Genomic DNA, 57671 nt, shown 5'->3' on the forward strand with positions numbered 1-57671 from the left:
CCCTGACATACCGCGTCGGCTGGATCGCCGGCAAGCCGCCTCCCACAGTCCGTTGGTTGCAGCAAGACTTGTGGTTAACGATGATCGCTGGGGCTTGGGAACGATCAGGGTTTACCGCGCGCTGATCGTGCCCATCGCGCGTGGGCATGCATCCCGTGACGCTCTGCGTCACATTCTTGAGCGGACGCAGTGCGTGGTAACGATCATCAGGCGATGGAGTTGCTCGAGAAAAGAACCCGCTTAAGCCTCAGTGCCCTCTGTGCGGCGCTTCCAGATCACCCGAGAACAGGTCGTCTTCTGCATCCGGACTCACCGGAATGGCGTGTTCTTCCGATGCCCAGGCACCGAGGTCGATCAGTTTGCAGCGGTCCGAGCAGAACGGACGGTTGGGGCTGGCCGCGCTCCATTCCACGGGCGCGCCGCAGGTTGGGCATTGAACGGTCATTGGTTGGCTCATGATTGGCCTCCACGCAAAGTAAGGTAAAAGTGGTGCAGCCGCTCGACTTCGCTTTTCAGCCAGGCAGTATCCTGATCGTTGACCAGCACATCGTCGGCATGGCGCAAGCGCTCTTCGCGTTGCACCTGAGCCTTGAGGATGGCCTGGACCTGCTCTTGGCTTGAGCTGTCGCGCAGCATGGTGCGCTCTATCTGCAGTGCCTGGGGTGCATCGATCACCAACAATCGCTGGACCGTGCGGTACTGACCGGATTCGATCAGCAGTGGTGACACCAGGATGGTATAAGGTGATGTGGCACGCGCCAGATACCGGCTGATTTCCTGATTGATCAGCGGATGCAGCAGTGACTCCAGCCAGCGCCGTTCTTCGGGCAGTTCGAAGATCAGCTTGCGCAGCGCACCCCGATCCAGCTCACCGCTGGTCTGCAGAACGCCTGCGCCAAAGTGCTCGACGATTTGTTCCAACGCCGGCCGTCCAGGTTCCACGACCCAGCGCGCAGCATGATCGGCATCCACGGTATGAATGCCTAGGTCGATGAAGCACTGCGCTGCCGCACTTTTACCGCTGCCGATGCCGCCAGTCAGGCCGAGAATCCAGGGTTTTTGATCAGGGTGGGTCATTTGAAACCGGCAAACTGCAAATAGGAGTCGGTTATTTGACCACCCCAGAGCAAAGCGATCCACCCCGCGATGGCCAGATAAGGACCGAAGGGGATCGGAGTACCGGATTCGACATTGCGCAATCGCATCATGATCACGCCGAGAATCGCGCCCACCAGCGACGACAGAAGGATCGTCTGCGGCAGGATCTGCCAGCCGCCCCACGCCCCGAGCATGGCCAGCAGTTTGAAGTCGCCGTAGCCCATGCCTTCCTTGCCTGTGATCAGCTTGAACAGCCAGAACACCGACCACAACGACAGATACCCCGTCACGGCACCCCACAAAGCGTCGCTTAACGACGTGAACAGACCAAATGCGTTGACGATCAGGCCCAGCCACATCAACGGCAGTACCAGTGAGTCCGGCAGCAGCTGGGTGTCGGCGTCTATCAGGCTCATCGCCAGCAAGCCCCAACTCAGCACCAGCATTGCTGCCGTCTGCCAGCAAAAGCCGAAATGCCAGGCCACATAGGCCGACAACACCGCACAGACCAGTTCGACCAGCGGATAGCGCTTGCTGATCGGAGCCTTGCATTGCGAACACTTGCCGCCAAGCATCAGGTAGCTGACCACCGGCAGGTTTTCCCAGGGACGGATCTGATGCGCGCAGTGGGGGCAACGGGAGTGGGGGAGGATCAGGTTGAAGGTGGGCTGTTCAGGCTCGGCGGGCAGGCCGAGCATTTCACGAGACTGGGCTTTCCAGTCGTTCTCCATCATTTTGGGTAAGCGGTAGACCACGACGTTGAGGAAGCTTCCGATCAGGAGACCGAGTACGGCAACGAAAATAACGAAGGCCAGCGTTGAGCTGGCCAGAAAGTCGAGGAGGGGCATGTCAGACAACGTTTCCAAGTTTGAATATCGGCAGATACATGGCGATCACCAGACCGCCGACGATGACCCCAAGTACCGCCATGATCATTGGCTCCATGAGGCTGGTCAGGCTGTCGACCATGTTATCGACTTCATCTTCGTAATAGGTGGCGACCTTGTCGAGCATACTGTCCAGTGCTCCGGACTCTTCCCCGATGGCGGTCATCTGGATGGCAAGGCTCGGGAAAACGCCAGTGGAGCGCATCGAAAAGTTTAGTTGCATGCCCGTTGAGACATCTTGCTTGATCTTCATGACCGCATTTCTGAATACGACATTACCGGTTGCGCCCGCAACCGAGTCCAGGGCTTCGACTAGCGGGACGCCTGCAGCAAAAGTGGTTGCGAGTGTCCGAGCGTACCGCGCCACCGACGACTTGAAGATCAACGGCCCAATAATAGGGATTTTCAACAAAAATCTGTCAATACTGTCGCGAAACTTCTGTGACTGTTTATAGGACCGTTTGAACAGAAAAATGCCCGCGATGAAAAGGCCAAGAATTGCAAGCCACCAAGTTTGTACTATCTCCGAAAGCCCTATCACCATGAGCGTGAAAGCAGGCAGTTCCGCTCCGAAACTGGCAAAAACCGATTGGAACTGGGGAACCACTTTGATGAGCAAAATACCGGAAACAATGATAGCCACCACCAGAACTGCAGCTGGATAAGTCATGGCTTTCTTGATCTTGGCTTTCAGCTTTTCGGTTTTTTCCTTGTAGGTCGCAACACGATCCAGCAGGCTTTCCAGAGCTCCCGCCTGCTCGCCAGCGTCCACCAGATTGCAGAAAAGATCATCGAAGTGTTCTGGCTTTTGTCTGAGGGCGGTCGCAAAACTGTTACCTGCAGATACTTCTTGTTTCAGTGAGTCGACAAGAGAGCGCATGTTCGGATTCTCCGAACCTTCGCTGATGATGTCGAACGACTGCAGCAGTGGAACGCCAGCCTTCATCATCGTCGCCATTTGCCGAGAGAAAAAAGCGATGTCCAGCGGTTTGATCTTTTTACCCCTGCCGAAGATCGAGACCGTTTTCTTCCTCACTTTAGTCGGGTTGATGCCCTGCTTACGAAGTTGAGCCTTGATCAGCGCCGGATTGTGGCCACTCAATTCACCGCTGATCTTGCCGCCTTTCTTGTCTACGCCTTCCCAGGTGAAAACACTGACTTTGACTGCTTTACTGGCCATGCTTAATCCTTGGTCACGCGATTGACTTCTTCCAGGCTGGTAATGCCCTGCATAGCTTTCGACAACCCTGATGTGCGCAGGTCATTGAAACCATCCTTGCGCATCTGCCTGGAAATCTCCAGCGAGTTGCCTTCTTCCATGATGATGCGCTCCAGTTCCGGCGTTTTTTTTACGACTTCGTAAATCCCGACTCGGCCTCGATAGCCGCCGTTGCAGTGTTCGCACCCGACCGGGCCGTACAGTTTGAAGGTGCCGACTTTCGACTCCGGGAAGCCTTCCTTGATCAGCGTCTCGTGTGGGACGTCGACTTCCTTCTTGCAGTGGCTGCACAGCTTGCGCGCCAGTCGCTGAGCAATGATCAGATTGATCGCCGTGGCGATGTTGAATGCCGCAACACCCATGTGGTGCAGGCGTGTCAGGGTTTCTGCTGCGCTGTTGGTGTGCAGCGTCGATAACACCATGTGGCCGGTCTGAGAGGCCTTGATCGCAATCTCGGCGGTTTCCAGGTCGCGAATCTCACCGACCATGATCACATCCGGGTCCTGACGTAGAAACGCGCGCAACGCCTGGGAGAAGTCCATGCCCTGGCGCGGGTTGACGTTGACCTGGTTGACGCCCTCCAGGTTGATCTCCACCGGGTCCTCGGCGGTTGAAATATTGATATTCACGGTGTTGAGAATGTTAAGGCCCGTGTACAACGAAACGGTTTTGCCCGAGCCGGTCGGGCCTGTCACCAGAATCATGCCCTGCGGCTGCTTGAGCGCTTCCAGATACAGCTCTTTCTGATCCGGCTCGTAGCCCAGCGCATCAATACCCATCTGTGCACTGGTCGGATCGAGAATCCGCATCACGATCTTCTCGCCCCACAGCGTCGGCAGCGTGTTCATCCGGAAGTCGATGGATTTGGTTTTGGAAACACGCAACTTGACCCGGCCGTCCTGAGGCTTGCGCCGCTCCGAAATATCAAGGCTGGCCATCACCTTCAGACGCGCTGCAATACGGTTTGCCAGATTGATCGGCGGCCGGGCGGCTTCGTGCAGAATCCCGTCGGTACGAAAGCGTACGCGGAAAACCTTTTCATAAGGTTCGAAGTGCAAGTCGGAGGAGCCCAGCCGAATCGCATCCAGCAGCATTTTATTGACGAAACGGACGACTGGAGCGTCATCGGCATCATCGCGGCTGGTAATGGATGTTTCTTTGGCGCTCTCGCCCGGTTCTATGTCCAGATCCAGGTCAATATCCGCCAAAGATCCCAAGCCACTGTCGCTGTCGAAGAACCTGTCGATGGCAACACTGAGTTTGTCGTCTTCAACCAGAATCGCTTCAGTGTTCAGGCCCGTGCTGAACTGTATATCGGTCACAGCCTGATGGTTGGTCGGGTCCGAGATGCCAATAAAGAGCCGGTTGCCGCGACGCCATAGCGGCAGCGCGTGATGCTGACGAGCGAGCTTTTCGCTTACCAGCCCTTTGGGCTGATTTTCTTTATCCAGGCTGGAGAGGTCCATGAACGGCACGCCGAACTGCTCGGAGGCCATTTCTGCGAGGGTCAGACTCTTGACCAGTTTGTTCTGGACCAGATAGCTGACCAGCGAAATCTTGTCGCGTCGCGCCTGCTGGAATGCCTGCTGGGCAGCTTTTTCGGAAAGGAGCTCGGCGGCGACCAATTGCTTGGCCAGACCTGTTAGGACAACGACATCACTCATAAAACCACCAGATACAGACAGTGGAAGGGTTATAGCGCAGTCGAGCAGTGCTGCCAAATGAGAGTGAGGGGTGTGACGAAAATTGTCAGTTTCTGCTGATTTCTGAGCTGAGTGAGGTGCGTTAAAACTGGTTTGAATGCCAGAATTGAGGTCTGTATCACATTGGCATGCTGTGTGCTTTAGCCTCTCCAAGGCACACAAAATTGACGCCTCGGAGAAGTACGCGATGAAAGCACAAAAAGGTTTTACGTTGATCGAATTGATGATCGTTGTAGCGATCGTTGGTATTTTGGCTGCAGTGGCAATACCTTCCTACCAGAACTACACCAAGAAAGCGGCTTATTCTGAAGTCTTGGCTGCCATGGCGTCCGTGAAAACTGCCGTGGGTCTTTGTACTGTGCAAGCTGCAGCTCTTACCGAGTGCGACACAGCAGCGAAAGTCGGTGCGACCTTGCCTGCAGGTGTTACTACTGGCGCCGTAAATACCATCGCTATTGGCACCAACGGTGCTATCACAGCCACACCAAATGCGTACAAAGGTATTGTTGCGACTGAGACTTGCACTCTGACTCCAAGTGCTCCAGGTGGCGGAGCGGTTTGGACGTTCAGCGGGGCTTGTGTAACTGCTGGCTACGTACGGGCCAACTGATTAATTAGTTAGATGTACTAGTCTTTTCTGTGCCGCCGAGATAGCTCAGCCCGGTAGAGCAGCGCACTCGTAACGCGAAGGTCGCAGGTTCGATTCCTGTTTTCGGCACCAGCAACACCCCAAAAAGCCTCGAATCCTTACGGATTTCGAGGCTTTTTGCGTTCAGTCACCCGGTTGCATCTTGAGTATCTGCCTCAGATGCAGTCATCCCGGTTCATGCTGTTGATCAGCTTGCTGAACGCCCGTTGCAGGTCTTCCGAGTCTCGTTTGATGGGGTTGTTGATTTTCCACATCATTTCACTGGTGCTTTCGCGTTTGTATCGGCCTGTTCGCGCATTGCTGACCGCTTCTCGTCCTTTGCCGACGAAACTATTCAGATCGCTCAGCGTGATAGAGCAGTTGGGCGGACGTTTCTGCTCGCGGGATTTCTTGTCCCAGCCTTCGATCATTTGGGCAGTATGGTTAAGGCTTTCTTCGAGGGGTTTGGCCTTCGCTTCGCTGCCCGCGCTTGCGAAGAAGTCGCTGGCCAGCCGTGCGGACTCCTTGCCGTACACGACGATACCGGCACGGTAGTAGGCCAGGGTGTCTTTTTCAGCGTTATCGAAGGCTGTTCGGGTGTTGATTTCGTCGCGCCTGCGAATACCGTCAAAGAATACGGCTTGGGCTTCGGCTACGTCTTTCATGGCCGCCTCCAGGGCCGGCTCCATTTCCCGTGCCTTTTTGCCGTCGTCTGCGAGATAGCCTTTGGAGTCACTGTAGTTGGCCAGTTCGCCATGGATAGGTTCCAGTTTGGCCAGTGCAGCCAAGGTGTTCTTTGCGGGCTCATCGAGTTCCGGCATCGGGAAGCTGATGGCAAGCGCTTGGTTCAGTTTGCGTTGCAGGGTGCTGATGTCGTAAGGACTGAACAGCGTGTAATCAGTCACTTTCTTGCCTGGAGCCAGCTTGCCGGAGTAGAGCTCGACACGCTTTTCCAGCAGTTCGCCGAAGTCCTCGCCCTGATTTGCGGCATCAACGTAGGCGTTGTATTTCTCGATTTCTACCTGCTCGGTGCTCACGCTTTGTTGAGTCGAGTTGGCAGGGTGCGAGGCGCTTTTGGGGGTGTCGCCTTTGTCGCATCCCGCCAGGGCGAGCCCCAGCGAAACCAGTAATGCAGCCAGCGTACTTCTTGAGTGCAATTTTCTCTTCCTTCCATGAGGTTTTAGGGGGTGTTAAAAAGAGTGCGGCGGGGGCGTTACCAGTCGAACAGGCCGACGTAGACTTTCTGGTCAGCGCCATAGCCGCAGCCCGCAGTGTCCATGCGCACCGACGCTTCAAGTTTGCCCTTGATCAGGCGCAGGGCCTGGGTCTGCGCCAAGCAATTGGTGCCGGGTGCTGGTTCACGCTCATTACGCATCACCAGAACAATAGGGGTGTTATTGAACATTTCGACACGGGCATTGCCGTGTTTGTCGGGGCCGAACTGGCAGGGCCAGGCCATTTCCAGCACACGCAGGCTCTGGTCAGGTTCCGACAGGGCGCAGCGGCCTTGATGATCGATCAGCTGCAGGTGCTTCTGGCCGAGCGTGACACTCAGAGGAGGAGGCGGACTTGCTTGCGCATGAGTGGCCGCGCAAAGCAGTAAACCAAAAGCAACGTAATGCGCGAGGCGTCGGTGGTCCTTCATGGGTCAAAGTCCTTGTGGTGTGCGTGCAAGCAGGCACTGTCGCTCCAGGGGTGGCGCAAGGCCTGCATGTGCGTAACAGACGCTGTATTTCAGTATTGGTTCATGGCGGACTGAGTCTGATTGCAGGAGTGTGAAGGCTTTGGCATCGCAGGAAGGTGAAGACCTGTAGCGATTTAAACCGGAAACAAAAATCCCGACCTGAAAAGGTCGGGATTTCGGTGCTGCACTGGAGCCTTACCTCACCACCTGATCCACCCGCGGCTGCGTCGGTCTGCGAAAGCGGCGGCGGATCACGACGACGATCAGCACCAGCAGTACAATCAACACACCAAAGAAGATCGCGTTGAACACCGGGAACGGTTCGTCACGGGTGGTGACAGCTTCGACCTGGGTCACGTTGGGGAACATCGAGAGGATCTGGATGCGCCAGCCGTAGTAACGGATGAGTGCCAGTTGCTGGGAGTTGCGGGAGTAGCCCTGGGCCTTGGCCTGGATGTCGGCAGAGTCGAACTTGAAGTACCACGGGAAGCTCCAGCCGGTGTCTTCGTTGCGGTAGACCACAACGTTTTTGTTGTCCGGGTGCTCGGTGTTGATGAAGTACACGTCGCGGGTCGGGCCGTCGGCCGGGTTTTCGGCGTTGATGACGCCGTCGGCGTCCATTCTTTTGACTTCCACACCGGTGATCATCACGACATCATGGCGCGGCAGGACGTAATAGAGGCTTAATGCGCCGATCCCGAATGCTACGAATACCACAAGCCAAATCGACCTTTTAAGCCACTTCATACCAGCGTCCTCTGTTTAAAATTGCGTGACTTTGCCTTAATCCGAACATTTCGAAGCAAAACAGTTATTACAAAATTCGACAAGGCCGTTTGAGGCGGACCTGTCCTTTGGAGATTTACATGATTTGGTTCCTTGAAGGGCAGTCCAGCCAGCGTGAAGTGATCATGGGCGCTCGCGATGCCTTGCCTGCTTCGGTGCAGATTGTCGCATCCCATCGCCAGTTGCGGTCGGAGATTACCGGGCAGGCCGATGTGGCCCTGCAGGAACCGACCGACAACGACGAGCGCATCGACTGGGTCGTCGAGACGGCCCGCACACTCGGCGTCAAGGTGATCGTCGCCGGGCGCGTCGGCGGCCGTTACGAAGAACAGCGTGAGCGCTTTGTTGCTGAAGGCTTGGACCTCGTCACCGGCGGAACGTCGCTGAAGACCTTTCACGATGTCGACGACAAGAACCGTTTCACGGCTGCGGCCGAAGCGGCTGGTCTGGCCTGCATCCCGGGCATACTGGCAAGTAATGCCCAGGAGTTACAGGCCGCCTATGACGCGCTGGCCGGTTCGGGCGAGGTGTGTATCAAGCCTACGGTCGGGATCTACGGACAGGGCTTTTGGCGTTTCAAGGAAGGCGTCGATGATTTCCGTTGCTTCGCCAATCCCGATTCGCGTGAGACGACCTTCAGCGCGTACCTGAATGCCTATCGCCAGTCCGAAGACCGTCCGCCGATGTTGCTGATGCCTTATATGCCCGGCAACGAGTGTTCGGTGGACATGGTCTGCGAGCAGGGCAAGGCAGTCGCTTTTGTCGGGCGGCGCAAGCTGGGCCTGAACCAGACCTTCGAGCGCGACAGCGAGGCGGTTCGTCTGGCGGTCCGCGCCGCAGAGCATTTTGCCTGTGACGGACTGATCAATGTTCAGACCCGCGACGATGCCGACGGCAAGCCGCGCTTGCTGGAAATCAACCCGCGCTATTCGGGCGGAATTGGATATACGCGGGAAACCGGCATCAATCTGCCGGGCATTTTCGCGACGCGACGTTTGGGCTTGAAAGAACCGGAAACACATTGGCTCGACGATATTCGGGTCAAGGCCATCACCGTTGCCGTGCGGGCCACTGTATGATCCGCACAATAGATTTTTGCTATTACTAATCGCTCTTATCAGGGAGGATCGGGCATGAAGGTTCTGGCGCCAGGTGCAAATACCGCTTTAGCAAATCCCCTGTGCACCTGGAATCTGGACAGTGGCCGGTCTTCGGTTTTTGGCGAATATGCGGCAGTCGCGCTACTCGCTGTCGATGACAAGCGACAGCCCAAGGGCGATCCGGCGCTGCTGCATCAAGAACAGAACTGGATGGAGTGGAGCGGCGGCCCGCAGAACGTGGGCTGTACGCTGAAGCTGGATCGACTGCCAGCCGGCAGTGACCGGGTGCTGTTGATGGTGTACGTGTTCTCGGCCACCGGGCCGGTTCGCGAGATCGGCAGCCTGCATCTGCAGGTGGACGGCGAGATCGAGCATCGCATCGATCTTCGCGACAACGGCGAAGCGGCGATCATCATCGGCGAGTTCTACAAGCGTAACGAACAATGGAAATTCCGTGCGTTGAGCGAAGGCTCGGCGTATGGCCTGTCTGCTTTCGGGCGCAAGATCGGGCTGGAGGTCGATGATCGTCATCCCCGGCGTCCGGCGGGCGCTCCGAACGGCGGCGGCTCGCATCATCAATCGGCGACCGGAACAGCCTTCGTCGTAGGACCTGCGCACGTGATGACCTGTGCACATGTCATCGAAGAGATGAGCGTCTTCTATATCAACTCGCTGGAAGGCCGTTACAAGGCCGAGCCGGTGGTGATCGATCGGCGTAATGACATCGCTCTGCTGCGCGTGCAGGGAGCCTCGCCGTTATCTACTGTTACGTTTCGCGACGGTCCTGGCTGCGAGCCAGGTGATAACGTCGTGGTGCTGGGTTATCCACTGGCCTCCATTTCCGGCGGCGGTTTGCAGGTGACGCAAGGTGGCATATCCGGGCTGTTCGGTCTGCACAGCGACGCCAGCCTGTTCCAGTTCACAGCGCCCATTCAACCCGGCTCCAGTGGCAGCCCGCTGTTCGACAGCGGCGGGGCGGTCATCGGGATGGTGACGTCCACGGTGCCGGACGGGCAAAACATGAACTTCGCGGTCAAGTCCGCACTGATTCTGTCCTTTCTGCAGGCGTGCCGCATCGATGCGCCGCACGCCAGATCGGAAAGGACCTACACCACTACAGAAATTACGCGTGCTGCCCAGTCATCGCTGTGGCTTGTCGAAGCCTCACGCGAGTGACGTCGGAAGGTCTCTTCAGAAGCCGTTTTCGACACGCAGGCGCCAGGGGTTGCGACCCCGCTAATCAGGAATTATCGATGGACAGCAGCGCAGCTTCTTCCACACCCGTCAGGCTTCGTGCTGATCTGCTCCGGGGCTCCCTCAATGTGAGCGTCAACGCGTCCACGATTGCTCCGGACTCATTGTTCGGCTTTGCTGAACGCCGTAATCCCAAGCGTGCCTTCCTGTTCGTTTCGCGAGTGCTTGGGCGGCACATACCGGTTCGCCCGAGCCTGATGCTCAAAAGCTTTCAAGACCTCGCGCACAAGATTCCCGCCGACCTGCCTGGCCCGGTGCTGGTTATCGGCATGGCCGAAACCGCTGTCGGTCTGGGAGCTGGCGTGCATCGTGCCTACAGCGCCACGCGTGCGGATGCGTTGTATCTGGTCAGCACGCGTCATCCGACAGGCACCGACCTGTTCGCGCGCTTCGAGGAAGAACACAGCCACGCCAGTGCTCATCTGATCCATTTGCCGACCGACCCTGCGCTGCGCGACATGATGCTCAATGCCCGTTCGCTGGTCCTGGTCGATGACGAGGCGTCTACCGGCAAGACGTTTATCAACCTTCATCGCGCGCTGGTCGATGCCGGACTCGACAAGCTCGAACGCGTCGTGACCTGCGTGCTGACCGATTGGTCGGCAGGCGCGGTCAGCACTTCGATGGGTGCAGTGGCCGAGCAGGTCTCGCTGTTGCAGGGTTCCTACTCGTTCGATGAAGACCTGAGTGCGCCCATGCCTGAGATGCCTGAAGTCGGCACCGTCGCCATGGGCGACTGGCCGTTGGTCACAGCCAATGACTGGGGCCGATTGGGCGTGCTGTCGGTGGACGACACGCTGGCCCCGAACATTCAGGTTGCCAAGGGCGAACGGGTTCTGGTGGTGGGCACCAGCGAGTTCGTCTGGCGACCGTTTCTGTTGGCCGAGCGTCTGGAAAAAGCCGGAGCCGACGTGCATTTCAGCTCGACCAGCCGTTCGCCGATTGCGCTGGGACATGCCATCGATCACGCGCTGTCGTTCTCCGACAATTACGGGCTGGGCATCCCCAACTTTCTCTACAACGTGCGTCCTGGACAGTTCGACCGGGTACTGATCTGCACCGAAACGCCGAGCCAGGCCGTGCCTGCCGAGCTGATTGACGCGTTGAATGCCGAGGTTATCTGCGATGAATGATGTCCGCCCGTTGATCTTCGTCGATCTGGACGACACGTTGTTCCAGACCGCCCGCAAAACCCCTGCCGATATCGAAAAGCATGTCGCCACGCTCGACATCAGCGGTAATGCCAACGGCTACATGACCAACGTGCAGAAGTCGTTTGCCCACTGGTTGCTGGCGCACTCCGATGTGGTGCCGGTGACGGCGCGCAGCGTCGAGGCGTACAGCCGGGTCAAGCTGCCGTTCACCGCAGGGGCCATCTGCTCGCACGGCGGCGTCATGCTTGACGTGGTCGGTCGCGTCGACAAGGACTGGCACGAGCAGATGAAGCAGACGCTCGCTGCCTATCAGACGCGTCTACATGAGTTGTCGGCCGCCACGCTGGCCATCGGTCAGGACATGGGTGTGTCACTGCGCGGTTGGGTCGTTGAGGAAACTCGACTGTTTCATTACGTGGTCACCAAGCACAACGAAAACGACGACAGCATTCTGACCCGAGTGCTGGCTGAGGTGCAGGCGCGCGGCTTGCTCGACGGCATGCATGTGCATGGCAACGGCAACAATCTTGCGTTTTTGCCCAATGGTCTTGCCAAGCGCTACGCCGTCCAGGAATGGCTGCTTCGCGACAAGGCGGTGAATGGCGAACGCCCGGTGCTGGGTTTTGGCGACAGCATTACCGACCTGGGTTTCATGGATGAGTGCCATTGGTGGGCCACGCCCGCCCGCAGTCAGTTGGCCAGGATGTTTGTCGGGGCTGCGCATGAGTAATCCGGTTCACGGGCTGGATACCGTGGGGAGCGGCAGTTATCTGGAAAACGATGTGCATTTCCTGCTGCGTCGCGTCGAGATGCAGACGACGGATGTACAGGAAAAGGAGCGTCTGATTCAGACGCAGCAAAAACACTACTCGGAAATGATCAGCGAAGAAGCGGCCCCGAGCGAAGCCCATCAGGCCTTGTTCGAGCGTACGCTGGCGCAGAATGGCGCTCGTATGGCCGCAGACGTTCAGTCCCTGGCGCAGGCGCTGGACCTTGAATGCCCAGGACCCGAGATTGTTCTGGTGTCGTTCGTGCGCGCCGGCCTGCCGCTCGGCGTGCTGTTGCGTCGTGCCTTGATTGACCTGGGGCGTGAAGCGCATCACTACGGCATCAGTATCATTCGCGACCGTGGTATCGACACGGTGGCGCTTGAGGCCATTATCGAAGCCCACGGCGCTCGGAACATCGTTTTCGTCGATGGCTGGACCGGCAAGGGTGCGATTTCCGGCGAGATCAAACGCAGTCTGGCAGGTGATGTCCGTTTTCCTGAGCTGCCGCGCCTTGTGGTGCTGGCCGATCCTTGCGGCAGCGCCTGGCTGGCGGCGTCCAGTGAGGACTGGGTGATCCCGTCCGGCATTCTGGGCGCAACCGTTTCCGGACTGGTGTCGCGCTCGATCTGGCCTGCCGAAGGCGGATTGCATGGCTGCGTGGTCTACGATCAGTTGCAGGCCCATGACGTGACCCGGTCGTTTATCGAACAGATCGAGAACCATCGGCGGGGCCAGAGTTCTACTGTCACGGTGACACCATGGACGGCCGAGCAGCAGTTCAAGCTCAAATCGGCTGCGTCTGAGGTCGTCCAGCGTCTGGCCGAGCGTTTCGAAATCAGCAACCTGAACCGCGTGAAACCGGGCATTGCTGAAGCAACGCGTGCGGTCATGCGCCGTGTGCCGGACCACGTGCTGGTCCGCGACACCTCTGACAGCGATGTGCAGTTGCTCATGCACCTGACCGAGAAAGCGGGCATCCCTGTCGAGCAGGTCGGCAGTGCCCTTGGGCCCTACAGGGCGGTAACCATCATCCGGAGTCTGAGCTAATGGCCTTATTCTCGCCTTATGCACTGGGGGCCACGTTGTACATGCCCGCCACCCGCGACGACATTCTGGATGTGGTGTTCGCTGAAAAGCTGCCCGAACTGCGCTCGCTGGTCGTTTGCCTGGAGGACGCCGTTGCACTGATCGACATCGAGACGGCGCTGGTCAACCTTCGTCAGGTCCTGACCCGTATTCACGATCGGGGCGGCCGTCCGGCCAATGGTCCTTTGCTGTTCGTCCGTCCGCGCGACGCAGCGATGGCGCGCATCCTCAATGACTGGCCGCTGATGGCTCATGTGGACGGCTTCGTCGTGCCCAAGCTTTCGCTGAAAACCCTGAGCAGTTGGGAGCAGGCCGTGACCAATCCGGCGCTGGCGCTGATGCCGACCTTGGAGACGCCGGAGGTGTTCAATCCGACGGCAATGGTCGAACTGGGGCAGGCCTTGAAAGCCAATCTGGACGAGCGGATCATTGCCTTGCGCATTGGTGGTAACGACCTGATGGGTTGCCTGGGGCTGCGCCGCAACCCCGCGATGACCCTGTACGGAACGCCGATGGGGTATGTCATTCCAATGCTTGCTGGCGTGATGGGCTCGCAAGGGTTCGCGCTTACCGCTCCCGTGTTCGAACAACTGGCCACGCCCGACATCCTGCAGCAGGAATTGACCCTGGATATTGCCAATGGTCTGGTCGGCAAGACCGCAATTCACCCATCGCAGGTCAATATCATTCAGAATGCACTTCGCGTCAGCCTTGAAGACATGAATTCGGCCCGGATGATTTTGAACTCCGTCGCGCCGGCTGTGTTCAAGTACAACGACGCGATGTGTGAACCGGCGACCCATTACAAATGGGCGACCCACATCATGGAGCGCGCCAAATGGCATGGAGTGCTACCCGCACCCGCTTCGATCATGGATGCCAGCATTCGACTCGCTGAGGCAGTTAGCTAGATGATAGAACCTGACCTTGAAATCGAAGTGGAACAGCGCCTGCTGGCGGTGTTCGACTTTGACGGGACCATTACCCGACACGACAGCTTCGTACCTTTTCTCAAATTCGCCTTTGGACAGCGCGCCTTTTCCGTGCGCATGGCCAGACTGGTATTGCCCAGCATCGGTTACCTGACCAAACGCGTGACGCGCGACGAGCTCAAGGGCCGTCTGATCAAGGCGTTCCTGACCGGCGTCGAAGCGCAGTGGCTCCAGCAGAAAGCCGAGGCGTTCTGCGAACTCTACTGGAAACGCCTGATGCGTCCGGCCGCGCTGGAGTCGATTGCGGCTGAGCTGGAGAAGGGTGCCATTGTCACGCTTTGTTCAGCTTCGCCTGCTATGGTCCTGCAACCGTTCGCCGATCGGCTGAAAGTCGAGCTGATCGGAACCAATCTTGAAGTGATCGACGGCAAACTGACCGGTTTGATCGAAGGCAGCAATTGCCGTTGCGACTCCAAGGTTGCGCGACTGGAAAGTGTTTACGGACCGCTCAATAAATTCCGCCTGCGCGCCTGGGGCGATACGCGAGGCGATCACGAATTGCTCGCTGCAGCGCAGGATGCACACTGGCGCCACTTCCATCCGACGTGGCGAAAAGGACGTTACAAGGGGCCCATTAACGCCAAGTTACACAATCCTGATGGCAAAGATGGGCCAACACGGTAAGGCTGTAACACTTTTACCCGACTTCCGTAGTTCACATGGAGCGAAAAATGGCACTCACTTTGGCGAAAAACCAGACGATCTCACTTGAGAAAACCGCTGGTACAGGCCTCAAGAAAGTCAGCATGGGCCTGGGATGGGACCCGGAAAAGGCAAGTGGATTCTTCGGCAAACTGTTGGGCGGCGGCGGTGGCGACATCGATCTGGACGCTTCATGCATCATGCTCGACGCTGACAAGAAGCCTCTTGATCTGGTCTGGTTCCGTCAGCTGCAATCGCGCGATGGTGCCATTCAACACTCCGGCGACAACCGCACCGGTGAAGGCGCGGGCGATGACGAAACCATCAGTGTCGATCTGGAGAAGCTGCCCGCCACCGTGAAATACCTGGTCTTCACGGTCAACTCCTTCACTGGACAGAACTTCGAGAAAGTCGCCAACGCCTATTGCCGCATCGTCGATCTGGGCACGCGTAACGAGCTGGGCCGCTTCGACCTGTCCGAAAAGGGTCAGCACACTGGCGTCGTGATGTCTTACCTGTCGCGTACACCAAGCGGCTGGGATTTCACCGCCGTGGGCCAGGCCACCAATGGTCGTACCGCTGACGATCTGGTCGATCTGGCCATCGGAGCCGTACGCGCATGACCCAACTTGTCCCAGGCGCCAATGCGCCAGTAGCTGCCGGGCCGTTGACGGTTGATGTCAGCTACTCCCCTCTGGCGGGCGCGGACATCGATGTGTCTGCGTTCCTGTTGACCAGTTCAGGCAAGGTCCGTGGCGATCAGGACATGTGCTTCTACGGCCAGAAAAGCGTGAACGGCGGCGCGGTCCAGTTGACGGAAACGTCGGCGGGTCGCGCCGTTTTCACCCTTGACCCCAGCCGTCTGGACGCGGTCATCGAGAAAGTCGCTCTGACCGCGACCATTTATGAAAACAAGGCCAGCTTCGACAGCGTTTCGCGTCTGGCGTTGACCATCACCGGCGGTATCGAATCGGACATTCCCACCAGTGGCATGAAAGAAACCGCGCTGATTCTGGGCGAGTTCTATCTGCGGCAGGGGGCCTGGAAATTCCGTTGTGTGGCGCAGGGCTTTGCAGGCGGTCTTGAGCCGCTGGCAAAAAACTTTGGTGTTGAAGTCGCAGCCCCTCAGGATCAGCCTGCACCTGCACCTGCACCTGCACCTGCACCTGCACCTGCACCTGCACCTGCAGCGCCGCCGCCCGTCAAGTCGACGGTGAGCCTGAGCAAGATCACGCTGGACAAGACGCGCGCCTCGGTCAGTCTGGAAAAGACCAGTGCCGGGTTTGGCGAGATCCGCGTCAACCTGAACTGGAACCGTCGCAGCGAGGCCAAGAGCAGCGGCTTCTTCTCGATGAAGAAGAGCAATGCCATCGACCTTGATGTAGGCTGCCTGTTCGAATTGCAGGACGGCCTCAAAGGTGCCGTTCAGGCGCTGGGCAATTCATTTGGTTCGCTCAACACCGAGCCCTTCATCAAGTTGATGGGTGACGACCGCACCGGCTCTGTCAGCGATGGCGAGTGGTTGCACATCAACGGCGCTCATTGGAGCAAGATTCGCCGGATTCTGGTTTACGCGTTCATCTATGAAGGCGCGCCAAACTGGAAAGAGACCGACGGAGTTGTCACTATCCACGCCCCGGGCCAGCCGCCCATCGAGGTCCGCCTCAATGAAGAAGGTGGTCGTCAGGGCATGTGTGCGATCGCCTTGCTGGAAAATGACAACGGTGCCGTCAAGGTGACGCGTCGTGTGGATTTCCACAACGGTCACAGCAACATGGACAAGGCCTATGGCTGGGGCATGCGCTGGGCTGCCGGTTCCAAGTAAACAACATTCTGATATTTCTGAAGCTGGCCGTGCCGCTTCACAGGAGATGGACATGCTGGACTGGTTGAAAACAAACGCAACAGCGGCTCGTGACAAACTGGCCACCGAAGTCTCGAAATTCAAGAACCGTGAATTCATGGATGCCGTGGTTTCCGGTTGCGCTCTGGTATCTGCCGCCGATGGCGATATCAGTTCCAGCGAAAAGCAGAAGATGGCGGGCTTCATCCAGAACTCTCAGGAACTGAAAGTTTTCGACATGAAGGACGTTATCCAGGGCTTTCAGGAAGCGTGCTCCAAGTTTGAATTCGACTTTGAAATCGGTCGCGCCGAAGCGTTGAAAACCATCGGCAAGATCAAGAAGAAAGAAGATGCCGCCCGTCTGCTGGTGCGTGTCTGCTGTGCCATCGGTGGTGCAGATGGCAGCTTCGACGAGAAAGAGCGGGAAGTCTGCCGCACGATCTGTCGTGAGCTTGGCCTGAACCCGTCCGATTTCGACCTGTAATTTTTTACCCTAAGGAACGCAGTTAAATGGAAAGCACCTCTCTAGGCTTCCCTCCACTCACGATGGCCGTGTTCATTGGTCTGGCCATTACGGCCATGGCCATCGACATGTTTTCCCACCGCGGGAACAAGCCGATCACACTTGCTCAGGCCTCTGCCTGGTCGGTTTTCTGGGTTGCCATTTCGCTGGCGTTTGCCGGTTTTCTGTATGTTCAGCACGGTTCTGAAGTCGCCACGCTGTTCGTCACCGGTTACGCGCTGGAAAAAGTACTGAGCGTCGACAACCTGTTCGTGTTCATGGCCCTGTTCACCTGGTTCAAGATTCCGGACGGCCTGCGCCACCGTGTTCTGTACTGGGGCATCATCGGTGCCATCGTCTTCCGCGGCATCTTCGTCGCCATCGGTACCGGCCTGCTGGCGCTGGGTCCTTGGGTCGAAGTGGTGTTCGCGATCATCGTTGCCTGGACCGCCATCATGATGCTGCGTGCCGGTGATGACGATGACGAAGAAATCGACTACTCCCAGCACATGGCTTACCGCTTCGCCAAGAAGCTGTTCCCGGTATGGCCAAAGCTGCACGGCAGCAACTTCTTCGTTCGCCGCTCGGTGCTGGAGGAAGAGGTCAAGAAGCCTGAGAACGCCGGTATTACCCTGGCTGCCAAAGGTGCCCTGTTCGCAACGCCGCTGTTCCTGTGTCTGGTCGTGGCTGAAATCTCCGACGTACTGTTCGCGTTCGACTCCGTGCCGGCCATCATCGCCGTCAGCCGTGAGCCTCTGATCGTGTTCTCGGCGATGCTGTTCGCGATCCTGGGTCTGCGTACCCTGTACTTCGTACTGGAAGCCCTCAAGCGCTACCTGGTGCACCTGGAGAAAGCAGTTATCGCACTGTTGTTCTTCATCGCCCTGAAGCTGGGTCTGAACGCAACCAACCACATTTTCCATCACGGTTACGAGATCAGTGCCAACGCCAGCCTGTTGGTTGTCGTGGTTGTTCTGGTCATCGGTATCGTCGCCAGCCTGCTGTTCCCGGGTAAAGAAGAGCCGGCTGAAGAAAAAGCGTAAAAACACTGGATATAGGAGATAACCGAATCATGGCTTTGACTCTGCAAAAAGGTGGCAACCTTTCGCTGTCGAAAACCGACCCTACGCTGACCAATGTCCTCATCGGTCTGGGCTGGGATCCGCGTGCCACTGACGGCCAGGACTTTGACCTGGACGCCAGCGCATTCCTGTTGGGCGCCAATGGCAAGGTCCGCAGTGAAGCTGACTTCATTTTCTACAACCAGCTCAAAAGCGCCGACGGTTCGGTCGAGCATACCGGTGACAACCGCACTGGCGCTGGCGACGGCGATGACGAAGTGGTCAAGGTCGATCTGGCACGTGTACCTGCCGATGTCGACAAAATCGTGTTTGTCGTGACCATTCATGAAGCCGATGCTCGCAAGCAGAACTTCGGTCAGGTAGGCGGTTCGTTCATCCGCGTTGTGAATGAAAAGAGCTCTGCCGAAGTCGTTCGCTACGACCTGGCTGAAGATGCGTCGACCGAGACGGCAATGGTTTTCGCCGAACTCTATCGCAACGCTGGCGAATGGAAATTCCGTGCGATTGGCCAAGGCTACGCAGGTGGCCTCAAGGCCGTCGCCAATTCGTATGGCATGAACTTCTGATTCGTCCCTCCATTCTTTTAGAAAAGGATCAAGAACATGGCTGTAAGTCTGAGTAAAGGCGGTAACGTTTCCCTGTCCAAGGAAGCTCCTGGTCTGACAGAAGTGACCGTGGGCCTGGGCTGGGATCCACGTGTTACCGACGGTACCGAGTTCGACCTGGACGCTTCCATTTTCATCGTCGGTGAAAACGGTAAGGTTCTGGACGAAAGCGGCTTCATTTTCTACAACAACAAGAAGTCTGCCGACGGTTCTGTCGAGCACCTGGGCGACAACCGCTCCGGCGCTGGCGAAGGCGACGACGAGTCTGCTGTAGTCAAACTGACTGGCCTGGCTGCCACTGTGAAGAAGCTGGTGTTCGCCGTGACCATCCACTCGGCTGACGAGCGCAAGCAGAATTTCGGTCAGGTCCAGAACGCTTACATCCGCGTTCTGAACAAGGCTGACGGCAAGGAAATCGCTCGTTACGACCTGTCGGAAGACGCATCGACCGAAACGGCGATGATCTTCGGCGAGCTGTATCGCAACGGTGAAGAGTTCAAGTTCAAGGCCATCGGCCAAGGCTTCGCAGGCGGTCTCAAGTCGCTGGCAGAAGCACACGGTGTGTCGATCGGCTAAACCCGAACATCGCGCCCAATAAAAACCCCCGCCAGCGATGGCGGGGGTTTTTTATTGGCGCGCTGTCAGGTGTTACAGAATCCCCGCGCCCTTGGCTGCCTTGAGCCAGTCCGGGAATTCTTCCATCAGCAAGTCGTACAGCTTTTCTTCCGGCACTTCGTCCAGTCGGTCCAGGGCGAAGAAGTTGCAGTTGTCGACCACTCGACCGTCCATGTCGTCCAGCTTCTCCAGAATCCCGTAGCCGCGTCCGCCAAGGCCCACGAACTGCCAGAAGATCGGCAGTCTGGCGGCTTCGACCATCAGTTTGCTGATCTCGCGATCCTGATGCACGCCACCGTCACTGATGAACAGAATATAGATAGGTGTCTTGTCACCCGACTGCTTGTAGTAGTCGATGACCTTGCGCATTGCCTTGGGCTCATCGTTGACGCGAGCGCCCAGTTCCCAATTCTTCCAACCGCCGTGATCGGTCTTGATGAAGTCCTTGAAGTTGGCCAGCGTGACGGCCGACAGCTGCTGGGGTTTGGCACCGAACGCCCAGCAGTCCAGCGCGCCGTCGTCATCGAAGTGCACGGCGAGGGGGATCAACCGGTCTACCACTTCCTGAACGTGTCCACGGGTGTACTGAGGGTTCATGGAACCCGATGCATCCAGCACCAGACCGACTCGCGCCCTGGTGTCGGTCAGGTTGGCTTTTTCCAGGCTGACCTGCGCTTTTTTGGCAAGGCTCACGAGTTGAGGTGCCGCTGCGGCGATCTTCTTTTCCAAAGAAATTTTCGCGGGTGCGGCGGGGGCCGGTGCAGGTGCTTCAGCAACCTCGCCTCCGAAATGCACCACCAGCGCGTCGAGCCCGGCGTTGTAGCCCTGCAGGTTCGAGGCGATGCGCCACTCGCCGTTCTTGCGGTAGATGTCCGCAACCATGATCGCCTTCTCGGCGGCAAAGGTCGCACCGGAAAATTCGCAGCGGGCGACCTCGGTGCCGTTTTCCCTGATACTGAACTGACTGGCCTGAATGTCGCTCATGACGCCCGCGCCATCGATGGAGGCGGTAAACACCAGACGGTCGATGGAGGCGGGCAGGCTGGACAGTGCGAGCTGGAAGTCGCCGCCATTCATCTGCTTGACGCTGCTGCAGGGGCTGGCCGGCTGATTGAAGAAAATCATGTAGCGGTCATCCGACAGCTTGCCGTGGGCATCGACCCCGAAACACACGTAGTCGATGACATGGGCGGACTTGATCGCGATGGACAGCGTGAGGTCGGTGCCTTGAATCAGTGTGGAAAGAGGGATGCGTTGACCTTGTGAGATAAGCATGTTTCTTCCTTGGCGATGAGGGCGCCCATGCGCCCTTGATGACAGGTTCGACGTTATCGTTCGCTTCTGCCCACGCCCGCAGGCCCGGCTGCCAGCATGCGCCCGGCCAGACGCGAGAACGGCAGGCTTTGCAGCCACACGGTGCCGGGGCCGGTGAGTCTGGCGAAGAACATGCCTTCGCCGCCGAACAGCATCGACTTGATGCCGCCGCCCACCATGCGGATGTCGTAATCGACCGTCTGGGTCATGGCCGCCAGGCAGCCGGTGTCCACATCCAGTCCTTCGCCGGCCGCCAGTTCGATCTTGCGCACGGTGCCACCCATGTGCACGAATACCCAGCCGTCGCCCTCAAGCTTTTGCAGCACAAAACCTTCGCCGCCAAACAGGCCGGTGAGGATTTTCTTCTGGAACTGGATGCCGATGGAGACACCCTTTGCACCTGCCAGAAAGCTGTCTTTCTGGCAAATCAGCTTGCCGCCGAAGTCGCCCAGGTTCAGCGGCAGAATGGTGCCGGGGTAGGGCGCGGCGAACGCGACGCGACCCTTGCCGGAGCCTTGTTGCGAGAAGACCGTGGTGAACAGGCTTTCGCCGGTCAGCATGCGTTTCCCTGCACCGAACAGCGACCCCAGCAGCCCCGATGACTGGTTGCTGCCGTCGCCAAAGATGGTTTCCATCTGCACGTCGCAGGTCTTGTACATCAGTGCCCCGGCCTCGGCGACAGCGCTTTCCCCGCGATCGAGTTCCAGTTCGACGAACTGGGTTTCCGTGCCGTACAGCTTGAAGTCCACGCCATCGGTTGCGCTCCCCGAGCCGTAACCGCCCGAGGCATTCGGATCGGGGGTGAAGGACGGACGCTTCAGCGGCGCTCCACCCTGTGACGGTGCCGCGACGCTGGAGGGCGTTGCCTGTGCAGGCAGCGCCGAAGGCTTTGGCTGGATCATGTCCGGTGTCGGGTCGGGGAACGGCGTGACACCATCCTTCTTCATGGCGCGTACTTCGGCGACCTGATAGATGGGCTTCCAGTCCGCCATGCCTGGTTTCCAGCACCAGGCGCCGGGCGATTCGCGAGCGATGAGTCGTGCGGCCGCTGAATCCAGCGGGCCGAGTTGCTTGCCCGCGTTCATGACATACCAGTCTTCCAAGGCGTTTGCTCCTTCCGGCCTGATGAGTGATGAGAAGTCGTCAGCGCAGGTTGTCAGATGCTCAGTCGCATGGACAGGTCTACGGCTTTTACATCCTTGGTCATCGCGCCGATGGAAATGTAGTCGACCCCGGTCTCGGCAATGACCCGCAGCGTATCGTCGTTGATACCGCCGCTGGCTTCGAGTTTGGCGCGGCCAGCGTTCAGCCGGACTGCTTCGCGCATGTCCTCCAGACTTAGTTCGTCGAGCATGATGATGTCCGCTCCGGCATCCAGTGCCTGCCTGAGTTCGGCCAGGCTTTCCACCTCGACTTCCACCGGCTTGCCGGGAGCAATTTTGTGGGCGGCTTCAATGGACTGGGCGATGCCGCCACAGGCTGCGATGTGGTTTTCCTTGATCAGGAACGCATCGTACAGACCGATGCGGTGGTTGTGGCAGCCGCCACAGGTGACTGCATATTTTTGCGCCAGACGCAGGCCGGGCAGGGTCTTGCGCGTATCGAGCAGCTTGACCTGGGTGCCCGATACCATGTCGGCAAAGTACTGCGCCCGGGTAGCGACGCCTGACAACAGTTGCAGAAAATTAAGCGCACTGCGCTCGCCGGTCAGCAGCGAGCGGGCCGGGCCTTCCAGATGAAACAGTGCCTGATCGGGGCTGACGCGGTCGCCGTCGCTGACCTGCCAATGCACGGCCACGCGAGGGTCCAGTTGACGGAAGACCGCATCGACCCAGGCAGTTCCGGCAATGACGGCAGCATCACGCGAGATGATCGTGGCCTTGGCCAGTCGCTCTGCCGGGATCAGTTGGGCGGTGATGTCGCCGCTGCCGACGTCCTCAAGCAATGCGCGACGCACATTGGCTTCGATTTCGGCGGTCAGGGCGGCAAGGCGTAAATTCGGCATAGCGGGCTCCACTCACAAAGTCGAACGAGTATAAGCCACGGCTCTCGTGTAACCCACCCGTGCCAGGCGCGATGTCTGCCTGTCGAGACATGCTGTTGGTCGGTTTTGTAAAAAGCTTTGCGATGTAACGCAAAACACGCGGTCTACCCACGCATAGCGGTTCAGGTGCTTCGCCCTTTCGTGGGCGAAAGAGACTGCTGGCGTTGAATACAGGTTTGAAACATAATTCGACCAGTATTTGACGTCAGAGGTTTGACGTGGCGCCTTGCCATGGGAATCTTTTCCAGATCAAGGTCTGTGCGAGGTTCAGGTCGTTTCCTGTAGAGGGTGTAATGCCGAACGACGAAAAAGTAGTGCCGTTGAGCAAAATGTCATCTGCGCTGGGGGCGAATGCTCCTCTGGCCCGGCTGCCCGTGGTGTTGCTGCAAGTGCGCGACAAGGCCGCACAGCAACTCAAGGAAGCGCTGCAGGCGCTGTTCGACAATGCTGACGACACACTTTTCGAGATGGCCGACCGCGCCAGGAGCAACACCGAACAGAGCATCTTTTTCGAAGCGATGCGCGACCTCCGCCTCAAGCGCAAAAGCATAGAGCGCGGCTTTCTCGACAAGTTTTACGAGTCTTTCCTGTCTCTTGGTCAATACCGGATCACCGAGCCGGTCCTTCCTGCGGCGGTCTCTTTCGACAAGCTGGCACTGGTTCAGAACGACGACCTGGAAAAGACCGTAGCGGTGGATGCCATGGTCGCCAAGGTCATGAGCCGCGACAGTCTCGCTCTTGGTCAGCTCACGGCACGTCTCAATGCGTTGTTGACTCAGCCTGTCACCGACGAAACCAACCCGGTTGGTCCTGCGATCCTGTGTCGGCTCTTTCTCGAAGCCGCGCGCAGTCTGGGTGTCGAGATCAAGGTCAAGCTGATCATCCTCAAGCTGTTCGAGCGGTACGTGCTGAGCAACACGGACCACCTGTACGGCGAAGCCAACCAGTTGCTGATCGCCACGGGCATCCTGCCGGACATGAAAGCCCTGCCTGCGCGCCGTTCTTCGGATCGTCCTGCCTCAAGGTCGGTGGCTGCGGAGTTGTCCGATCCCGCTCTGGCACAGGCCGCCGACAAGCTCGACAAAGGCGTGCAGGAAGTCTTTTCGGCCTTGCAGGAATTGCTGCTGCAGGTTCGCGGCAGTCTGGCGCCACGTCACAAGCTCGACGATGACGAGGTAAGGCCGATCTCCAGCAAGGACCTGCTGCGCCTGCTTTCTCATTTGCAGCAATACGTGCCGTCCCAGGAAACCACCGACGAGTTCGATCTGCGCAACCAGCTTGAGCAACTGCTGACACGGGTCAGTGTCAGGAGTGGCAAATCCCGCAGCGTGGGCTCGGGCGATGAGGATGTGATCAACCTGATCGCCATGCTGTTCGAATTCATTCTCGATGATCGCAACCTGCCGCCGTCCTTGCGTGCGCTTATCGGACGCCTGCAGATTCCGATGCTCAAGGTGGCAGTGCTCGACAAGAGTTTCTTCAGTCGTGGCAGCCATCCTGCCCGTCGTCTGCTCAACGAGATTGCCACTGCGGCGCTCGGCTGGGGTGGACGCGACGATTATCAGCGCGATTCGCTCTACCTGCGGGTCGAGCAGATTGTTCAGCGCCTGCTCAACGATTTCGTCGACGACACGGCGATCTTCTCCGAATTGCTGGCTGACTTTCTCGCGTTTACCAGCGATGAACGTCGCCGCAGCGAACTGCTCGAGCAGCGTACCCGCGATGCCGAGGAAGGTCGGGCTCGGGCCGAACTGGCGCGTCAGCGCGTGCAGCAGGAGCTGAATCAGCGCCTGCTGGGCAAGACCCTTCCGGAAGCGGTGGTGCGTCTGCTTCAGGAAGCCTGGAGCAAGGTGCTGTTGCTGACCTGCCTCAAGCACGGTGACGGCTCGGCTGAATGGCAGGCCGGACTGGCGACGATGGATGAGCTGATCTGGAGCGTCGAGCTGCACGACGACCCCGAGGCACGTCAGCAACTGCTGGATCTGGTGCCTGGCCTGCTCAAGGCGTTGCGTGACGGGCTGACCAGTGCGGCTTTCGATCCGTTTGCCACCAGCGAATTCTTCAGCCAGCTGGAAACGCTGCATGTTCAGGCGTTCCAGCATTTTTCCCGCTTGCAGGACGCTGACGTTCAGACCGACTCGCCGTCCGGATCGGTCTCCGAAGGGCCGAGCATGATGGAAGTCATGGAAGAAATTGTCCTCATTGCGCCCGAGGAAGCCGGTCTTGCAGAACCTGCCGTCCAATTGGCCGAGGATGATGCCGGTCTGCGCATGGTGGACACGCTGCGCGTCGGTTGCTGGGTCGAGATCCAGGAAGACGAAGAGCACAAGCTGCGCTGCAAACTGACCGCGATTGTCGAGCCGAGCGGGCGTTATGTGTTCGTCAATCGCACCGGCATGAAAGTGCTGGAGAAGACCCGAATGGGGCTGGCCGTCGAGTTCCGTCGCGGCGCTGTCCGTGTTCTGGACGACGCGCTGCTGTTCGATCGGGCGCTGGAGTCGGTGATCAGCAACCTGCGCAAACTCAAGAAGGGCGCCTGATTCTTGTGACGGTGTCTGCCCCGTGCAGGCACAGTGTCTCTTCGTAGGTTTTGCGCTTCACGCCAAACAGCCATTTCTTACGGCACAGGCTGCTGTTCAATCCCCACATCCATTTCCATCGCGGGCATACTGGACGTCATTCATGTGTCTGCTCAAGGAGCTTTCATGCAGCTCGATTGCGCCAGTGGCTGGTGCCAGGGTGTTGAGCACTGCCCTTCGCCCAACTTCAATTCGCGTCGCGAAGGCGAGATCTCGTTGCTGGTGATCCACAACATCAGCCTTCCACCCGCCCAGTTCAAGACCGGTAAGGTCCAGGCCTTCTTTCAGAATCAGCTGGATACCACCGAGCATCCTTACTTCGAAGGCATTGCCCATCTGACGGTTTCAGCGCATTTTCTGATTGAACGTGATGGCGACGTGATTCAGTTCGTCTCTTGCCTTGATCGGGCTTGGCACGCAGGTGTTTCCAGTTTTCAGGGGCGTGAAGGCTGCAATGATTTTTCCATCGGGATCGAGCTGGAAGGGACCGATGATCAGCCCTTCACCGACGCGCAGTACGCTGCGTTGATCGAGCTGACACGTCAGCTGCGGCAGGCCTATACCGCCATCACCCCTGAGCGTATTTGTGGCCACAGTGATATCGCGCCGGGACGCAAGACCGATCCGGGGCCCTGTTTTGACTGGGGCAGATTTCAAGCGGCTTTGCAGGATTGAAGTGAGGGACGAACAATGAGTTTTCTGGTGTTACTGCTGGCCGTTTTGGTAGAGAAGTTTTCTGCGCTGCGTCAGCGCGTGCAGCGTGATGGTCCTTTTCTGAAACAGCTGGCGCGACTTGAATCGGGCCCCCGGACCACGTCGCGACCCTGGCTGATCCTGGCGCTGTTGGTGCTGTTGCCGGTTATCGTGCTGCAACTGTTGCTGACCATTGTTGGCTCGGTGGCTTACGGCTGGCTGGCCCTGCCGATTCACCTGCTGGTGCTGATCTACAGCCTGGGACGCGGCGACCTGATTGCTGCGTTGGGACCGTTTCGTGATGCCTGCAGGCGCGGCGACGCTCAGGCGGCCGTGCATGTCGCCGAACGGGACATGGGCGTGCAGGCCGATGACAGTCAGCAACTGCTGCAGGGCGTGCAGAGCTACATGCTCTGGCAGGCGCATCAGAGCTTCTTCGCGGTCATCTTCTGGTATTTCCTGTTGGGCCCGGTGGCGGCGCTGGCGTATCGACTGCTGGCACTGGCTGCCGAAAACGGTACGACCCCGGCGCTGGTCGAGCGAGCCGCGCAACTGCGTCATGCCTTCGACTGGGTGCCGGTCAGGCTGCTGGCGGCCAGCTTCGCTCTGGTGGGTAATTTCGTGGCGGTCAGCCGCTTGATGCTGCACGAGCTGCTCAACTGGAACATCAGCGCAGCGCAACTCATTACGCGTATCGGATGCGCGGCCAGCGAAGTGCCGTCGCCGGTGCTGGGTGCCGAAGGGGTGAACAGTCTCGACATGCTCTGGGAGTTGCTGATCCGTGCGGCCATCGTCTGGTACGCGGGCTTTGCACTGTGGACGCTGTTGGTCTGATCCTGTTTTAAAGCGGCCAGCCAAACAGGTCATGCGCGTTGCGCGTACTGGCCTGTGCCAACTGCTCCGGGCTGACGTTCATCAACGCCGCCAGCGCGTTGCAGATGTCGGGCAAGTGCTCGGGACTGTTGCGCTGGTTGGGGTACATGGCGGGCGCCATGTCCGGTGAGTCTGTTTCCAGCACCACGCTGTCCAGCGGCAGTTCGGCGATGACCCGATGCATGCGTAGCGCCTGCGGCCAGGTTGCTGCGCCACCGAGACCCAGCTTGAACCCCAGTTTGATGTATTCCCGCGCTTCTTCCCGGCTGCCCGCGAAGGCATGGATGACGCCGCTTCGTTTGAGCTTGTGGTGTTTGAGTGTGGCGATCACGTCGGCGTGACTGCGCCTCACATGCAGCAACGCAGGCAACTCGAATGTCGCTGCGAGTTCCAACTGCGCCTCGAAGACCTCTTGCTGGCGCGCCTTGTCCATTCCTTCAACGTAATAATCCAGCCCGATCTCGCCCACAGCACAGAGTTGCGGATGGCCCTTGAGACGCGTCAGCCAGTCACTCAATTCCGTCAGATGCTCGGGCACGTGTTCATCGATGTAGACCGGGTGCAGCCCGAACGCTGCGTACAGCGCAGGATTTTCTAGGGTCAGTTCCCACAGTCGCTGCCAATTGCGCTGATAGACGCCGAGCACCACCATGCGCTGAACGCCCAGCGACCGACACCTGTCCAGAACCTGCGCGCGATCTGCATCGAAGTCCGGGAAGTCCAGGTGGGTATGGGTGTCGATCAGCGCCATGCTCATTCCTTGTGAATGCGTTGCTTGAAGGTGCGTACGATGGCATGCACGCCGGGCTGATATTCGTTTTTCTGGATGGCTGCGAGCGCCAGCTGCAGAGCGGTCTCGGCAATTTTCTGATGCTGCTGGGCCATGGCATTGACCGGCAGCGGCAGGAAGTCCAGCAATTGCGTGTCACCGAAAGTCCCCAGATGCAGCGAAGTCGAATTCAGCGTCTGGCTTTGCAGAACATCGAACACGCCCTGCAGCAGCACATACGACGTGGTGATGAGCGCATCAGGGAAATGTCCGAGACGCTGCAGCAGTTCCGTCATCAGACGTTGGCCGCACTGTCTGCTGAAGGCTTCGCCATGCTCCACGATAGTGGTTCCGGCGAAACCATTGAGGGCATGTTCGAAACCTGCCGCACGGGCGCGACTGATGCTCAGTTCCGGACGAGCACCGAGCAGGGCTATATGCCGTGGGTTGGTTTCCAGCAGGCTATGGGTCAGTTGCAGACTGGCGTCGTGGTCGTCGCTGACCACCGAGCAGAAAAACTCCGGGTTCATCTCCCGGTCGATGGCGATGATCGGCAGGCCTTTGAGCTGCAGTTCGCGATAGCTGTCATCACTGGGCGGCAGGCAACTGGCGACCAGCAACGCATCGCAGCGGCGTGCGCGAAACACTTGCAGCAATTGTAGCTCGCTGACGGGGTCGTCATCGGAACTGGCGATCAGCAACTGATAGCCCAACGCCCGGGCGCCTTGCTCAAGCAGCTTGGCAATGCGTGCGTAACTGGGGTTTTCCAGGTCCGGCAGGATAAAGCCCAGCGTCTTGCTGTGCCGACTGCGCAAGCCTGCCGCCTGAGGGTTGGGCCGGAAGTCATGTTCTTCGACCACGGCCCGCACTCGCTCGACCGTGGCGGGGCTGATGCGCTGTTGTTCAGCCTTGCCGTTGATCACGTAGCTGGCCGTGGTGACGGAAACACCTGCCAGACGCGCAATATCGCTCAGTTTCACCGCAAATTTCCTTTTGTTATTGGCGTGGCTTACGACAGTCGAAAAAACTTTTGTATGACGGTCATCTTTACACGAGACCGTGGCATAACCCCAACTACTGCAAGTATTTTGGGACTTCTCCTACAGGATCAGACCGACTGGGCTTCAATGAATCCACAGAATCGAGTAACGTGCCGGGCAATTGTAGATTAAACGTTTCAGCAGTCGCATTGTCTGCTGCAATCGAGATGAAAGCGATGTCCGATGGATAGCACTTCATCCCCCCAAGCTGTCGATCCCGTAGATCGTCATTAAAACAAGAATCAGGTGGCGCCTTGGCGCTGCACAGGAGTCAAGGCAATGCTCGAACTCACTCTGGAGCAAATATCCATGGCCCAGTCGGCTGTGGATAAAAATGCCGCACTTGAATTGATTGCCGACCACCTGGTCGCTGATGGTCTGGTTGCAGAAGGCTATCTCACCGGGTTGATGAACCGCGAACAGCAAGGTTCGACATTTCTCGGTCAGGGCATCGCCATCCCGCACGGCACCCCTGAAACCCGCGACCTTGTATCCACCACCGGCGTGCGCTTGATGCAGTTCCCCGAAGGGGTGGACTGGGGCGACGGCCAGATGGTCTATCTGGCCATCGGTATCGCGGCCAAGTCCGACGAGCACTTGCGCCTGCTGCAACTGCTGACCCGCGCGCTGGGCGAGGAAGACCTCGGCCAGGCCCTGCGTGAGGCCAAAACGCCCGAAGACCTGCTCAAACTGCTGCAGGGCGCACCTCAGGAGCTGGCGCTCGATGCACAAATGATCAGCCTGGGCGTGTCGGCTGACGATTTCGAAGAACTGGTCTGGCGCGGTGCCCGCCTGCTGCGCAAGGCCGATTGTGTGAGCAACGGTTTTGCCGCCGTGCTGCAGCAGGTCGAAGCCCTGTCGCTGGGCGATGGCCTGTGGTGGCTGCACAGCGAGCAGACCGTCAAGCGTCCTGGACTTGCGTTCGTTACCCCCGACAAACCGATTCGCTATCTGGGCCAGCCGCTGACCGGCCTGTTCTGTCTGGCGAGTCTCGGTGAGGCCCATCAGGCCTTGCTTGAGCGCTTGTGCCTTTTGTTGATCGAAGGCCGCGGCCACGAATTGGGCCATGCCACCAACAGTCGTGTGGTGTTGCAGGCTTTGGGAGGCGAATTGCCCGCCGAGTGGCCGACCGAACAGATCAAGCTGGCCAACGCCCATGGTTTGCATGCGCGTCCGGCGAAGATCCTCGCGCAACTGGCCAAGGAGTTCGACGGCGAGATTCGTGTGCGCATCGTGGAAACCGGCGATACCGCCGTGTCGGCCAAGAGCTTGAGCAAACTGCTCAGCCTGGGCGCACGCCGTGGTCAGACGCTGGAATTCATCGCTGAGCCGACCATCGCTTCCGACGCCTTGCCTGCGCTGCTTGCAGCCGTGGAGCAGGGCCTGGGTGAAGAGGTCGAGCCGCTTCCGGTCGTGTCCGAAACCCAGGCGGCGCCAGTGGCCGCCGCCGTCGTTGCCAAGCCCGTCAATGCACCGGCCGCAGGCAGCGTGCTGCAGGCTGTTCCTGCCTCGCCCGGCATCGCAATGGGCCCGGCGCACGTTCAGGTCTTGCAGGCTTTCGAATACCCACAGCAAGGCGAATCAGTCGCCGCTGAGCGCGAGCGCCTGCAAAAGGCGCTGGCCGAAGTACGCCGCGACATCGAAAACCTGATCCAGCGCAGCAAATCCAAGGCTATCCGCGAAATCTTCATCACCCATCAGGAGATGCTGGATGACCCGGAGCTGACCAGCGAAGTCGAGCTGCGCCTGAACAAGGACGAAAGCGCTGCCGCTGCCTGGGCAAGCGTGATCGAAGCGGCTGCCGTTCAGCAGGAACAATTGCAGGATGCGTTGCTGGCCGAGCGTGCGGCGGACCTGCGCGATGTCGGTCGTCGTGTGCTGGCACAGATCTGCGGCGTCGAGACGATTGCCGCTCCGGACGAACCCTACATTCTGGTGATGGACGAAGTCGGCCCGTCTGACGTGGCGCGTCTGGATCCGGCGCAAGTCGCTGGTATTCTGACCGCACGCGGCGGCGCGACTGCGCACAGCGCCATCGTTGCCCGTGCGCTGGGTATTCCCGCGCTGGTCGGTGCTGGCGAAGAGGTGCTGCTGCTCAAGCCGGGTACGGCATTGCTGCTGGACTGCCAGCGCGGCCGTCTGACGGTTGCGCCGGACGAAGCCACCATGCAGCGTGCGATTCAGGACCGTGATGCCCGCGAGCAGCGCCTCAAGGAAGCCGCTGCGCTGCGCATGGAGCCTGCGGTGACTCGCGATGGTCACGCGGTTGAAGTGTTCGCCAACATCGGCGACAGCACCGGCACACCGGCTGCGGTGGAGCAGGGTGCGGAAGGCGTCGGCCTGCTGCGCACCGAATTGCTGTTTATGGCGCACTCGCAAGCGCCGGACGAAGCCACACAGGAAGCCGAATACCGCCGCGTGCTCGAAGACCTGGGCGGACGTCCGCTGGTGGTGCGCACGCTGGATGTCGGCGGTGACAAGCCGTTGCCGTACTGGCCCATCGACAAGGAAGAAAACCCGTTCCTCGGCGTGCGAGGCATCCGTCTGACCCTGCAGCGTCCGGACGTCATGGAAAGCCAGCTTCGTGCCTTGCTGCGAGCCGCCAACAGCGGGCCGCTACGCATCATGTTCCCGATGGTCGGCACTGTTGAAGAATGGCGTCAGGCGCGGGACATGACCCAGCGTCTGCGCGAAGAAATTCCGGTCAGCGACCTGCAACTGGGGATCATGATCGAAGTGCCGTCCGCCGCGCTGATCGCGCCGGTACTGGCCAGAGAAGTCGATTTCTTCAGCATCGGCACCAACGACCTGACGCAATACACCATGGCCATCGACCGCGGTCACCCGACCCTGTCGGCCCAGGCTGATGGTTTGCACCCCTCGGTGCTGCAACTGATCGACATGACCGTGCGCGCCGCGCATGCCAATGGCAAGTGGGTGGGCGTCTGCGGTGAGCTGGCGGCAGATCCGCTGGCAGTGCCGGTACTGGTCGGCCTTGGCGTTGACGAGTTGAGCGTTTCAGCGCGCAGTATTGGTGAGGTCAAAGCCTGTGTTCGTGAACTGACGCTGAGCAGCGCTCGGCAATTGGCGCAAAATGCGCTCACAGTGGGCAGCGCCGCTGAAGTCCGTGCGCTCGTGGAGGCCTTGTAATGGCGAAGATTCTTACCCTGACCATGAACCCGGCGCTCGATTTGACGGTGCAACTGGGGCAGATCGAACTGGGCCAGGTCAATCGCAGCAATGCGATGCTGACCCACGCCGCAGGCAAGGGCCTGAACGTGGCGCAGGTATTGGCGGATCTCGGGCATGACCTGACCGTCGCCGGTTTTCTGGGCGTCGATAACCAGCAGGCGTTCGAGGCGCTGTTCGAGCGTCGTGGCTTCGTCGACGAGTTCGTTCGCGTTCCGGGCGAAACCCGCAGCAATATCAAGCTGGCCGAAGGCAGCGGTCGTATCACCGACCTGAACGGTCCCGGCCCGCAGGTCAGCGAAGAAGCGCAGCAGGCGCTGTTCGCCCGCGTGCAGCAGATTGCGTCGGACTTTGATGTGGTGGTCGTTGCAGGCAGTCTGCCGCGTGGCGTGACGCCTGAGTGGCTGCAAAAACTCTTGGTGATGCTCAAGGACCTGGGCCTTAAAGTCGCGCTGGACAGCAGCGGTCTTGCTCTGCGCGCAGGTCTGGCGGCAGGCCCTTGGCTGATCAAACCCAACACGGAAGAACTGGCCGACGCGCTGGACGCGCCGATCATTTCCATCGCCGCTCAGGCCGAAGTGGCGGCTCGCCTGCACACTCAAGGCATCGAGCACGTGGTGATTTCCCAGGGCTCGGAAGGTGTGCACTGGTTCAGCCCGAATCTGGCGCTGCACTCCCTGCCGCCCAAGGTCACTGTCGCCAGTACCGTCGGTGCGGGCGACTCACTGCTGGCGGGCATGGTTCATGGCCTGATCAGCGGTGACGGGCCTCACACGACACTGCGCACCGCCACGGCGATCGCTGCCATGGCCGTTACCCAGATCGGTTTCGGCATCACCGACACCGCACAACTCAAGCGGCTCGAAGGCGGCGTCTCAGTGCGCAACCTGACAGAACAATAAGAGAGGATCGTCATGAAGTTAGCCATAGTAACGGCCTGCCCGAACGGCAAGGTCAGCAGCGTACTCAGTGCACGATTGCTCGAAGCGGCGGCGATGCGTCAGGGCTGGGAAACCAGCGTCGAGATCATCGACCCCAACAAGCCGGATCGCCAACTGTCGGCCCAAGACATCGAGGCCGCCGATCTGGTGCTGGTCGTCAACACCGGACCTGTGGACCTGAGCCGTTTTGTCGGCAAGCGTCTGTTTCAGGATTCTCCGTCTCACGCCCTGCAGGACGTCGATGGCTTCCTGCAACGCGCCAACAAGGACGCGCAGGTCCATGTCGCACAAGAAGCTGCCGCCCCTGAAGCGGCTGGCAGCGCGGGTGGTCAACCGCGTATCGTCGCGATCACCGCGTGCCCGACTGGGGTGGCCCATACGTTCATGGCCGCCGAAGCCATCCAGCAGGCCGCCAAGCGTCTGAACTATGACCTGCAGGTCGAGACCCAGGGCTCGGTCGGCGCGCGCAATCCATTGAGTCCGAAGGCCATCGCTGACGCCGATGTGGTGTTGCTGGCAGCGGATATCGAGGTCAACACCGATCGTTTTGTCGGCAAGAAAATCTATCGCTGCGGCACGGGCATTGCCCTCAAACAGTCCGACGCCACGCTTAAGAAAGCGCTGGCGGAAGGTCAGGTCGAATCCGATGCAACGGCGGCCAAGTCGCCTGCCAGGCAAGAGAAGACCGGCGTTTACAAGCACCTGTTGACTGGTGTGTCGTTCATGCTGCCGATGGTCGTGGCCGGTGGTCTGCTGATTGCGCTGTCGTTCGTGTTTGGCATCACCGCGTTCAAGGAACAGGGCACGCTGGCGGCTGCGTTGATGCAGATCGGGGGTGAGGCAGCATTCAAACTGATGGTGCCGTTGCTGGCCGGTTACATTGCGTACTCCATCGCTGACCGTCCGGGCCTTGCACCGGGCATGATCGGTGGTTTACTGGCGAGCACACTGGGGGCCGGTTTCATTGGCGGCATCGTGGCAGGCTTTCTGGCCGGTTACAGCGCCGCAGCGATCAATCGTTACGCACGCCTGCCCGCAAGTGTCGAAGCGCTCAAGCCGATCCTGATCATCCCGTTGCTGTCGAGCCTGTTCACCGGTCTGGTGATGATCTATGTGGTCGGCAAGCCGGTTGCAGGCATGCTCGAAGCCCTGACCCAGTTCCTCGACAGCATGGGCACCACCAACGCCATCCTGTTGGGTGTGGTACTGGGCGCGATGATGTGTGTTGACCTGGGTGGACCGATCAACAAGGCGTCTTACGCGTTCTCCGTTGGCCTGCTGGCTTCGCAGAGCTATGCGCCGATGGCCACCGCGATGGCGGCGGGTATGGTTCCGCCGATCGGCATGGGCATCGCCACGCTTCTGGCGCGTCGCAAGTTCGCCCAGAGCGAGCGCGAGGCAGGCAAGGCGGCGTTTGTACTGGGGCTGTGCTTCATTTCCGAGGGTGCGATTCCGTTCGCGGCAAAGGACCCATTGCGCGTGATCCCGGCGAGCGTCGTTGGCGGAGCGCTGACTGGCGCGCTGTCGATGTACTTCGGCTGCAAGTTGATGGCCCCGCACGGCGGCCTGTTCGTCATGCTCATCCCCAACGCCATCAACCACGCGCTGCTTTATCTGTTGGCCATCGCGGTAGGCAGCGTGGTAACGGGCGTGGTGTACGCGGTGCTGAAGCGGCCAGAAGTGGCCGAACTGGACGTCGCCCCGGCCAGTGCCTGAAACCCCTGTCCAGGAAGCTCTGCGTCCGCTGCTGATGTGACGCAGAGCGTCACGGATGCATACCCATGCGGAGCACTCATCGTTATACACAAGTCCGGAAGAGGCGCAAAACCGGGCTAAAAACGAAAGTGACTGACTGAATGCATACCCCGTGGGAGGCGGCTTGCCGGCGATGGCGCCAGTTCAGTCNCACAAGCATGGGCATGATCGGCGTGCTTGAGATCGCGCTGATCGTTCCTACGCTCCGCGTGGGAATGCCGCTCAGGACGCTCCGCGTCCGCTTTTGATGTGGTTCACAGCCCTTCGCCCTCGCTGTCACACTCCCCCAACATTCCCCTGCTAGGTTGCTCTTTTGCCTGTCTGCGAGGGGATAACCGTGAGCCAGTTCGATCTCAAGCGTCGCCGTGTCATTCAGGCCGTCGGGGCCGGGTTGTTGTTGCCGGGGCTTGCGCCGGCGGTCATTGCGTCGGTGCAGGACCGGCCGAAGATGACCGACGGCGTGCAGTCGGGCGACGTGTTGGGCGACCGCGCAATGGTCTGGAGTCGCAGCGATCGTCCTTCGCGCATGATCGTCGAGTGGGACACGCGCAGCATGTTCACGCAGCCCCGGCGTGTGGTGTCGGCGCTGGCCGATCAGCGCACTGACTTCACCGCGCGTGTCGAGCTGACCGGTTTACCGGTCGATCAAACGATTTTCTATCGCGTGTCTTTCGAAGATGCGCAGAGCGGCGTTGCCAGCGAGCCGTGGTTCGGCCATCTGCGCAGCATGCCGCAACAGCGACGCAATATCCGCTTCGTGTGGAGCGGCGACACAGTCGGTCAAGGCTTCGGCATCAATCCTGATGTAGGCGGCATGCGCATCTACGAAGCCATGCGCCTGCGCCTGCCGGACTTTTTTATCCACAGCGGCGATACCATTTACGCTGACGGCCCGGTCCCGGCGCAGATTACGGTTGAGGACGGACGCATCTGGCGCAACCTCACCACCGAGGCGAAAAGCAAAGTCGCCGAGACGCTGGACGAATACCGTGGCAACTACCGCTACAACCTGTTGGATGAAAACCTGCGCCGGTTCAACGCCGAGGTGCCGCAGATCTGGCAATGGGACGACCACGAGGTGACCAACAACTGGTCGCCCAGCAAGCAGCTGGATGACCGTTACAAGGTCAAGGACATTCAGCTGCTGTCCTCCCGCGCACGCCAGGCTTATCTGGAATACGCACCGCTGCGCCTGCAGGAAGCCGACAACGGCGGGCGGATCTACCGCAAGATTCCCTACGGTCCGATGCTGGATGTGTTCGTTCTGGACATGCGCAGCTATCGGGATGGCAACGATGCCAACCTGGCCGACAAGCCGGGCCCGACCACCGCCTTCCTCGGGCGCGAACAACTGGACTGGCTCAAACGCGAACTCAAGGGCTCAAGAGCGCAATGGAAAATCATTGCCGCTGACATGCCGGTCGGCCTCGGTGTGCCGGACGGCGAAGTGAGCCCCGGCGTTGTACGCTGGGAAGCAATTGCCAACGGCAATGACGGCCCTGCGCTGGGGCGTGAGCTGGAGGTTGCCGAACTGCTGGCGTATCTGCGTGCGCAGAAGATTCGCGATTGCGTGTGGCTGACGGCCGATGTGCATTACTGTGCCGCGCATCACTATCAGCCGGATCGGGCGGTTTTTCAGGATTTCGACCCGTTCTGGGAGTTTGTCGCAGGTCCCTTGAACGCAGGCAGCTTTGGGCCTAATACGCTGGACAAGACCTTCGGTCCCGAACTGGTGTTCCAGAAGGCCCCGCCCGCGCAGAACACCTCACCGTTTGCCGGTTTCCAGTTTTTCGGCGAAGTGAACATCGATGGCCAGAGTGGCGAAATGACTGTGACCCTGCGCGATCTGGACGGCGTGTCGGTGTTCGAGCGTAAATTGCAGCCGGTAGTGGAGGCCAGTCGCATCGTCTGACGCCTCGCGTGGGCGGTTTTCCGAAAATCCTTGCAACACACCCGGCATGGGTGGCTTATCATTAGCTACCTATCGACGGGACCGGGTGCGTTGCATGCTGGCTATCTTTCTTGAAACACTGAACATCACCGCACCGGTGTTCGCGATGCTGTTTCTTGGCGTGTTCCTCAAGCGCATCCGCGCAATCAATGATGCGTTCATCGTTGCCGCGTCGGGGCTGGTGTTCAACGTCACCATGCCTGCGCTGTTGTTTCTGGGCATCATCCATGCCGATCTGCGCGCAGCGCTGCAACCCAAACTGCTGATCTTCTTTGGCGTCGCCACGCTCCTGAGTTTCGCGGCCACCTGGGGCTGGGCCATCTGGCGTTGCCCGCATGAAGACCGCGGGGTCTATGTTCAGGGCGCATTCCGTGGCAACAACGGGGTGATCGGTCTGGCGCTGGCCGCCAGCATGTATGGATCGTATGGCATTTCGCTGGGCGCGATTCTCGCGGCATTGGTCATCGTTTTCTACAACACGCTGTCGACCGTGGTGCTTGCGGTCTACAGCCCGGTGATCAAATCCGACCCGTGGAGCGTGTTCAAAAGCGTGCTGGCCAACCCGCTGATCATCAGCGTGCTCGTCGCCTCGCCGTTCGCCTATTTCAGTATTGGTCTGCCCAAATGGCTAGAGACGTCCGGTGGTCTTCTGGCGCAGATGACCTTGCCGCTGGCGTTGATCTGCATCGGCGGCACGCTGTCGCTGGCCTCGTTGCGCAAGAGCGGAAAACTGGCGGTCAGTGCCAGTCTGGTGAAGATGGTCTGGCTGCCGGTGCTGTGCACCTTCGCGGCCTGGCTGTTAGGTTTTCGCGGTGCTGAGCTGGGGATTCTGTTTCTGTACTTCGGCAGCCCGACGGCCGCTGCCAGCTACATCATGGCGCGCACCGCCAATGGCAACTATGAGCTGGCCGCAGCGATCATTGTGCTCACGACCCTGGCCGCCGCGGTGACGACCAATATCGGGATATTTATTCTGCAGTGGGGCGGCTGGATCTAGACGCCTTAAGGCGTTATTCAGGCTTCACGTAACTGTCGATCACTTCCTGCGCGGCGCGAAACGCTTCGATGGCAGCCGGTACGCCTGCATACACGGCGCAATGCAGCAGCGCTTCACGAATCTCGTCAACCGTGCAGCCGTTATTCAGCGCGCCGCGTACATGGCCCTTCAGTTCCTGCGAGCATTTGAGCGCGGTCAGGGTCGCCAGCGTGATCAGGCTGCGGGTTTTCAACGGCAGGCCTTCACGGCTCCAGACACTGCCCCACGCGTGCTCGTTGACGAAATCCTGCAGCGGCTGGCTGAAATCAGTAGCGTTGCCCAGCGCTCGGTCGACGTAGGCATCGCCCATCACCTGGCGACGAATCTGTTCGCCATCGCTGATCGTCTTGTCTGTCATGGCATTTCTCCTGTGGCATTAGAGGCGGACGTCTGTGAATCAGTGCTGCCGTCGCCAGGCGCGGACGACGCCAAAGGCAACGATCATTCCGAGCAGCGGCACAATGAACCTGAGCATCATGCCTTCAAGCCGTTCGGCCAGCAGCATGCCGGTGCTGATCGATACGATATGCAGGCCGTAGGTCAGATACAGCGACAGCAGAAACAGGCCTTCGACGCGGTCTATCCGGTAACCGGAATAGAACAGCGGCACACACAGCACCGCGACGCCGAGCATGATCGGCAGGTCGAAAACCAGCGCATTGGGCGAGATGGTCAGTGGCACCGGCGCGACCAGCGCGGTCAGCCCCAGCACACCCAGCAGGTTGAACAGGTTGCTGCCAATCACGTTACCCACGGCAATGTCACGCTCGCCGCGCATTGCTGCGATCAGCGAGGTCATCAGCGCGGGCAGCGAAGTACCGATGGCGATGACGGTCAGGCCGATGATGCGCTCGGACAGCCCCAGGTTGATCGCGATCACGACTGACGCATCAACCAGCAGATGCCCGCCCGACGTCAACAGCAGCAAGCCGCCTGCAAGCATGGCGATACGCGTCAGGGCGCGAGGCTTTTCTGTCGTGTCTGCGTGGCCGTGGCGAGGTGCATGGCCGCCCTGACGGACCACGATGAACAGGCAGAGCAGCAGAGCCGCCAGCAACAAAACACCGTCGAACTTGCTGAACTCACCGGTCAATGACAGGGCGATCACCAGCAGGCAGGCGCCGATCATGAGGGGAATGTCGACCCGCAGTACCTGACGCGCGACTCGCAGCGGGGTGACCAGGGCGCACAGGCCTAGAATCACCAGCACGCTGAAGATATTGCCGCCGATCACGCTGCCTACGGCGATGTCGGTGTTGTCCGAGAACGCGGCCTGGAGGCTGACAGCCATCTGCGGTGCGCTGGTGCCCATCGCCACGACCGTCAGGCCGATGATCAGGGGTCTGATCTTGAACAGGGCTGCAAGGTGGACGGCCGATCGAACCGACAGCTCGGCACCGATAAGCAGTAAAAGAAGGCCGACGACCATCTGGATCAGGGCAGGGGCGGGCAGTGTCGATAGCTGGAGAATTGCGGGCGTCCTTAGTCGAGGGCCTGAATGCGTACGGGGGCGGTGCCGCTGCGCAGCATACCCAGTTGTTCGGCTGCCTTGCGAGAGACATCGATCAGTCGGCCTCGGGTGTGAGGGCCGCGATCATTGATGCGCACGATGACGGATTCGTCATTGTTCAGATTGGTCACTTTGACGCGCGTGCCGAAGGGCAATCGCCGGTGAGCGGCGGTCAAGGCGTTCTGGTTGAAAGGTTCACCACTGGCGGTGCGGTTGCCGTGATGCTGCGAGCCGTAATACGAGGCGCGTCCGGTCTCATCATAACCGTGAGGATCGATGAGGCTGTTGCTGGAACAACCGGCCAGGAACGTCAGCAGGCTGCAGGCAGAAAGAAGTCGGCGCATGGGTCGGGTCCTGAGTGCCTGTGGAAGTCATACGCTCATATCATTCCTCACGCTCAGCGTGGGAATGCCTCTGGGGACGCTCCGCGTCCGGGCGCATGGACCTGTTTCGGGCCAATGGGACGCAGAGCGTCCCGGGATGCGTGCCAACGCGGAGCATTGGCACGATCAATCTCTTTCAGGTATCAACCTTCCAGCTTGGCCTTGAGCAGTTCGTTTACCTGCTGCGGGTTGGCCTTGCCTTTGGACGCTTTCATCGCCTGGCCGACGAAGAAACCGAACATCTTGCCGCGTTTCGCTTCATCAGCGGCGCGGTACTGTTCGACCTGTTCGGCGTTGGCCGCGAGCATCTCGTCGAGCATCGACTCGATGGCACCGCTGTCAGTCACCTGCTTCAGACCGCGCTTCTCGATGACCTCGTCGGCACTGCCTTCGCCATTGGCCATCGCCTCGAACACCATCTTGGCAATCTTGCCGGAGATGGTGTTGTCGGTGATGCGCTTGAGCATGCCGCCCAGTTGTTCGGCGCTGACCGGCGACTGTTCGATCTCGACACCTTGCTTGTTCAGCAGGCTGCCCAGTTCGACCATGACCCAGTTGGCGGCCAGCTTGGCGTCGCCGCTGATGCTGACTACCTGTTCGAAATAGTCCGCCTGCTCGCGACTGGACGCCAGCACGCTGGCGTCGTAGGTCGACAGCCCGAACTGGCTCTGGAAGCGTTCGCGTTTCTGCGGCGGCAATTCCGGCAGCGTGGCGCGGGTTTCTTCCAGGAACGAATCCTCGATGATCACCGGCAGCAGGTCAGGGTCGGGGAAGTAACGGTAGTCGTTGGCTTCTTCCTTGCTGCGCATGGCACGGGTTTCGTTGGTGTTCGGGTCATACAGGCGAGTCTGCTGGATGACCTTGCCACCGTCTTCGATCAGGTCGATCTGGCGCTGGATCTCGCTGTTGATCGCCTTCTCGATGAAGCGGAACGAGTTGACGTTCTTGATCTCGCATCGGGTACCGAACTCGACCTGGCCTTTCGGACGGATCGACACGTTGCAGTCGCAGCGCAGCGAGCCTTCGGCCATGTTGCCATCGCAGATGCCCAGGTAGCGAACCATCGCGTGGATCGCCTTGACGTAAGCCACGGCCTCCTTGGCGCTGCGCATGTCCGGCTCGGAAACGATTTCCAGCAGCGGCGTGCCTGCGCGGTTAAGGTCGATACCGGTCATGCCCTGGAAGTCTTCGTGCAGGCTTTTGCCCGCGTCTTCTTCAAGGTGCGCGCGCGTGATGCCGATGCGCTTGACCGTGCCGTCTTCCAGCGTGATATCCAGGTGGCCCTTGCCGACAATCGGCAGTTCCATCTGGCTGATCTGGTAGCCCTTGGGCAGGTCAGGGTAGAAGTAGTTCTTGCGGGCGAACACGTTGTGCTGGCCGATCTCTGCATCCACTGCCAGGCCGAACTTGACGGCCATGCGCACGGCTTCCTTGTTCAGGACCGGCAATACGCCCGGCATGCCCAGATCGACGAGGCTGGCCTGGGTATTAGGCTCGGAACCGAACGTCGTGGAGCTGCCGGAAAAAATCTTCGATTGGGTCGAAAGCTGGGTGTGAATCTCCAGCCCGATGACGACTTCCCATTGCATGTGTTTCTCCTCAGAAGCCTTCAGGTGCGCGAGTGTGCCAGTCGGTGACCTGCTGATACTGGTGCGCGACGTTGAGCAGACGGCCTTCCTGGAAATACGGGGCGAGCAGTTGCACGCCCACCGGCAGACCTTCGACGAAGCCCGCAGGCATCGACAGACCCGGCAGGCCCGCGAGGTTGGCGGTGATGGTGTAGAAGTCTTCCAGGTATTCGGCAATCGGATCGTTGGTCTTGGCGCCGATTTTCCAGGCCGGGTTCGGCGTGGTCGGGCCGAGGATCACGTCGACTTCGGCGAAGGCGTTCATGAAATCGTTCTTGATCAGACGGCGGATCTTCTGGGCCTGCAGGTAGTAGGCATCGTAATAGCCTGCCGACAGGGCGTAGGCGCCGACCATGATGCGACGTTGCACTTCCGGGCCGAAACCTTCGGCGCGCGAACGCTTGTACAGGTCGGTCAGGTCCTTCGGGTTTTCGCAGCGATAGCCGAAACGCACGCCGTCGAAGCGCGACAGGTTGGACGATGCCTCTGCCGGTGCGATGACGTAGTAGGCCGGGATACCGTGCTGCAGGTTAGGCAGACTGATTTCCTTGACGATGGCGCCGAGCTTTTCCAGCTCCTTGACGCTTTCGTGGACCAATTGCGCAATCCGCGGGTCCAGACCTGCGCTGAAATACTCTTTGGGCAAACCGATGCGCAGGCCCTTTAGCGAGGTGTTGAGCGTCGCCGAGTAATCCGGGACAGGCTCGTCGATGCTGGTGGAATCCTGCGGATCGAAACCGGCCATGCCTTGCAGCAGCAGGGCGCAGTCTTCTGCTGTGCGGGCCATGGGGCCCGCCTGATCGAGGCTGGACGCGTAGGCGATCATGCCCCAGCGCGACACGCGGCCATAAGTCGGCTTCAGACCTGTCAGGTTGGTCAGTGCGGCAGGCTGGCGAATCGAGCCGCCAGTGTCGGTGCCGGTCGCGGCAGGCAGCAGGCGCGCCGCAACGGCCGCAGCGGAACCACCGGACGAGCCGCCGGGAACGCATTCAAGGTTCCAGGGGTTCTTTACCGCGCCGTAGTGGCTCGACTCGTTGGCAGAACCCATGGCGAATTCGTCCATGTTGGTCTTGCCCAGCGTCACCGTACCGGCCGAGGCCAGTCGGGACACCACGGTGGCGTCGTACGGAGCCTTGAAATTGTCGAGCATCAGCGAGCCGCAGCTGGTGCGGATGCCCTGGGTGCAAAACAGGTCCTTGTGCGCCAGCGGGGCGCCGAGCAGGGCGCCATTCTCACCGGCGGCACGGCGTGCGTCCGCAGCCTGGGCCTGGGTGATGGCCAGGTCTTCGGTCAGGCTGATGAAACTGTTGAGCTGAGGGTCGAGTTGCGCGATGCGCGACAGCAGGACACGGGTCAGTTCTTCAGAGGAAAACTTCTTTTCGGCGAGTCCGCGGGCGATCTCGGCCAGAGTCATTTGGTGCATGCAGGCTCTTTCCCTTACTCGATGACTTTCGGAACCAGATAAAGCCCGTCCTGGACGGCTGGTGCGATGGCTTGGTAAGTGTCGCGACGATTTCGTTCGGTAACGGCGTCATCGCGCAGGCGCTGAGAGGCTTCCAGCGGGTGGGCCAGGGGTTCGATGCCGGTGGTATCAACCGCCTGCATCTGATCGACCAGCCCGAGAATACTGTTGAGGGCTTCGGTGGTACGTGGGATATCGGCGTCATTGAGGCCCAGTCGGGCCAGATGAGCGATCTTTTCCACGTCGGAGCGTTCAAGCGCCATGGGGGATCTCCAGTGGAATACGAGCGAATTTGCTTTGTGACCAGTTGCGGAACACTATCGTGTTTCTGCGGTCTCAAGCCGCTAACGTCGAGGGTCTTGTTTATAAAAGCGCCAATTTAACATATTGGCTCCTTGCCCAAAATCCCTGTCGTTGTTAGAGTTTGCCGCACTTTTTTACCCACGCGTTCCCTAGGGTCCCTTTCCCATGTTCAAGAAACTGCGTGGCATGTTTTCCAGTGATCTATCCATCGACCTGGGCACTGCCAACACCCTTATTTACGTGCGTGAGCGCGGTATTGTTCTGAATGAGCCCTCTGTCGTTGCCATCCGTACTCACGGCAACCAGAAGAGTGTCGTGGCCGTCGGTACGGAAGCCAAGCGCATGCTGGGCCGTACTCCAGGCAACATTGCAGCCATCCGCCCCATGAAGGATGGCGTCATTGCCGACTTCAGCGTCTGCGAGAAGATGCTTCAGTACTTCATCAACAAGGTCCACGAAAACAGCTTTCTGCAGCCCAGCCCTCGTGTGCTTATCTGCGTTCCGTGCAAATCCACCCAGGTTGAGCGCCGCGCCATTCGCGAGTCGGCCCTGGGTGCAGGCGCACGTGAAGTATTCCTGATCGAAGAGCCCATGGCCGCTGCCATCGGTGCCGGTCTGCCGGTTGAAGAAGCACGCGGTTCGATGGTTGTCGATATCGGCGGCGGCACCACTGAAATCGCCCTGATCTCTCTGAACGGTGTGGTCTATGCCGAATCCGTACGTGTGGGCGGCGACCGTTTCGACGAAGCGATCATCACCTATGTGCGTCGCAACTACGGCAGCCTTATCGGCGAATCCACTGCCGAGCGCATCAAGCAGGAAATCGGTACTGCCTACCCGGGTGGTGAAGTGCGTGAAGTCGACGTGCGTGGCCGTAACCTGGCTGAAGGCGTTCCGCGTGCCTTCACGCTGAACTCCAACGAAGTGCTTGAAGCGCTGCAGGAGTCGCTGGCGACCATCGTTCAGGCCGTGAAAAGCGCCCTGGAACAATCGCCGCCGGAACTGGCTTCGGATATCGCCGAGCGTGGTTTGGTACTGACCGGTGGTGGCGCGTTGCTGCGCGATCTGGACAAGCTGCTGGCGCAGGAAACCGGTCTGCCGGTGATCGTTGCCGAAGACCCGCTGACCTGTGTGGCGCGTGGCGGTGGCCGTGCGCTGGAAATGATGGATAAGCACACCATGGATCTGCTCTCCAGCGAGTAATTCGCCGGGGTGCCGCTCATTGGCTTTTTGTATACGGGTAGCACTTGTGCTACCTGTATGCGTCAGGCTGAGTAACATGGTGCCTATTTCTTTCATCTGTCCAGGCCGGTTCCATACCGCATGAATAACAGCCAATTGAAGCTAGATCCGTCGATTGCATGCCCGGGAGGAGCGGCCTATTAAACCGCTTTTCGCAAAAGGCCCGTCGCTGGGCGTACGTCTGTTGGTGCTGGCTGTGTTGTCTGTGGCGTTGATGGTGGTTGACGCTCGCTTCACGGTCCTCAAGCCCGTGCGCAGTCAGATGTCGCTGGTGTTGATGCAGTCCTACTGGATCGTCGATCTGCCACAGCGTCTCTATCAGGGTGTCGCCAGCCAGTTCGGCAGCCGCACCGAACTGATCGCCGAAAACGAAAAACTCAAGACCGAAGCCCTGCTCCTGCAAGGTCGCCTGCAAAAGCTGGCGGCATTGACCGAGCAGAACGTGCGTCTGCGCGAGTTACTGAATTCTTCTGCGCTGGTGAACGAGAAGGTCGAGGTCGCCGAGCTGATCGGCATGGACCCGAATCCGTTCACCCATCGCATCATCATCAACAAGGGTGAGCGTGATGGCGTCGTGCTGGGTCAGCCAGTGCTCGATGCACGGGGCCTGATGGGGCAGGTGGTCGAGCTGATGCCTTACACCTCGCGTGTCCTGCTGCTCACCGACACGACCCACAGCATCCCTGTTCAGGTCAACCGCAACGGGCTGCGCGCCATTGCCAGCGGCACCGGCAACCCGGAGCGTCTGGAGTTGCGGCATGTCGCCGATACTGCAGACATCAAGGAAGGCGACCTGCTGGTCAGTTCCGGTCTTGGGCAGCGTTTCCCGGCGGGTTATCCGGTGGCGACGGTCAAGGAAGTCATTCATGACTCCGGTCAGCCGTTCGCGATCGTGCGTGCCGTGCCGACCGCTGCGCTGAATCGTAGCCGCAATCTGCTATTGGTGTTCTCCGACAGTCGTACGCCGGAAGAGCGTGCCGCCGATGCGGCACAAGCGCAGGAATCGTTCGACAAGGGCCTCGAGCCTGCCGCGATTCCGACCCTGCCGCCACCGGCGCCAGCGTTCCCGATGTGGCCACAACCCGTCGCGCCGGTATTCCCGGGCAGCACGACTGCGCACAAACCGGCTGCGCAAAGCGCCACGCCAGCACCCGCGGCCGCACCGGCAGCGCCTGCAGCACGGCCTGCCTCGCGTCCTGCATCCTCACAGCCCCCGGCTTCTTCACCTTCCAGCACTCGGGAGCGTATCGATGGTTAGTCATGTTTCCGGACGCAACGGCTGGGTCGTCTGGCTGACCTTTGCCATCGGCTTGCTGTTGAGCATTTCGCCACTGCCGCAGTTCATGGAAATCTTCCGTCCGCTCTGGCTCGCCTTGCTGCTGACGTTCTGGGTACTGGCGCTGCCTCATAAATACGGCATGGCCACGGCGTGGATTCTGGGCCTTATGGAAGACGTTCTGTACGGCACGCTGCTGGGCCAGAACGCGCTGATCCTGACCCTGATTACGTTCCTCGTCATGTCCCTGCAGCAGCGTTTGCGCATGTTCCCGATGTGGCAGCAATGCCTGGTGTTGCTGGTGGTATTCGGTCTGGCGCAGCTCGCACAGCTGTGGCTCAGCGCCCTGACCGGCAACCGTCAGCCTACGCTGGCGCTGGTTCTGCCCGCGCTGGTCAGTGCCCTGTTGTGGCCTTGGGTCAGCTACGGCCTGCGTGGATTGCGCATACGTTTGAAAATCAATTAAGCGCAACGTGAGGGCGGCGCCTGAAGCGTACGCGTTCACCGCCACCGACACGGAGATGTCCTTATGCCCTCGCTCTATCTGGCCTCTGGCTCGCCGCGCCGCCGAGAATTGCTCACTCAGATCGGTGTTCCTTTCGCGGTACTGAGTGCGCAGATCGACGAAACCCCCTTCGATTCCGAATCGCCTGCCGCCTACGTCGAACGCCTCGCGCTGGGCAAGGCGCAGGCCGGGCTTGCGCTGCTGTCGCCCGATCAGTCGGTATGCGTAATGGGCGCCGATACCGCTGTGGTGCAAGGCGGCCGGATTCTTGGCAAGCCGGTGGACGAAGCCGACGCGCTGGGCATGCTGGCGGCATTGTCGGGCACCGAACATGAAGTACTGACCGCCATCGCGCTGGTCGATCATCAGCGCAGCGAAACCCGTGTGGTCACCAGTCGCGTGCGTTTTCGCCCCATTCAGCCACTCGAAGCCCAGGCCTATTGGACCAGCGGCGAGCCACAGGACAAGGCTGGCGGCTACGCCATTCAGGGCCTGGCGGCCATCTTCGTTGCCGATCTGCAAGGCAGCTATTCTGGAGTGGTTGGTCTGCCTCTGTGCGAAACCGCAGAATTGCTCGCTGGTTTCGGCATACCCTGTTGGCAATACCTGGAAGGTAACGAGCCATGAGTGAAGAGATTCTGATCAACATCACCCCGATGGAATCACGGGTGGCGGTAGTGGAGAACGGTGTGCTGCAGGAGGTCCACGTCGAGCGGACCCAGCGCCGTGGCATTGTGGGCAACATCTACAAGGGCAAGGTTGTACGGGTATTGCCCGGCATGCAGGCCGCGTTCATTGACATCGGTCTGGACCGTGCAGCGTTCATTCATGCCTCGGAAATTTCCATGCGTGAAGGGCCTGCCGTCGAAAGCATCGCTTCGCTGGTGCACGACGGTCAGAGTCTGGTGGTGCAAGTCACCAAAGATCCGATCGGCAGCAAGGGCGCGCGGCTGACCACGCAGTTGTCGATCCCGTCCCGCTATCTGGTCTACATGCCGCGTACGGCGCATGTGGGCATTTCCCTGAAGATCGAAGACGAGGCCGAGCGCGAGCGTCTGAAGAAGGTCGTCAGTGATTGCGTGGCGCTGGAAGGCATCAAGGAAGCGGGCGGTTTCATTTTGCGTACGGCCGCCGAAGGCGCCGGCGCTGACGAAATCCTGATGGACATTCGCTACCTGCGCAGGCTGTGGGATCAGATCGGCGAGCAGATCAAGACGGTCAGTCCGCCCACGGTCATCTACGAAGACCTGGGGCTGGCCCTGCGTACCTTGCGCGATCTGGTCAGCCCGCGCATCGAGAAGATCCGCATCGACTCGCGGGAAACCTTCCAGAAGACCACGCAATTCGTGGCCGAGCTGATGCCGGAAATCGCCGACCGACTTGAGCACTATCCGGGCGAGCGACCGATCTTCGACCTTTATGGTGTCGAGGACGAAATCCAGAAAGCACTGGAGCGCAAGGTGCCGCTCAAGTCGGGCGGTTATCTGGTGGTCGATCCTGCCGAGGCGATGAGCACCATTGACGTCAACACCGGCGCGTTCGTCGGCCATCGCAATCTCGAAGAAACCATTTTCAAGACCAACCTGGAGGCGGCGACAGCCATCGCCAGGCAACTGCGCCTGCGTAACCTGGGCGGCATCATCATCATTGATTTCATCGACATGGAAGACGCCGAACATCAGCGTCAAGTGCTGCGGACGCTGGAAAAACAGCTGGAGCGCGACCACGCCAAGACCAACATCATCGGCATCACCGAGCTGGGGCTGGTGCAGATGACGCGCAAGCGCACCCGCGAAAGCCTGGAGCAAGTGCTGTGCGAGCCTTGCCACTGTTGCCAGGGGCGCGGCAAGCTGAAGACGCCTGAAACCGTGTGCTACGAGATATTCCGTGAGATTCTGCGCGAGGCCCGCGCCTATCAGGCTGTTGGCTATCGAGTGCTGGCCAATCAGCGCGTGGTTGACCGTCTGCTTGATGAAGAATCCGGCAATGTGGCCGAACTTGAGAGTTTTATCGGTCGCACGATCCGTTTTCAGGTAGAAACCATGTACTCACAGGAACAATACGACGTCGTACTGCTCTGAGATTGTCACCGTTCAACCGTTTGCAACAAGCGCCCGGCGGGGTTCTGGCAGGCCTACCCTTATATCGAGAATGATGCGTGGCGAATGAGCAAAACCTGTACCTGATCCTCCCAGGCTGTTTGAGTCGGGTTTGTGTCGTGCATCGTCGCTGGCCATGCGTGCTGCGGAGGGCGTGCTGATATGCAGCGTCTTCCACGTGTCGTTGCAGGCATCACCCGCTGGAGCCTGGGTCTCTGCGCACTGTTGCTGGTGCTGGCTGCGCTCTATGTGAGCCTGGGTCGTCAGTTGACGCCAATGGTTGCCGAATACCGTGTCGATGTCGAAACCCGCGTCAGCACGGCGTTGGGCATGCCCGTCAGCATTGGCAGCCTGGAAGGCAACTGGAGCGGTTTCGCGCCGGTGGTGCAGGCCAACGACGTCATGGTCGGTGAAGGCAGCAGTGCGTTGCGTCTGGACAGCGTCAGGGTGGTTCCCGACCTGTGGGAGAGCCTGCTGGCGCGTGATGTGCGGCTTGCCCATCTTGAAGTCGATGGCTTGCAGGTCATCGTCCGGCAGGATCAGGACGGCAAGTGGTCGGTGCAAGGCTTGCCGGTCAAGGATGACAGCCCCGTCGATCCACAGAAGATCCTCACTCAACTGCAGATGGTCTCGCGCCTGTCGTTGCTCAACAGTCAGGTCACTGTTCAACCGTTTGGCGAGTCCCCACTGACCCTGACGTACGTCAATCTGAGTCTGGCCACGGGCAGTTATCACCAGCGGCTGGATGCGCGGCTGACGCTGCCTGACGGTCAGCCGCTGGCGTTGAACCTGAACACGCGTATCGAGGCCAGTCGCTGGAAAGAAGGCGAAGCTGATCTCTATGCCAGCCTGCCCCAGAGTGACTGGGCCAAGTGGCTGCCCAGGAGCCTTACCCGAGAGTGGACGGTTTCCACATTGAAGGCGGGTGGCGAATTCTGGCTGAGCTGGAGCCAGGGCGGCGTGAAGAGCGCGGTCGCCCGGCTGCATGCCCCGCAACTCAAGGGTGTCTACGCGGGACGCAAGCCGTCGACCATCGACGACCTTGCGCTGAACGCCTGGTTCGAGCGCACCGACAAGGGCATGGACCTGAAACTGGATTCGCTGGCCATGAGCCTGGGCAGCAATCGCTGGGAAAGCCGTTTGCAGGCCACTCAGACAGCCGCAACGCCCGACAGTGAAGAACTGTGGCATGTGCAGGCCGACCGTCTGGACCTGACGCCGCTGACCCCGCTGATCGACTCGCTGGCACCGCTGCCGGACAAGGTGATGGCCGTTGTCGACGGTCTGAAGGTGAAGGGCGGGTTGCGCAACGTATTGCTCGATTACCGCCCGCAGGCCACAGGCGACAAGCGTCTGGGTTTTGCCGCCAACCTCGACAAGGTGAGTTTCAATGCCTACCACGACGCGCCGGCTGCCGCGAATGTCAGCGGTGCGATCAGTGGCGACCTCGGGCAGGGCGAGCTGCGTCTGGACACCAGCGATTTCATGCTGCACCTGGACCCGATCTTCGCCAAACCCTGGCGCTATCAGAAGGCCAACGCGCGCCTGACCTGGAAGCTGGACGATCAGGCATTTACCCTGATTGCGCCCTACATCAAGGTTCAGGGCGATGAAGGCAAGATCGCGGCTGACTTTCTCATCCGTATCCACCTCAAGCACGACCAGGAAGATTACATGGACCTGCGGGTCGGCATGGTCGACGGGGATGGCCGTTACACCAGCAAATACCTGCCTGCCGTCCTGAGCCCTGAACTGGACCGCTGGCTGCGCACCGCCATTGTCAGTGGTGCCGTCAATCAAGGCTTCTTCCAGTATCAGGGTTCGTTGAACAAAAGCTCTCCCGACACAGCGCGAGTCATCAGCCTGTTTTTCGATGTGAGCAATGCCACACTGGCTTTCCAGCCGGGCTGGCCTTCATTGACCGGCGTCGATGGCAAGGTGTATGTCGAGAACAGCGGCGTGCGGGTCAAGGCCAGCAAAGGGCAGATTCTGAATACCCAGGTCAGTAACGTGCTGGTCAATATTCCTCACGTCGAGTCCGGCAAGGACAGCCACCTGCTGGTGGACGGCAACGTTTCCGGCACCGTGGCCGATGGCATGAAGATTCTTCAGGAAGCACCGATCGGCACAGGCAGTACCTTTGCCGGGTGGCAGGGCGAGGGGCCACTGGAAGGCAAGCTCAAACTGGATATTCCGCTGGCCAAGGGCGTCGAGCCGAAGGTCGTGGTGGACTTCAGCACCCGTGATGCGCGCCTTAAACTGGCCGACCCGGTGCTGGACCTGACAAAACTCAGGGGCGACTTCCGCTTCGACAGTGACAAGGGGCTCAGCGGCAAAGGTATTCGCGCCCAGGCATTCGACCGGCCGGTCACGGCGGAGATCTCTGCCGAAGGCAAGCCGGGAGCCAACGTGACCCGGATCATGGCCAACGGGCAGATCACGATCAAGAAACTCACCGACTGGCTCGACGTGAAACAGGCGTTGCCGGTCTCTGGCGACCTTCCGTTCCAACTGCAGCTGACGCTGGACGGCAAGGACAGTCCGCTGTTGATCACCTCCGCCCTGAAAGGTGTTGCAATCGACCTGCCCGCGCCGTTCGGCAAGACTGCCGAGCAGGAGCGCGACAGTGAATTCCGCATGACCTTGCAGGGTGCGGAGCGCCGCTTTGGCGCAGCTTACGGTGACATCGCCAACCTGGCATTCGCAGCTCCCGCCGGAAAGTTTGCGGATGGACGTGGTGAACTGTTTCTTGGGCAGGGCGGTGCAATCGTGCCGGACGCCAAAGGGCTGCGCATCAGCGGAAGCCTGAACGAGCTGGATGTCGCGCCCTGGCAGGCGATTGCCGATCGTTATTCCGGCGGTGACCCGGGCGGTAACGCCCGACAGTTGCTCAGCAGCGTGGATCTGCAGATCGGCAAACTCACGGCAATGGGCACCACGCTGGACGATGTGCGCGTTCAATTGCAACGCAGTGCTGCGGCATGGCTATTGTCGCTGGACAGTGCGCTGGTCAAGGGCAGCGCTTCGCTGCCTGACGCCAAGTCCGCGCCAATCGGCATCAATCTACTTTACGTAAAACTGCCCGCTGCCGACCCCAAGGCGGTGGTGGTCGAGAATGCGCCAGATCCGCTGGCAGACGTTGACCCCAGCAAGATCCCTGCGTTGGACGTGAAGATTTCCCAACTGTTTCAAGGTGATCAGTTGTTGGGGGCGTGGGCACTGAAAATCCGGCCCACGGCGACCGGCATTCGCATGACTGATCTGAGCCTGGGACTCAAAGGCATTCTGCTGGAAGGCGAGGGTGTCTGGGAGGGCGCCCCCGGATCGAGCAGCAGTTGGTTCAAAGGGCGGCTGGGTGGCAAGAATCTCGCCGATGTGCTGAAAGCCTGGAATTTCGCACCTACCGTCACCAGTGAAACGTTCGAGATGAATTTCGACGGCCGCTGGCCGGGTTCTCCGGCGTGGGTAGGGCTCAAGCGCTATTCCGGCAGCCTTGATGCCACTTTGCGCAACGGTCAGTTCGTCGAGGTCGAAGGTGGTGCACAAGCGCTGCGGGTGTTCGGGTTGCTGAACTTCAACTCCATCGGCCGTCGTCTGCGTCTGGACTTCTCCGACCTGCTGGGCAAGGGGCTCAGCTACGACCGGGTCAAGGGCTTGCTGGTGGCGAGTGAGGGTGTGTATGTCACCCGCAACCCGATCACGTTGACGGGGCCGTCCAGCAACCTTGAGCTCAACGGCACACTGGACATGGTCAAGGACCGGGTCGATGCCAAGTTGCTGGTGACACTGCCGGTCACCAACAACCTGCCGATTGCTGCACTGATTGTCGGTGCGCCAGCCATCGGTGGTGCGCTGTTTCTGGTGGACAAGCTACTGGGTGACAAGGTGGCCCGGTTCGCCAGCGTGCAGTACAAGGTTGAAGGCCCTTGGAAAGAACCGAAGATTACCTTCGACAAGCCTTTTGAAAAGCCTCAATAGCGCGGCATGGAGTACAGTGGTGCCCATGTCATTCAAAAAAGGGTCGCCATGTCTTTTGCAGTGATTCAGATGGTCAGCCAGAGCGACGTGGCCGGTAACCTGGCCCGTGCACGCGCATTGCTCGAGCAGGCCGCCGAGGGCGGCGCCCGGCTTGCGGTGCTGCCCGAGAATTTCGCCGCCATGGGCCGTCGCGACGCTGCCGCCATCGGTCGTGCCGAAGCCGCAGGTCAGGGATCAATCCTGCCGTGGTTGAAACAGGCCGCTCGCGACCTCAAGTTATGGATAGTTGCCGGAACGATTCCCCTCCCGCCCGATGATCAGCCCGATGGCAAGGTCACGGCCTGCTCGTTGCTGATCGATGAGCATGGCCAGCAGGTTGCGCGTTACGACAAGTTGCACCTGTTCGATGTGGACGTTGCAGACAATCGAGGTCGCTACCGGGAATCGGATGACTATGCTCATGGAAACAACGTGGTGGTGGTCGATACGCCGGTTGGACGGCTCGGTCTGAGCGTCTGTTATGACCTGCGCTTCCCGGAGCTGTACACCGCGCTGCGTGAGGCCGGTGCCGAGCTGATCACTGCGCCATCGGCATTCACGGCTGTCACAGGCGCTGCGCACTGGGACATTCTGATCCGGGCGCGGGCCATCGAAACCCAGTGCTATCTGCTGGCAGCCGCACAAGGCGGGGTGCATCCAGGACCACGGGAAACATACGGACACGCGGCCATCATCGATCCATGGGGGCGGGTCCTGGCTCAGCAGGCGCAGGGTGAAACCGTGCTGCTGGCCACACGAGACAGTGAAGAACAGGCGTCCATACGGGCGCGGATGNTGTCCTCAGTCAGTGAACACCTTCTGGCCCCGGGCGGCCTGAGCCTCGACAGCCTGCAATCGGTGCTGGGCGAGCTGGCCGGTCCGGGTATCGACGCGGCTGATCTGTATTTTCAAGGCATGATTTCCGAGTCCTGGGCGCTCGAAGACGGGATCGTCAAGGAAGGCAGCTTCAACCTCGACCAGGGTGTGGGCGTGCGTGCCCAGTCCGGCGAGAAAACCGGTTTTGCCTACAGCAACGCGATCACCGAGGAAGCGCTGCTCACCGCTGCGCGTGCCGCACGTTCCATCTCCCGCGCAGGCCAGAACGGCCGCGTGCAGGCATTCACGTCGCAGGACGTGGCTCAGCTTTATGCGCCGGATAACCCGCTGGAAGTGCTGACACGTGCCGAAAAGGTCGAGTTGCTCAAGCGTATCGACGTGGCAACCCGCGCGCTGGATCCGCGCATTCAGCAGGTTTCGGTCAACATGGCTGGCGTCTGGGAGCGGATTCTGGTGGCAGCGGCTGACGGCAGTCTGGCCGCTGATGTGCGGCCGCTGGTGCGTTTCAACGTCAGCGTGATCGTCGAGCAGAACGGCCGTCGCGAGCGCGGCGGGCATGGCGGCGGCGGGCGTACCGACTACCGTTATTTCCTGACCGACGACCGCGCCATGGGCTATGCCCGCGAAGCGCTGCGTCAGGCGCTGGTCAATCTGGAAGCCATTCCTGCACCGGCAGGCACCTTGCCGGTCGTACTGGGTTCCGGCTGGTCAGGCGTTCTGCTGCATGAAGCGGTAGGCCATGGTCTGGAAGGCGACTTCAACCGCAAGGGCAGCTCGGCCTACAGCGGCCGGATGGGCGATATGGTGGCCTCCAAGCTGTGCACCATCGTCGATGACGGCACGCTGGCCGGGCGTCGCGGCTCGTTGAGCGTCGATGACGAGGGCACCCCGACCGAATGCACGACCCTGATCGAGAACGGCGTGCTCAAAGGCTACATGCAGGACAAATTGAATGCACGGCTGATGGGCGTGGCGCGGACCGGCAACGGGCGTCGAGAATCCTACGCGCATCTGCCGATGCCACGCATGACCAACACATACATGCTGGGCGGTCAGAGCGATCCACAGGAAATCATCGCGTCGGTGAAGCGCGGTATCTACTGCGCCAATCTGGGCGGCGGTCAGGTGGACATCACCAGCGGCAAGTTCGTGTTCTCGACCAGTGAGGCTTACCTGATCGAAGACGGCAAGATCACCGCGCCTGTCAAAGGTGCGACCTTGATCGGCAACGGGCCGGAAGCGATGAGCAGGGTTTCGATGGTGGGTAACGACCTGTCGCTGGACAGCGGTGTCGGTACGTGCGGCAAGGACGGGCAATCGGTACCGGTCGGTGTGGGTCAGCCTACGCTGAAGATCGACGCAATCACGGTTGGCGGTACGGGTAACTGAAAATGAGCCGGGACTGGCCGAAGCTGGCCAGTCCCGAAGCCGAAATCAACGCAGACCGCGTTGGATTTCGTCCAGCTCACGGATGTATTTGAAGATTTTGCGGCTGGTGGCCGGCGGTTTGTTGCGTGCAACTTCGTGTTGAGCCTGACGGATCAAGGAACGCAGTTGCTGGCGGTCGGCATCCGGGTACTCGATCACGAATTTTTCCAGGTCGCTGTCATCACCCGCAATCAGACGATCACGCCAGCGCTCCAGACCGTGGAAACGTTCGTTGTACTGGCGAGTGGAGGCATCGAGTTGGTCCAGCAAAACCAGAATGGCTTCCTGATCCTGATCGCGCATCAGCTTGCCGATGAACAGGATGTGCCGCTTGCGGGCAATGTTGGCCGTGTGCTTCGGCGCTTCGGCCAGAGCCTTGCGCAGCGCATCGGTCAACGGCAGCTTGGCCAGCACATCGGCTTTGAGTGTCGTCAGTCGCTCGCCGAGATCAACCAGAGCATGCAGCTCTCGTTTGACCTGGGTTTTGCTTTTCTCCCCGTCGAGGGAGTCGTCGTAAGAATCAACCATGGGGGCAGTCCGCAAAGAAACGCCGCCATGATAACCAGTCGGGGGCCGCTTGTCCGGCCCGGTCGGTATTCGGCCTGTGCCGAAAGCAGAATTTGATGGAGAAAATCATGAGTGCAACCCAAAGCGTCGGCCCACAGGCCTTGCCTGAACTGCAGGAGCAGGTCGAGCAAATCATTGCCGAAGCCAGGCGTCAGGGCGCCAGCGCCTGTGAAGTCGCGGTGTCGCTGGAGCAGGGACTGTCGACTTCGGTGCGACAGCGCGAAGTCGAAACGGTCGAGTTCAACCGCGATCAGGGGTTTGGCATCACCTTGTACGTCGGCCAGCGCAAAGGCTCGGCCAGCACCTCGGCCACCGGCGCTGACGCGATCCGTGAAACCGTTGCCGCCGCACTGGCCATCGCCGAGCACACGTCCGAGGACGAAAGCTCGGGCCTGGCTGACGCCGCGTTGATGGCCAGGGACATCCAGGATTTCGATCTCTACCACGCCTGGGACATCACGCCCGAGCAGTCGATCGAGAAGGCGCTGCTGTGTGAGGCCGCGGCGTTTGACGCCGACCCTCGCATCAAGAACGCCGACGGCACCACGCTCAATACGCACCAGGGCTGCCGCGTGTATGGCAACAGCAACGGCTTCATCGGTGGCTATGCATCGACCCGGCACAGCCTCAGTTGCGTGATGATTGCCGAAGGCGAAGGCCAGATGCAGCGCGATTACTGGTACGACGTCAATCGTCAGGGCCAGTTGCTGGCAGATGCCGAGAGCATCGGTCGCAAGGCCGCGCAGCGGGCCGCGAGCCGTCTGGGCGCACGTCCCGTGCCGACCTGCGAAGTGCCGGTGCTTTTTTCAGCCGAATTGGCGGGCGGTCTGTTTGGCAGCCTGCTGGGCGCGATTTCCGGCGGCACGCTGTACCGCAAATCCTCATTTCTGCAGGATTCGCTGGGCCAGCGGCTGTTTCCCGAGTGGATGACCATTGACGAACGCCCACACCTGATGGGCGCCATGGGCAGTTCGGCGTTCGACAGCGATGGCCTGGCGACCTACGCCAAGCCATTCGTGGAGAAGGGCGATCTGGTTTCCTACATCCTCAGTACCTATTCGGGCCGCAAACTGGGCATGCCGAGCACCGCCAACGCCGGCGGTGTGCACAACCTGTTTGTCACCCATGGAACGGAAGACCAGGACGCGCTGATCCGGCGCATGGGCCGTGGCCTGCTGGTCACCGAGCTGATGGGCAGCGGCCTGAACATGGTTACCGGCGATTACTCACGCGGTGCAGCAGGTTTTTGGGTCGAAAACGGCGAGATTCAGTTTCCGGTTCAGGAAGTGACCATTGCCGGCAACATGCGCGACATGTTCAAGCAGATCGTCGCCGTTGGCAGCGATGTCGAGCTGCGCAGCAACATTCGCACCGGCTCCGTGCTGATCGAGCGCATGACGGTTGCGGGCAGCTGATCCGATAGTTAAGCGCCTGTCTCGACACTGATCGTCCCATCTCTCCGCGTGGGCATGCCTCCCGTGACGCTCCGCGTCACAAATGGCACGTATGGTCGTTTCAGTCAGCCGGGCGCAGGACTCACATCACCTTTTCGCCCCTCGGCGGCTCAATTTGTCGGAGCGAAGTAAGCCACTCCTTCGTTCCGGTTGCAGCCCCGGCTTTGCCGGGGTTCCTTCCCCCTCCTGTCACCCCGATCCAACTAGGCTCTAGTTTTGATTCTTGATCTCATTCAATAATGAATCTCATTTCACAATGAGATGCGGTCATGGGATCTTTGCTTCACGAGCTGCCTTATCTGGAAAACTGGCGTGGTTTGAGTCTTCGGATTCGCTGCGCCCTTGAGCCTGACGAGCCGCGACTTATCGAGCATTACCTGGCCGAAGGGCGGTATCTGGCGCGTTTCACCGCCACGCCTCACGCCCTGATCGCCGAAACCTCCTTTCGTCTGCTGATGGACACCGCCCGCGACACGATGCTGCCCTGGCATTGGCGCTGCCTGTGTCTGGATCAGGCCTGGCGACCGTTGCGCGATGTCGAGGCGCTTGCCTCCACGCCTGCCCGCCGTCAGCGCTGGGAAGCCTGTGTTCATCAGCTGGCGTCCTGCGTGCTGCAACCCTCGATTTCTCCCTCTGAACTGGTGCAAGGACATTGCGATGAGTAATACCCGTATCGAACGCGACAGCATGGGCCCGTTGCAGGTGCCGGCCGAGGCTCTGTATGGCGCACAGACTCAGCGTGCGGTGGATAACTTCCCGATCAGCCATCAGCGCATGCCCCGGCAGTTCGTTCGCGCGCTGTTGCTGGCCAAGGCAGCGGCGGCTCACGCCAATCTTGAGCTGCAGCAGATCAGCGAAGGCCAGAGCAAGGCAATTGTCGGCGCAGTCGAGGAATTGCTGAGCGGCGATTTCATGACCCATTTCCCAGTGGACATCTTCCAGACCGGGTCGGGTACCAGCACCAACATGAACGCCAACGAGGTGATCGCCACGCTGGCTACCCGGATTCTGGGTGAGCCGGTCAATCCCAACGATCACGTCAACTGCGGGCAAAGCAGCAACGACATCATCCCGACGACGATTCACGTCAGCGCCGCGCTGGCGCTGCATGAGCAATTGCTGCCTG

At 59.9% G+C, this 57671-nt stretch carries 52 protein-coding genes, 1 tRNA gene and 1 pseudogene (1 of these 54 only partly in view); 34 read left to right on the forward strand and 20 right to left on the reverse strand.

The annotated features are described in order from the left end of the window. Positions 1 to 247: 247 nt before the first annotated feature. Genes yacG through pilB form a run of 5 tightly spaced genes read right to left on the reverse strand, consistent with a single transcriptional unit; the run spans position 248 to position 4868 of the window. Complete coding sequence (gene yacG, locus AO065_RS11300; protein WP_004887444.1) at positions 248 to 457, reverse strand: DNA gyrase inhibitor YacG; 210 nt, start codon at positions 455 to 457, stop codon at positions 248 to 250. Beyond that, positions 454 to 1077, reverse strand: coding sequence for a dephospho-CoA kinase (gene coaE / locus AO065_RS11305; RefSeq protein ID WP_004887446.1), 624 nt, complete (start codon positions 1075 to 1077; stop codon positions 454 to 456). Before coaE ends, yacG begins: the two co-directional genes overlap by 4 nt. Continuing rightward, positions 1074 to 1946, reverse strand: coding sequence for a prepilin peptidase (locus AO065_RS11310; RefSeq protein WP_004887447.1), 873 nt, complete (start codon positions 1944 to 1946; stop codon positions 1074 to 1076). Before AO065_RS11310 ends, coaE begins: the two co-directional genes overlap by 4 nt. A gap of 1 nt (position 1947) precedes the next feature. Continuing rightward, positions 1948 to 3165 (reverse strand): type II secretion system F family protein, encoded by a 1218-nt coding sequence (locus tag AO065_RS11315; RefSeq protein WP_004887449.1) that lies wholly within the window; start codon positions 3163 to 3165, stop codon positions 1948 to 1950. Positions 3166 to 3167: 2 nt separating this feature from the next. Then, positions 3168 to 4868, reverse strand: coding sequence for a type IV-A pilus assembly ATPase PilB (gene pilB, locus AO065_RS11320; protein WP_004887450.1), 1701 nt, complete (start codon positions 4866 to 4868; stop codon positions 3168 to 3170). A 226-nt stretch (positions 4869 to 5094) separates the two neighbouring features. Between pilB and AO065_RS11325 the strand changes: the two genes are divergently transcribed. Beyond that, the gene (locus AO065_RS11325) at positions 5095 to 5517 is read left to right on the forward strand and encodes a pilin (protein WP_004887452.1); all 423 of its coding nucleotides are present in this window, start codon (positions 5095 to 5097) and stop codon (positions 5515 to 5517) included. A gap of 34 nt (positions 5518 to 5551) precedes the next feature. Next, positions 5552 to 5628 (forward strand) — tRNA-Thr (locus tag AO065_RS11330). Positions 5629 to 5711: 83 nt separating this feature from the next. Here the strand turns inward: AO065_RS11330 and AO065_RS11335 are convergent. The 3 genes from AO065_RS11335 to AO065_RS11345 form a co-directional block, all read right to left on the reverse strand. Beyond that, a complete protein-coding gene (locus tag AO065_RS11335; RefSeq protein WP_004887454.1) occupies positions 5712 to 6692 on the reverse strand; it encodes a YiiG family protein in 981 nt (326 codons plus the stop codon). Between the two features lie 56 nt (positions 6693 to 6748). Then, entirely contained in the window at positions 6749 to 7180 is a 432-nt protein-coding gene (locus tag AO065_RS11340; protein ID WP_004887456.1) for a hypothetical protein, read from the reverse strand. A 234-nt stretch (positions 7181 to 7414) separates the two neighbouring features. Then, positions 7415 to 7966, reverse strand: coding sequence for a DUF1523 family protein (locus AO065_RS11345; protein WP_004887458.1), 552 nt, complete (start codon positions 7964 to 7966; stop codon positions 7415 to 7417). Between the two features lie 119 nt (positions 7967 to 8085). Here AO065_RS11345 and AO065_RS11350 point away from each other — a divergent pair, with 119 nt between their 5' ends. The 13 genes from AO065_RS11350 (at position 8086) to AO065_RS11410 (ending at position 19611) form a co-directional block, all read left to right on the forward strand. Next, positions 8086 to 9084, forward strand: coding sequence for an ATP-grasp domain-containing protein (locus AO065_RS11350; RefSeq protein ID WP_032652363.1), 999 nt, complete (start codon positions 8086 to 8088; stop codon positions 9082 to 9084). A 54-nt stretch (positions 9085 to 9138) separates the two neighbouring features. Further along, positions 9139 to 10281 carry a trypsin-like peptidase domain-containing protein gene (locus AO065_RS11355; RefSeq protein ID WP_004887461.1) on the forward strand — a complete coding sequence of 381 codons (1143 nt, stop codon included), beginning with the start codon at positions 9139 to 9141 and terminating at the stop codon, positions 10279 to 10281. 77 nt (positions 10282 to 10358) lie between these two features. After that, positions 10359 to 11492 (forward strand): phosphoribosyltransferase domain-containing protein, encoded by a 1134-nt coding sequence (locus AO065_RS11360; protein ID WP_004887463.1) that lies wholly within the window; start codon positions 10359 to 10361, stop codon positions 11490 to 11492. Further along, positions 11485 to 12243 (forward strand): HAD family hydrolase, encoded by a 759-nt coding sequence (locus tag AO065_RS11365; RefSeq protein WP_004887464.1) that lies wholly within the window; start codon positions 11485 to 11487, stop codon positions 12241 to 12243. The genes AO065_RS11360 and AO065_RS11365 overlap by 8 nt, the downstream gene beginning before the upstream one ends. After that, positions 12236 to 13330: a cysteine protease StiP family protein gene (locus AO065_RS11370; RefSeq protein WP_004887466.1), complete on the forward strand. Its 1095-nt coding sequence runs from the start codon at positions 12236 to 12238 to the stop codon at positions 13328 to 13330. Before AO065_RS11365 ends, AO065_RS11370 begins: the two co-directional genes overlap by 8 nt. Continuing rightward, on the forward strand, positions 13330 to 14280 hold the full coding sequence (locus AO065_RS11375; protein WP_004887468.1) for an HpcH/HpaI aldolase/citrate lyase family protein: 951 nt from the start codon (positions 13330 to 13332) through the stop codon (positions 14278 to 14280). Before AO065_RS11370 ends, AO065_RS11375 begins: the two co-directional genes overlap by 1 nt. Next, positions 14281 to 14985, forward strand: a complete 705-nt coding sequence (locus AO065_RS11380; protein ID WP_004887470.1) for an HAD family hydrolase — start codon at positions 14281 to 14283, stop codon at positions 14983 to 14985. It begins immediately after the preceding gene. A 47-nt stretch (positions 14986 to 15032) separates the two neighbouring features. Beyond that, positions 15033 to 15626 carry a TerD family protein gene (locus AO065_RS11385; RefSeq protein ID WP_004887472.1) on the forward strand — a complete coding sequence of 198 codons (594 nt, stop codon included), beginning with the start codon at positions 15033 to 15035 and terminating at the stop codon, positions 15624 to 15626. Beyond that, on the forward strand, positions 15623 to 16828 hold the full coding sequence (locus AO065_RS11390) for a TerD family protein (RefSeq protein WP_054540847.1): 1206 nt from the start codon (positions 15623 to 15625) through the stop codon (positions 16826 to 16828). The genes AO065_RS11385 and AO065_RS11390 overlap by 4 nt, the downstream gene beginning before the upstream one ends. Positions 16829 to 16880: 52 nt before the next feature. Beyond that, positions 16881 to 17330 carry a tellurite resistance TerB family protein gene (locus AO065_RS11395; RefSeq protein ID WP_004887475.1) on the forward strand — a complete coding sequence of 150 codons (450 nt, stop codon included), beginning with the start codon at positions 16881 to 16883 and terminating at the stop codon, positions 17328 to 17330. Positions 17331 to 17356: 26 nt separating this feature from the next. Further along, a complete protein-coding gene (locus AO065_RS11400) occupies positions 17357 to 18391 on the forward strand; it encodes a TerC/Alx family metal homeostasis membrane protein (RefSeq protein ID WP_004887478.1) in 1035 nt (344 codons plus the stop codon). A 29-nt stretch (positions 18392 to 18420) separates the two neighbouring features. Continuing rightward, complete coding sequence (locus tag AO065_RS11405; protein WP_004887480.1) at positions 18421 to 18996, forward strand: TerD family protein; 576 nt, start codon at positions 18421 to 18423, stop codon at positions 18994 to 18996. Positions 18997 to 19032: 36 nt separating this feature from the next. Continuing rightward, positions 19033 to 19611, forward strand: coding sequence for a TerD family protein (locus AO065_RS11410; RefSeq protein WP_004887482.1), 579 nt, complete (start codon positions 19033 to 19035; stop codon positions 19609 to 19611). A gap of 72 nt (positions 19612 to 19683) precedes the next feature. On the opposite strand, the gene AO065_RS11415 is transcribed toward AO065_RS11410, so the two are convergent. The 3 genes from AO065_RS11415 to nadC are packed head-to-tail and all read right to left on the reverse strand — an operon-like array spanning position 19684 to position 22969. Next, the gene (locus tag AO065_RS11415; protein ID WP_004887484.1) at positions 19684 to 20925 is read right to left on the reverse strand and encodes a VWA domain-containing protein; all 1242 of its coding nucleotides are present in this window, start codon (positions 20923 to 20925) and stop codon (positions 19684 to 19686) included. A 53-nt stretch (positions 20926 to 20978) separates the two neighbouring features. Continuing rightward, on the reverse strand, positions 20979 to 22067 hold the full coding sequence (locus AO065_RS11420) for an AIM24 family protein (RefSeq protein ID WP_004887487.1): 1089 nt from the start codon (positions 22065 to 22067) through the stop codon (positions 20979 to 20981). 53 nt (positions 22068 to 22120) lie between these two features. Continuing rightward, positions 22121 to 22969, reverse strand: coding sequence for a carboxylating nicotinate-nucleotide diphosphorylase (gene nadC / locus AO065_RS11425; protein WP_004887488.1), 849 nt, complete (start codon positions 22967 to 22969; stop codon positions 22121 to 22123). Positions 22970 to 23301: 332 nt separating this feature from the next. On the opposite strand from nadC, the gene AO065_RS11430 reads away from it, so the two are divergent. From AO065_RS11430 to ampE, 3 genes are all read left to right on the forward strand, one after another. Next, the gene (locus AO065_RS11430; RefSeq protein WP_004887489.1) at positions 23302 to 25548 is read left to right on the forward strand and encodes a DUF1631 domain-containing protein; all 2247 of its coding nucleotides are present in this window, start codon (positions 23302 to 23304) and stop codon (positions 25546 to 25548) included. A 165-nt stretch (positions 25549 to 25713) separates the two neighbouring features. Further along, positions 25714 to 26262: a 1,6-anhydro-N-acetylmuramyl-L-alanine amidase AmpD gene (gene ampD, locus AO065_RS11435; protein ID WP_004887491.1), complete on the forward strand. Its 549-nt coding sequence runs from the start codon at positions 25714 to 25716 to the stop codon at positions 26260 to 26262. A gap of 15 nt (positions 26263 to 26277) precedes the next feature. Next, positions 26278 to 27114, forward strand: a complete 837-nt coding sequence (ampE, locus tag AO065_RS11440; RefSeq protein WP_004887493.1) for a regulatory signaling modulator protein AmpE — start codon at positions 26278 to 26280, stop codon at positions 27112 to 27114. 7 nt (positions 27115 to 27121) lie between these two features. On the opposite strand, the gene AO065_RS11445 is transcribed toward ampE, so the two are convergent. Then, positions 27122 to 27910, reverse strand: coding sequence for a TatD family hydrolase (locus AO065_RS11445; RefSeq protein ID WP_032652364.1), 789 nt, complete (start codon positions 27908 to 27910; stop codon positions 27122 to 27124). After that, positions 27907 to 28902, reverse strand: coding sequence for a catabolite repressor/activator (gene cra, locus AO065_RS11450; RefSeq protein WP_004887498.1), 996 nt, complete (start codon positions 28900 to 28902; stop codon positions 27907 to 27909). The genes AO065_RS11445 and cra overlap by 4 nt, the downstream gene beginning before the upstream one ends. A gap of 339 nt (positions 28903 to 29241) precedes the next feature. On the opposite strand from cra, the gene ptsP reads away from it, so the two are divergent. The 5 genes from ptsP (at position 29242) to AO065_RS11475 (ending at position 37795) form a co-directional block, all read left to right on the forward strand. Next, a complete protein-coding gene (gene ptsP, locus AO065_RS11455; RefSeq protein WP_004887499.1) occupies positions 29242 to 32112 on the forward strand; it encodes a phosphoenolpyruvate--protein phosphotransferase in 2871 nt (956 codons plus the stop codon). Further along, positions 32112 to 33053 carry a 1-phosphofructokinase gene (pfkB, locus tag AO065_RS11460; RefSeq protein WP_004887502.1) on the forward strand — a complete coding sequence of 314 codons (942 nt, stop codon included), beginning with the start codon at positions 32112 to 32114 and terminating at the stop codon, positions 33051 to 33053. The genes ptsP and pfkB overlap by 1 nt, the downstream gene beginning before the upstream one ends. Positions 33054 to 33065: 12 nt before the next feature. Continuing rightward, entirely contained in the window at positions 33066 to 34808 is a 1743-nt protein-coding gene (locus tag AO065_RS11465) for a PTS fructose-like transporter subunit IIB (protein WP_004887504.1), read from the forward strand. A gap of 376 nt (positions 34809 to 35184) precedes the next feature. Beyond that, positions 35185 to 36759 (forward strand): alkaline phosphatase D family protein, encoded by a 1575-nt coding sequence (locus AO065_RS11470; RefSeq protein ID WP_004881576.1) that lies wholly within the window; start codon positions 35185 to 35187, stop codon positions 36757 to 36759. A 94-nt stretch (positions 36760 to 36853) separates the two neighbouring features. Continuing rightward, entirely contained in the window at positions 36854 to 37795 is a 942-nt protein-coding gene (locus tag AO065_RS11475; protein ID WP_004881575.1) for an AEC family transporter, read from the forward strand. Between the two features lie 13 nt (positions 37796 to 37808). On the opposite strand, the gene AO065_RS11480 is transcribed toward AO065_RS11475, so the two are convergent. The 6 genes from AO065_RS11480 to gatC all read right to left on the reverse strand — a co-directional run bounded on the left by AO065_RS11480 (position 37809) and on the right by gatC (position 43080). After that, positions 37809 to 38192 carry a carboxymuconolactone decarboxylase family protein gene (locus AO065_RS11480; protein WP_004881574.1) on the reverse strand — a complete coding sequence of 128 codons (384 nt, stop codon included), beginning with the start codon at positions 38190 to 38192 and terminating at the stop codon, positions 37809 to 37811. A gap of 39 nt (positions 38193 to 38231) precedes the next feature. Next, on the reverse strand, positions 38232 to 39263 hold the full coding sequence (locus tag AO065_RS11485) for a calcium/sodium antiporter (protein WP_004881573.1): 1032 nt from the start codon (positions 39261 to 39263) through the stop codon (positions 38232 to 38234). Positions 39264 to 39316: 53 nt separating this feature from the next. Continuing rightward, on the reverse strand, positions 39317 to 39688 hold the full coding sequence (locus AO065_RS11490; RefSeq protein WP_004881572.1) for a septal ring lytic transglycosylase RlpA family protein: 372 nt from the start codon (positions 39686 to 39688) through the stop codon (positions 39317 to 39319). Between the two features lie 182 nt (positions 39689 to 39870). Beyond that, a complete protein-coding gene (gene gatB / locus AO065_RS11495; protein WP_004881571.1) occupies positions 39871 to 41316 on the reverse strand; it encodes an Asp-tRNA(Asn)/Glu-tRNA(Gln) amidotransferase subunit GatB in 1446 nt (481 codons plus the stop codon). Between the two features lie 10 nt (positions 41317 to 41326). Continuing rightward, complete coding sequence (gatA, locus tag AO065_RS11500) at positions 41327 to 42778, reverse strand: Asp-tRNA(Asn)/Glu-tRNA(Gln) amidotransferase subunit GatA (protein WP_004881570.1); 1452 nt, start codon at positions 42776 to 42778, stop codon at positions 41327 to 41329. 14 nt (positions 42779 to 42792) lie between these two features. Beyond that, positions 42793 to 43080 carry an Asp-tRNA(Asn)/Glu-tRNA(Gln) amidotransferase subunit GatC gene (gene gatC, locus AO065_RS11505; protein ID WP_004881569.1) on the reverse strand — a complete coding sequence of 96 codons (288 nt, stop codon included), beginning with the start codon at positions 43078 to 43080 and terminating at the stop codon, positions 42793 to 42795. 205 nt (positions 43081 to 43285) lie between these two features. On the opposite strand from gatC, the gene mreB reads away from it, so the two are divergent. The 8 genes and pseudogenes from mreB to tldD all read left to right on the forward strand — a co-directional run bounded on the left by mreB (position 43286) and on the right by tldD (position 54485). After that, complete coding sequence (mreB, locus tag AO065_RS11510; protein ID WP_002555108.1) at positions 43286 to 44323, forward strand: rod shape-determining protein MreB; 1038 nt, start codon at positions 43286 to 43288, stop codon at positions 44321 to 44323. A 178-nt stretch (positions 44324 to 44501) separates the two neighbouring features. Further along, positions 44502 to 45620: a rod shape-determining protein MreC gene (gene mreC, locus AO065_RS11515; RefSeq protein WP_080597909.1), complete on the forward strand. Its 1119-nt coding sequence runs from the start codon at positions 44502 to 44504 to the stop codon at positions 45618 to 45620. Then, positions 45613 to 46104, forward strand: a complete 492-nt coding sequence (mreD, locus tag AO065_RS11520) for a rod shape-determining protein MreD (protein ID WP_004881567.1) — start codon at positions 45613 to 45615, stop codon at positions 46102 to 46104. The genes mreC and mreD overlap by 8 nt, the downstream gene beginning before the upstream one ends. Positions 46105 to 46167: 63 nt before the next feature. Then, positions 46168 to 46770: a Maf family protein gene (locus AO065_RS11525; RefSeq protein ID WP_004881566.1), complete on the forward strand. Its 603-nt coding sequence runs from the start codon at positions 46168 to 46170 to the stop codon at positions 46768 to 46770. Then, positions 46767 to 48224: a ribonuclease G gene (gene rng / locus AO065_RS11530; protein ID WP_004881565.1), complete on the forward strand. Its 1458-nt coding sequence runs from the start codon at positions 46767 to 46769 to the stop codon at positions 48222 to 48224. The genes AO065_RS11525 and rng overlap by 4 nt, the downstream gene beginning before the upstream one ends. Positions 48225 to 48404: 180 nt before the next feature. Beyond that, positions 48405 to 52220 carry a YhdP family protein gene (locus AO065_RS11535; protein WP_004881564.1) on the forward strand — a complete coding sequence of 1272 codons (3816 nt, stop codon included), beginning with the start codon at positions 48405 to 48407 and terminating at the stop codon, positions 52218 to 52220. A 69-nt stretch (positions 52221 to 52289) separates the two neighbouring features. Beyond that, positions 52290 to 53033, forward strand: a pseudogene (locus AO065_RS27295) (carbon-nitrogen hydrolase family protein); the annotation flags it as partial. An 18-nt stretch (positions 53034 to 53051) separates the two neighbouring features. Then, positions 53052 to 54485, forward strand: a complete 1434-nt coding sequence (gene tldD / locus AO065_RS27300) for a metalloprotease TldD (RefSeq protein WP_063921070.1) — start codon at positions 53052 to 53054, stop codon at positions 54483 to 54485. A gap of 45 nt (positions 54486 to 54530) precedes the next feature. Here the strand turns inward: tldD and yjgA are convergent, their stop codons facing one another. Then, on the reverse strand, positions 54531 to 55052 hold the full coding sequence (yjgA, locus tag AO065_RS11550; protein ID WP_004881561.1) for a ribosome biogenesis factor YjgA: 522 nt from the start codon (positions 55050 to 55052) through the stop codon (positions 54531 to 54533). A gap of 107 nt (positions 55053 to 55159) precedes the next feature. Between yjgA and pmbA the strand changes: the two genes are divergently transcribed. The 3 genes from pmbA to AO065_RS11565 all read left to right on the forward strand — a co-directional run. Then, entirely contained in the window at positions 55160 to 56506 is a 1347-nt protein-coding gene (gene pmbA / locus AO065_RS11555; protein WP_004881560.1) for a metalloprotease PmbA, read from the forward strand. A 308-nt stretch (positions 56507 to 56814) separates the two neighbouring features. After that, positions 56815 to 57210: a hypothetical protein gene (locus tag AO065_RS11560; RefSeq protein WP_004881559.1), complete on the forward strand. Its 396-nt coding sequence runs from the start codon at positions 56815 to 56817 to the stop codon at positions 57208 to 57210. Then, positions 57203 to 57671 carry the 5' end (the start) of a class II fumarate hydratase gene (locus AO065_RS11565; RefSeq protein ID WP_004881558.1) on the forward strand. 908 nt of this gene lie beyond the right edge of the window, so 469 of the gene's 1377 nt are visible here — the first part of the coding sequence; its start codon is at positions 57203 to 57205; its stop codon lies off the right edge, out of view. The genes AO065_RS11560 and AO065_RS11565 overlap by 8 nt, the downstream gene beginning before the upstream one ends.

This window comes from Pseudomonas viridiflava, assembly GCF_001642795.1.
Lineage (GTDB): Bacteria > Pseudomonadota > Gammaproteobacteria > Pseudomonadales > Pseudomonadaceae > Aquipseudomonas > Aquipseudomonas viridiflava.

Coding starts and splice junctions, on each gene's coding strand:
- AO065_RS11315 (WP_004887449.1), bottom strand. CDS start 3,165: ATGGCCAGTAAAGCAGTCAAAGTCAGTGTTTTCACCTGGGAAGGCGTA.
- pfkB (WP_004887502.1), top strand. CDS start 32,112: ATGGCGAAGATTCTTACCCTGACCATGAACCCGGCGCTCGATTTGACG.
- AO065_RS11340 (WP_004887456.1), bottom strand. CDS start 7,180: ATGAAGGACCACCGACGCCTCGCGCATTACGTTGCTTTTGGTTTACTG.
- AO065_RS11345 (WP_004887458.1), bottom strand. CDS start 7,966: ATGAAGTGGCTTAAAAGGTCGATTTGGCTTGTGGTATTCGTAGCATTC.
- AO065_RS11400 (WP_004887478.1), top strand. CDS start 17,357: ATGGAAAGCACCTCTCTAGGCTTCCCTCCACTCACGATGGCCGTGTTC.
- AO065_RS11350 (WP_032652363.1), top strand. CDS start 8,086: ATGATTTGGTTCCTTGAAGGGCAGTCCAGCCAGCGTGAAGTGATCATG.
- AO065_RS11325 (WP_004887452.1), top strand. CDS start 5,095: ATGAAAGCACAAAAAGGTTTTACGTTGATCGAATTGATGATCGTTGTA.
- AO065_RS11375 (WP_004887468.1), top strand. CDS start 13,330: ATGGCCTTATTCTCGCCTTATGCACTGGGGGCCACGTTGTACATGCCC.
- AO065_RS11360 (WP_004887463.1), top strand. CDS start 10,359: ATGGACAGCAGCGCAGCTTCTTCCACACCCGTCAGGCTTCGTGCTGAT.
- mreB (WP_002555108.1), top strand. CDS start 43,286: ATGTTCAAGAAACTGCGTGGCATGTTTTCCAGTGATCTATCCATCGAC.
- ampD (WP_004887491.1), top strand. CDS start 25,714: ATGCAGCTCGATTGCGCCAGTGGCTGGTGCCAGGGTGTTGAGCACTGC.
- gatB (WP_004881571.1), bottom strand. CDS start 41,316: ATGCAATGGGAAGTCGTCATCGGGCTGGAGATTCACACCCAGCTTTCG.
- AO065_RS11395 (WP_004887475.1), top strand. CDS start 16,881: ATGCTGGACTGGTTGAAAACAAACGCAACAGCGGCTCGTGACAAACTG.
- AO065_RS11410 (WP_004887482.1), top strand. CDS start 19,033: ATGGCTGTAAGTCTGAGTAAAGGCGGTAACGTTTCCCTGTCCAAGGAA.
- AO065_RS11390 (WP_054540847.1), top strand. CDS start 15,623: ATGACCCAACTTGTCCCAGGCGCCAATGCGCCAGTAGCTGCCGGGCCG.
- AO065_RS11405 (WP_004887480.1), top strand. CDS start 18,421: ATGGCTTTGACTCTGCAAAAAGGTGGCAACCTTTCGCTGTCGAAAACC.
- AO065_RS11525 (WP_004881566.1), top strand. CDS start 46,168: ATGCCCTCGCTCTATCTGGCCTCTGGCTCGCCGCGCCGCCGAGAATTG.
- AO065_RS11415 (WP_004887484.1), bottom strand. CDS start 20,925: ATGCTTATCTCACAAGGTCAACGCATCCCTCTTTCCACACTGATTCAA.
- AO065_RS11370 (WP_004887466.1), top strand. CDS start 12,236: ATGAGTAATCCGGTTCACGGGCTGGATACCGTGGGGAGCGGCAGTTAT.
- AO065_RS11430 (WP_004887489.1), top strand. CDS start 23,302: ATGCCGAACGACGAAAAAGTAGTGCCGTTGAGCAAAATGTCATCTGCG.
- AO065_RS11485 (WP_004881573.1), bottom strand. CDS start 39,263: ATGGTCGTCGGCCTTCTTTTACTGCTTATCGGTGCCGAGCTGTCGGTT.
- AO065_RS11475 (WP_004881575.1), top strand. CDS start 36,854: ATGCTGGCTATCTTTCTTGAAACACTGAACATCACCGCACCGGTGTTC.
- yacG (WP_004887444.1), bottom strand. CDS start 457: ATGAGCCAACCAATGACCGTTCAATGCCCAACCTGCGGCGCGCCCGTG.
- ampE (WP_004887493.1), top strand. CDS start 26,278: ATGAGTTTTCTGGTGTTACTGCTGGCCGTTTTGGTAGAGAAGTTTTCT.
- AO065_RS11535 (WP_004881564.1), top strand. CDS start 48,405: ATGCAGCGTCTTCCACGTGTCGTTGCAGGCATCACCCGCTGGAGCCTG.
- AO065_RS11355 (WP_004887461.1), top strand. CDS start 9,139: ATGAAGGTTCTGGCGCCAGGTGCAAATACCGCTTTAGCAAATCCCCTG.
- AO065_RS11310 (WP_004887447.1), bottom strand. CDS start 1,946: ATGCCCCTCCTCGACTTTCTGGCCAGCTCAACGCTGGCCTTCGTTATT.
- pmbA (WP_004881560.1), top strand. CDS start 55,160: ATGAGTGCAACCCAAAGCGTCGGCCCACAGGCCTTGCCTGAACTGCAG.
- AO065_RS11385 (WP_004887472.1), top strand. CDS start 15,033: ATGGCACTCACTTTGGCGAAAAACCAGACGATCTCACTTGAGAAAACC.
- rng (WP_004881565.1), top strand. CDS start 46,767: ATGAGTGAAGAGATTCTGATCAACATCACCCCGATGGAATCACGGGTG.
- AO065_RS11560 (WP_004881559.1), top strand. CDS start 56,815: ATGGGATCTTTGCTTCACGAGCTGCCTTATCTGGAAAACTGGCGTGGT.
- nadC (WP_004887488.1), bottom strand. CDS start 22,969: ATGCCGAATTTACGCCTTGCCGCCCTGACCGCCGAAATCGAAGCCAAT.
- ptsP (WP_004887499.1), top strand. CDS start 29,242: ATGCTCGAACTCACTCTGGAGCAAATATCCATGGCCCAGTCGGCTGTG.
- coaE (WP_004887446.1), bottom strand. CDS start 1,077: ATGACCCACCCTGATCAAAAACCCTGGATTCTCGGCCTGACTGGCGGC.
- pilB (WP_004887450.1), bottom strand. CDS start 4,868: ATGAGTGATGTCGTTGTCCTAACAGGTCTGGCCAAGCAATTGGTCGCC.
- AO065_RS11365 (WP_004887464.1), top strand. CDS start 11,485: ATGAATGATGTCCGCCCGTTGATCTTCGTCGATCTGGACGACACGTTG.
- gatA (WP_004881570.1), bottom strand. CDS start 42,778: ATGCACCAAATGACTCTGGCCGAGATCGCCCGCGGACTCGCCGAAAAG.
- AO065_RS11380 (WP_004887470.1), top strand. CDS start 14,281: ATGATAGAACCTGACCTTGAAATCGAAGTGGAACAGCGCCTGCTGGCG.
- AO065_RS11465 (WP_004887504.1), top strand. CDS start 33,066: ATGAAGTTAGCCATAGTAACGGCCTGCCCGAACGGCAAGGTCAGCAGC.
- gatC (WP_004881569.1), bottom strand. CDS start 43,080: ATGGCGCTTGAACGCTCCGACGTGGAAAAGATCGCTCATCTGGCCCGA.
- AO065_RS11490 (WP_004881572.1), bottom strand. CDS start 39,688: ATGCGCCGACTTCTTTCTGCCTGCAGCCTGCTGACGTTCCTGGCCGGT.
- mreD (WP_004881567.1), top strand. CDS start 45,613: ATGGTTAGTCATGTTTCCGGACGCAACGGCTGGGTCGTCTGGCTGACC.
- AO065_RS11445 (WP_032652364.1), bottom strand. CDS start 27,910: ATGAGCATGGCGCTGATCGACACCCATACCCACCTGGACTTCCCGGAC.
- AO065_RS11480 (WP_004881574.1), bottom strand. CDS start 38,192: ATGACAGACAAGACGATCAGCGATGGCGAACAGATTCGTCGCCAGGTG.
- yjgA (WP_004881561.1), bottom strand. CDS start 55,052: ATGGTTGATTCTTACGACGACTCCCTCGACGGGGAGAAAAGCAAAACC.